Origin of the sequence: Arthrobacter sp. Y-9 (assembly GCF_029690065.1) — a bacterium.
Lineage (GTDB): Bacteria > Actinomycetota > Actinomycetes > Actinomycetales > Micrococcaceae > Arthrobacter_E.
In genome coordinates this window covers 2910491-2968161 of record NZ_CP121463.1, presented here as the reverse complement: position 1 = coordinate 2968161, position 57671 = coordinate 2910491, and the positions used below count along the sequence as shown (strand labels likewise).

The window sequence follows — 57671 nt, the reverse complement described above, 5'->3', positions numbered from 1 at the left end:
GAGGGGATGACGTCCCCGGCCTCGCACACCACCAGGTCACCCCGGTGGAGTTCGGACGCCGCGACGATCTCCTCGCCGGCCCCGTGGAGCTTCCGGGCCTTCAGGCCTTCCCGGCTGGCGCGCAGGCTGTCCGCCTGGGCTTTGCCGCGGCCTTCGGCGAGGGCTTCCGAGTAGTTGCCGAAGAGGACGGTGAGGGCCAGCCACACGGTCACGGCCAGGCTGAACCCGGCCTCCGGCGAGCCCGAGACGAACTGTCCCACGCAGACCAGGAGAGAGACCGCCGTGCCCACCAGGACGGTGAACATGACCGGGGAGTGCGCCATGGCCCGGGGCGAGAACTTCTTCAGGGCCAGGGGCACCGCGCCCAGCAGGGTCTTGCGGTCCCAGCTGCTGCGGCGCTTGTAGCTGTGGCCGGAGAGCTCCTCCTCGCGGGGTGCGGGAGCGGCTGCGGGGCGGGTGGTGGTGTCGTCGAATGCGGTCTTCATGACAGGGTGCCTTCTGCGAGCGGGCCCAGCGCGAGCGCTGGGAGGTAGTTGAGCGCGGTCAGCAGGACCGCGACGGTGCTGAGCATGACGGCGAACAAGCCGCCGTGGGTGGGAAGCGTGCCGGCCGACGCCGGAACGCGGGGCTGGGTGACGAACGCGCCTGCCAGCGCGAGCACCAGCACGATGCCCACGAAGCGCCCGAGCCACATGGCGATGCCGAGCATGGTGGACAGCGCCGGACCCGAGCTCGTGATGCCTCCGAACGCCGAGCCGTTGTTGTTGGCGCCGGAGGTGAAGGCGTACAGGACCTCGCTGAACTGGTGGGGTCCCTGGGCCGGCGCCTGGGAGAGGATCCCCGGGACGAGCACGGCGATGCCGGACAGGACCAGGACCAGGACGGGCACCACCAGGAGGTACAGCGCGGCGAGCGTCATGTGCCGGGCCTGGACCTTCTTGCCCAGGTACTCGGGCGTGCGGCCGACCATGAGCCCGGCCAGGAACACCGTGACCACGGCGATCACCAGCATGCCGTACAGCCCGGACCCCACCCCGCCCGGAGCCACTTCGCCCAGCATCATGTTGACCATGGCCAGGCCACCGGCCAGGGGTGGCAGGGAGTCGTGCGCCGCGTTCACGGCGCCCGTGGACGTCAGCGTGGTGGCGGAGGCGAACACACCGCTCGCCGCCGGGCCGAAGCGCTGCTCCAGACCCTCGCCGGCACCCGGGAAAGCGGCCAGAGCCCAGGCCATCGCCGTCGTCGTGAGGGCCCAGAGGCCGCCCATCACACCGAGCACCGTGTAGCCCTGACGGGCGTCGCCGGCCATGCGCCCGAAGACATACGGCAGCGCCGAGGGGATCAGGAGGATGAGGAACACCTCGAAGAGGGAGGTGAAGGAGTTCGGGTTCTCGAACGGGTGGGAGGAGTTGGCGTTGAAGTAGCCGCCGCCGTTGGTGCCCAGGAGCTTGATGGCCTCCTGGCTCGCGACGGGACCGCCCGGGAGGGTCTGAGACGCCCCGGTGAAGGGGTTGGTCACGGTGCCGCTCCAGAAGTTCTGGACCACGCCGGCCACCACGAGCACGAGCGCGCCGACCACAGCGAGGGGAAGCAGCACCCGGAGGGTGATCCGGACCAGGTCGGCCCAGAAGTTGCCCAGGTGGCTGGTGCCGAAGCGGGTGAGGCCGCGCATGAGGGCCACGGCCACACAGATGCCGACCGCCGCGGAGAGGAAGTTCTGCACGGCCAGCAGGGCCATCTGGGCTCCGAAGCCGAGCGTCGTCTCCGGGACGTACACCTGCCAGTTCGTGTTGGTGACGAACGAGATGGCGGTGTTCATGGACGTCCACGGGTCCACCGCGGCCGGGCCGCCGGGCGTGTAGAGCCCCTGGAGCCGCAGCAGCAGGTAGATCACCAGGACGGAGACGATCGAGAACGCGAGCACGCTGCGGGTGTACCCGAGCCAGCCCTGTTCACGGGACGAGGACACTCCGGACAGGCGGAAGAGGACCCGCTCCACGCGGGAGTCCTTACGGCCCTCCAGCGCGGCATGCAGGTAGAGACCCAGGGGCTTGTGAAGCACCCCCAGGAGCAGGAGCAGAACGGCGATCTGCGTGAGGAAGGACAGCCAGGAGTACTGCATCACTGCCCCTTGTCGGAAGACTTGTCGGAAGAGATGAGGGAGACCACCAGGTAGACCAGCAGCGCAGCCGCCACCAGCCCCAGGAGGGCCCAGACCAGGACGTCGACGGTCATTTCCGTCCCACCACCTTGTCGATCGCACTGGCCAGCCAGACCATGGCGCCGGACAGGAGCACGAAGACCCCCACCGCGATCACGTCGTCCATCTCACGTTCCTTTCGCCGCCCGGTGCGGGCGGACCATTCGCACTGGGTGCGGTTCACACCGCACCCCGGACCGCGCCGCGGCCCACCCCTTCAGTGAAGTCCTGTGCGGGGCCGTTGACGCCGCCTTTTACGCTTCCTTGATGCGCCGGGAGGGAACCTTTGCACTTCCTTTACGCGGGTATCGCCCGGGGCGCGCGAGAGCGGCGACGGCGCGGCGTGAGCGTGCCCGAAGCCGCTCACTACACTGGTCTGGTGACTGAGCTCTCCGCCCTCGCCTCCGCCCGGATCGTCGTCGCTGAACTGCTCGACGGCGGTGTGCGGCACGTGGCCGTCTCACCGGGCTCGCGGTCGGCGCCGCTCGCGTATGCGCTCGCGGAAGCGGAAGCCGAGGGACGCATCACCCTGCACGTGCGCATCGACGAGCGCGCGGCGGCCTTCACCGCGCTGGGCGTGATCCTGGGCAGCGGGGCCCCTGCCGCCGTCGTCGTGACGTCCGGGACCGCCGTGGGCAACCTTCTGCCGGCTGTCATGGAGGCCGACCATGTCGCGGCGCCGCTCGTGGTGCTCTCCGCCGACCGGCCCCTGGAACTGCGCGGCACCGGCGCCAGCCAGACCACGGAGCAGATGGATCTGTTCGGGGAGCATGCGCGGTTCGCCGTGGACGTGCCCGCCGGGGACGACCCACAGCGCGGTGTCCGGACCGCCCTGAGCGCCGCGACCGGCGCCTTCGAGGAGCTGCCGCCAGGCCCGGTCCAGGTGAATCTCGCGTTCCGCGACCCCCTCCTGCCCGGCGCGGACGCGGAGTTCCCCGCCGTCTCCGAGCGCCGGCCGTTCCACTTCGCCCCGGACCCCGCGCCGATCCACTACGACGCCCCGGACGGCCTCGCCGAACACCGCACCCTGGTGCTGGCCGGGCACGACGCCGGGCCGATCGCCGAGGCGTTCGCCCGCACCCACGGGCTGCCGCTGGCTGCGGAGCCGAGTTCCAACGCGCGCTTCGGTCCGAACGCCGTGGGGCCGTACCGGCTCCTGCTGGACCGCTTCGGCCCAGAGTCCGCCGAGCCGCTGGAACGGGTGGTGGTGTTCGGGCGCCCGACGCTGTCGCGTCCCGTCACCGCGCTCCTCGCACGCCAGGACATCCCGCTGGCGCTCTACGAGCCGGTCCCCGTGGCCTGGTACCAGCCGGGACGACGCCTCGAACGCCCGGTCGCGACGCTGCGGGAGCTTTCCGAGTTCGCCGGGCGTGCGCCGGAGGGCTGGCTCGACACCTGGCTGCTGGCGGGGGAGAAGGCCCAGCACGGCATCGAGCAGGTGCTCGCCGGGGAACCCGGACTCACCGGGCCTGCCGTCGCCGCGGCGGTGTGGGCGGCGGCCCGGGGGCAGCTCGTGCTCGGCTCGTCCAACGGCATCCGCGACGCCGACCTGGCCGCCGCTCCCACGCGGGAACCCCTGGCCACGGTCCACGCCAACCGGGGCCTCGCCGGGATCGACGGCATGACCTCGACGGCGGTCGGCGTGGCCCTGGGGTCGGGCCGCGAGACCACGCTGCTCTGCGGTGACGTGACCTTCCTGCACGACGCCGGTGGCCTCTTCCTCGGCGCGGGGGAGGAGGAGCCGGATCTGCGCGTGGTGGTCCTCAACGACCAGGGCGGCGCGATCTTCAGCACCCTCGAGCACGGCGGGCTGCGCGGGGGCTACGAGCCCGCCGTCGAACGCCTCTTCGGCACCCCGCACACCGTCCGCCTCGACGCGCTGGCCGCCGCCTACGGGGTGCCGCACCGCGCCGTGACGACGACGGCGGAACTCGACGCGGCCCTGGCGGAACCGGTGCGGGGCCGCAGCGTGCTGGAGGTCCGGTGCTCGCGCGGCGGCCTCCGGGACCTCCACGCCCGCATCCGCGCAGCACTCTGACCTCGCTCTTCCGATCGACTGCTCCATACGATGTCGTTTTTCCCGGATTTCCGGGTGTTTCGGCATCGTATGGAGCAGTCGATGGGGTGGGATCCGGGGTTCCGGGAGCCGGGGTTCCGGGAGCCGGAGCGGCGGCGTAACCTGGGGGCATGTTCGGGGGAGCAAGGGGGTGGAGCGCCTCAGGGATCGGACGACCCATACTCTCGGCGGCGCTCGTCGTCGTCGGGACGCTGACGGGATGCACTCCGGCGGGCGCGCCGGATGGTGCGTCAACCGCGCGGAGTGCGCCGCCGCCGTCGTCGTCGGACAGCGCGACGCCGGTCGCCACCAGCGCCGCCCCGCCCGCCGGTCACTACGACGCCGGCTGCCGGCAGGGCCAGACGGACGCCAGGGGCTTCGACCCGACCCGCCAGGTGATCTCCCTCGACCCGCTCTTCATCCGGGACAACTTCTCCGGCGCGGCCACCCCGCAGTTCGATGGAGCTGTCCAGTGGATGAAGGACCCGTTCTTCGTGCGGGCCGGCCGCACTGTCACGGTGACCGTGGCGCCGGACCAGCAGGCAAAGGTCGGCCTCGTGGCGCAGTACGGCGCCCGCGAGGGCAACACCTCGATCACCTTCACCGCATGCCCGACTTCCGTGACGCCCTACACCTGGTGGCCGGGCGGCTTCCTCGTCCACGGGCGCGACGCCGTGTGCCTCCGTCTCACGGTCGCCGTCGCCGGAGCGGAGGGCGTGCGCAAGCCGGTCATCCCGGCCGGTGACATCGCCTGCCCGGCGTCGTGGTGACTCCTTAAACGCCGATCGACTGCTCCATACGATGCCGGAATCCCCGGAAATTCCGGGAAAACGACTTCCTATGGAGCAGTCGATCAGAGGAGAAGGTCGCGTCAGAGCACGCGGCTCAGGAACTCCTTGGTGCGTTCGTGCTGCGGCGCGGAGATGATCGCCCGGGGATCGCCGGACTCCACGACCACGCCGCCGTCCATGAACGTGAGGGTGTCGCCGACTTCGCGGGCGAAACCGATCTCGTGGGTCACCACGATCATGGTCATGCCGGACTTGGCGAGGTCCTTCATCACGTTCAGCACGTCACCCACGAGCTCCGGGTCCAGGGCCGAGGTGGGCTCGTCGAAGAGCATGACCTCGGGCTCCATGGCCAGCGCCCGGGCGATCGCCACGCGCTGCTGCTGACCGCCGGAGAGCTGCGACGGGTAGTGATTGACCTTGTCGCCCAGGCCCACCATCTTCAGCAATTCGTGCGCACGGTTCTTGGCTGCCGACTTGCTCTGGCCCTTGACCTGGATAGGCGCCTCGATGACGTTCTCCAGCGCGGTCATGTGCGGGAAGAGGTTGAACTTCTGGAACACCATGCCGATGTTCTGGCGCTGAGCGGCGATCTCCTTGTCCTTGAGATCGTGGAGGCGCCCGTTCACCTCGCGGTAGCCGATCAGCTGATCGCCCACGTGGATGCGGCCGGCACTGATGGTCTCCATGAGGTTCACGCAGCGGAGCATGGTCGACTTGCCGGAACCGGAGGGCCCGATGACGACGGCCACCTCGCCCTTCTTGACGGTCATGTCGATGCCCTTGAGGACATGGTGGTGCCCGTAGTACTTGTGCAGGCCCTCGATGCGGACGAGGGGCTTGTTGTCTTCAGTCATTGTCTCGAGCCTCACTGTCCGGACATTCGCGGGGCACCCTCGGCCAGCATCTGGGCCTTGAGCGCGTCCGGATTGATCACCTGGGGCGCGCCTCCGTCGACGCCTCGGCCGTAGTACTTCTCGAGGTAGTGCTGACCCACCATGAGGATGCTGGTGATGAGCAGGTACCAGATCGCCGCGACGATGAGCAGCGGAACCGGGAGGTAGAGACGGTTTGCCAGGGCGTTCGTGACGAACGTCAGGTCGAGGGTGAACGGCACGGCGAGGACCAGGGAGGTGGTCTTCAGCATGCCGATGGTCTCGTTGCCGGTGGGGGGCACGATGATGCGCATGGCCTGCGGCAGGACGATGCGCCACATGATCTTGCCGTTGGACATGCCGAGCGCCTGAGCGGCCTCCATCTGGCCCTTGTCCACGGACTTCAAGCCGGCACGGAAGATCTCCGCCAGGTAGGCGGATTCATTCAGACCAAGACCGAGGATGGCGGCCACGGTCGCGGTGATCACCGTCGAGGTGTCGATGCTGAACCACTGGGGCCCGTAGGGGATGCCCGCGCTGATCTTCGGGTAGAGCACTGCGAACAGGCCCCAGAAGATCAACTGGGTGTACACCGGGGTGCCGCGGAAGAACCACACCCAGAACCACGAGGACCAGCGGAGCACCGGATTGTCGGATTGCCGCATGATCGCCAGGATGATGGCGAGGACGATCGCGATGGCCATGGACGCCACCGTCAGGAGCAGCGTCCAGCCCACACCCTGCACGACCTTGACGTCGAGGATGTACTTGCCGACCACGTCCCAGTGGAATTCCTTGTTGGTGAAGATGTTCACCAGGACCGCGACGACCACGCCGATGATGATGACCGCACTGACGATGCGCCCGGGGTGCCGCACCGGCACTGAATGATTCAGCACCGGTGCGTCGTCTTTGTGACTCATGATCTACCTGAGCTTCTGGGGAGAGAGCGGATCAGGACGCGGCCGGAGCCGGGTTCAGCTCGGACTTGGTGATCGCACCTTCGGAGTTGCCCCAGGCGTCGAGGATCTTCTTGTAGGAGCCGTCCGCGATGAGGCTGTTCAGGGTGTCCTGGACCAGGGTCGCCAGAGCGGTGTCCGCCTTGGCCACGGTCACGCCCTGGGGAGCGGCGTCGTAGATGTCACCGATCTTCTCGAGCTGACCGTTGGTCTGGGTCAGCGCGTAGCCGATGATGGGGGAGTCGGCGGCCATCGCGTCGATGGAGCCGTTCACCAGACGGGTGGTGACGTCCGTCTGGTTCTTCAGGGTCACGATGTCGATCGGCTTCTTGCCGGCGTCAACGCACTTCTTGTTGCGGTCCTTCAGATCCGGGTCCTCCTGGACGGTGCCGGTCTGGACGCCGATGGACTTGCCGCAGACGTCATCCAGGCTGAAGCCCTTGGGGTTGCCCTTCTTGACGGCCCAGGTGGTGCCGGCCTTGAAGTAGCTGACCATGTTGACGGCCTGGAGGCGCTCCTTGTTGATGGTGAAGGAGGAGATGCCCAGGTCGTACTTGGGGCCGAGCGCGGGGAGGATGCCGGTGAACTCAGCGGTCTGGACCTGGACCTTCAGCCCGAGCTTCGCGCCGATGGCCTTGGCGATGTCGACGTCGTAGCCGATCGGGGTCTGACCGTCCGCGTCGAGGAACTCCGCCGGTGCGTAGCTGGTGTCGGAGCCGACCACCAGGGTGCCCTTGGACTTGATGGCGGCCGGGACCTTGGCGGCGAGGGCGTCATCCTTCTGGACGGTGCTGGGATCGAACGTCGCAGCGCTGGAGGAGCCGGAGGACGGCTTGGAACCGTTGTCTGCCGTCTCGGAGGCATTGGTGCAGGCGGAGAGTGCCAGCGCGCCGATGGCCAGTACGGCTGCCGTCTTGACCTTGGTGCTACCGAAGAGGGAGCGGTTGAACATCATGATTTTTACCCTTTGTTGCGCTGGGACCTGGAGTTGAGTCCGCTTAAGTGTAGTCACGCATTGAGAGGTGCGTCACAGTCAACTTGCATTGACTATTGGACAACGCCGCGTCGCGAAGCACAAGCCTTGAATGTTGCCTGACGGTAAATTCTTCAGCTCCGCCTCGCCATGTGACTCCCATCACTAAAGCGCAGATCGAAGGCTGGTGGGGAATCCGACTCGCCATTGTGTCCGGTATTCCGGACGCGAAAGACATGCTTCGGAAAACGACGACGCCGGCCGGCCCGCATGCGGCCCGGCGCGGCTTGCGCCGAACGAACGGAGCGTGGGGGAGCCGACGCGCGAAACGACGCTCGGCGTCTGGTCGCCGCGCCCAACGCCGTGGGAAACCCGGAGTGGACCGGGCCCGGCGTCACGCCTCAGGACGCGACGTTGAGGGCTTCCAGCATCGGGCGGAACTTCGCCCAGGTCTCCGCGAGCTCGGACTCGGGGACCGACCCCTCCACGACGCCGCAGCCGGCGAACAGCCGCGCCGTCGAGCCGTCCAGGAGCCCACCGCGCAGTCCGATGCCCCACTCGCCGTTCCCGGCGGCGTCGAGCCATCCCACCGGTCCGGCGTAGGGGCCGCGGTCCAGGTGCTCCAGTTCGCGGATGATCGCGCCCGCGGGCAGGGTAGGCGTTCCGCACACGGCGGCGGTCGGGTGAAGGGCGTTGACCAGGGCCAGGGAGGACGGGATGTGCCCCTCGGCGTCCAGGAGCTCGGCCTTCACATCGGAGGCGAGGTGCCACACATTGGGCAGTTCCAGGATGAACGGTTCCTCGTGGGCGTCGGTGGCTTCGGAGAACGGTTCCAGGGCGTTGACCAGGGAATCGATGGCGATCTGGTGTTCGTGGCGCTGCTTCACCGAACCGGCGAGCACGCGTTCGGCGTAGGCGGTCTCGTCCTCCTCCGCCGTGCGTTCCACGGCGTCCCTGCGGTCCAGGGTGCCGGCGAGGACGCGGGCCTGGGCGGTGCGGCCCACCACCTGGATGAGCATCTCCGGGGTCGCGCCGACGAAGCCGTCCACGCGGTAGGTCCAGCATTCGCGGTACTGCCGGGCCAGCCGGGCCAGGACGTTCTCGGGGACCACGGCGGAGGGCAGGTCCACTTCGACGTCGCGGGCCAGGACGATCTTCTCGACAGCGCCCGAGCGGATGCGCGCCACGCCTTCCTCGACCGCGGTCATCCACTCCGCTTCGCTCAGCGAGCCCGGGCGGATGGGGGCGTTCAGCGCGGGGCGCTGAGCGGCGTCGCCGTCCGAGGACTGCGTCCGGGGGAGCAGGCGCTTGACGGCGTCGCGGACATCGTCCTCCGACGGTGCGGTGTCGGCGAGCGTGGACAGCGTCGCCCAGCGCAGGCCGTTCCGCTGGCCGATGACGAGTTCGGGCACCACAAGGCGCGAGGCGTAGCCGGACGTCTTGGAGAACGCGAAGGAACCGAAGGCGGCGGGGCCGGTGCCGGGAAGGGCGAGGGGGTCGTTGACGTGCGCCGTCAGCGACAGGGAACGCCACCACTGCTCGGCGAGCATGAAACGTTCCGGGCCGGAGACTTCGAAACGGGTCACCTCGCCGAAGCCGAGGAGGCCCGAGCCGCGACGGATCCAGCTCAGTGCGACGGCGGGGGCATGAGGGTCGGCGAGGAAAGCCGCCAGACCGTCCTCGGAGGCGTCCTCGCCCAGAGGTACGGTGGTGCTCTTCAGCGTGCTGCTCATGATGGAACAAGGGTACTCCCGAACTGCGCCTCGTCCTGTTCAGCGCCGGTTCCGTCCGCCCTCTCCGAACCGTCGTGAGGAGAGCGTGATCACAGGGAATCCGTGGTCGTCGCGAATGTTTGCGACAATGAGACGGTGAGCAGCACACCGATCCGAGCCTCGCTCGACAAGCGCCCCGAAGAAGTAGCCACCATGTTCGACGATGTTGCGCCGAAGTACGACGTGGTCAACGATGTCCTGTCCCTCGGACAGACGCGGCGGTGGCGCAAGATCGTCTTCGATGCGGTCGGCGCGGTTCCGGGGCAGCGCGTCCTCGATCTGGCGGCCGGCACCGGCACCTCCAGCGAGCCCTACGCGGACGCCGGGATCGACGTCGTGGCCTGCGATTTCTCCCTCGGCATGCTCAAAGTCGGCAAGCGCCGCCGCCCGGACATCGACTTCGTGGCCGGCGACGCCATGAACCTCCCGTTCGAGGACGACAGCTTCGACGCCTGCACCATCTCCTTCGGCCTGCGCAATGTGAACGAACCGCGCAAGGCCCTCGCCGAGATGCTCCGCGTCACCCGACCCGGCGGCCGGATCGTCGTGGCGGAGTTCTCCCACCCGACCGTCCCCGTCTGGCGCACCATGTACACCGAATACCTCATGCGCGCGCTCCCCGCGATCGCCCGCAAGGTCTCCTCCAACCCGGACGCCTACGTCTACTTGGCCGAGTCGATCCGTGCCTGGCCGAACCAGGACGAACTGGCCCACTGGCTCCAGGACGCCGGCTGGGAGGACGTCGCCTACCGCAATCTGAACGGCGGCATCGTCGCCGTGCACCGCGGCGTCAAGCCCCTGACCGACGACGCCGCAGCCTCCTCCGCACGCCCGGCGCCTGCCGCGCGCTAAAGGGAGCCCGGTGAACGTTCTCATTGTCGGCGCGGGTCCCGCCGGGTCCACCGCTGCGCACTACCTCGCCCAGGACGGCCATGAGGTCACGGTCCTGGAGAAGACGTCCTTCCCGCGGGAGAAGGTCTGCGGTGACGGGCTCACCCCGCGTGCGGTGCGTGAGATCCAGCGCCTCGGCCTGCCCCATGACGAGGCCGACGGCTGGCGCCGCAACAAGGGCCTTCGCCTGATCGCGGGCGGCCGACAGGTGGAACTCGCCTGGCCCGAGGTCGGCGACTTCCCGCAGTACGGTCTGATCCGGACGCGCCTCGGCTTCGATGAGGCGCTGGCCCGCCACGCGGAGGCCTCGGGCGCCACCGTCCTGGAGCGGCATTCCGTCACCGAAGCGCTGCGCGACGATTCCGGACGCGTCATCGGCGCCCGGGCCGCGATCCTCGACGAGCGCGGACGCAAGTCCGGCGAGACGCGCGACTTCCACGCCGACATCGTGCTTGCAGCCGACGGCAACTCGACCCGCACGGCGGTGTCTCTCGGCGTGGCCAAGCGCGACGACCGCCCCCTGGGCGTGGCCGTGCGCGGCTACTACACGAGCCCCCGGCACGAGGACGACTGGATGGAGGGCTGGCTCGAGCTTCCGGGCAAGGACGGCAAGCCCCTGCCCGGCTACGGCTGGATCTTCGGTGTGGGCGACGGAACGTCGAACGTCGGCCTGGGCATCCTCAACTCCTCCAAAGAGTTCGGCCGCCTCGACTACAAGCAGGTCATGCGCGACTGGGTCGCCGCGATGCCGGGCGAGTGGGGCTACCGCGAGGAGAACCTGGTCGGGGAGATCCGCGGCGCCGCCCTCCCCATGGGCTTCAACCGCACTCCGCACCACCTGCCCGGGATGCTGCTCCTCGGCGACGCCGGCGGCATGGTCTCGCCGTTCAACGGCGAGGGCATCTCCTACGCGATGGAGTCCGCGCGCTTCGCCGCCGAGCACCTCATCGACGCCGATCGCGCCGCCCGCAGCGCCACCTCGGCGGGTGCGGCACAGCGCGCGCTCGACGCCGGCCTGGCCGCCTACGCCACGCAGGTGCGCGACGAATGGGGCAGCCACTTCACGCTCGGTCGGGTGTTCGCCCGCCTGATCGGCAACCCGCGGATCATGAAACTCGCTCTGCGCACCGGCATGCCGCTGCCCGCGCTGATGCGGTTCGTGGTGCGCATGCTCGCGAACCTGACGGACCCCCGCTCGGGGCGTTTCGAGGACTCCGTGATCGCTCTGCTCGAACGACTGGTGCCCGCCACGTCGAACACCGGAACGGCGCCCGCCCCCCGTGCGTCCCAGACCTTCCCCGCGACTCGTTAGGCTTTAACCGTGAGCACACCCGCAGACCGCACCTGGACGCACGCCGGACACGGACTTCCCGACGCCGTGGAACCCGAGCCGAGCACCACGGCCATCGCCACCGGACTGACCTTGCCGCGTGGCTTCGCCGCCATCTCCGAGGACCCGGTGATCGGCCCTGCGCTGACCACCAACCTGGCCCGGGTGGAGAAGATGCTGCGGGAGGCCATCGCGAACTCCGATCCTCTGGCGGACGCCACCTCGCGTCACCTGGTGGAAGCCGGGGGCAAGCGCATCCGCCCGCTCCTGGCCCTCCTGTGCTCCCACCTGGGCGACTACACCCGTCCCGAGGTGCTGCAGGCCGCCGTCGTGGTGGAGCTGACGCACCTGGCCACGCTGTACCACGACGACGTCATGGACTCCGCACCTGTCCGCCGCGGCGCGCCGACGGCGCACGAGGTCTGGGGCAACTCGGTGGCCGTCCTGACCGGCGACCTGATCTTCGCCCGCGCCTCCATCCTGGTCTCCGAGCTCGGCGGCCGCGCCCTGGGCATCCAGGCCCGCACCTTCGAGCGGCTGTGCCTCGGTCAGCTCCACGAGACCGTGGGTCCGCGTGAGGACGAGGACCCCTTGCAGCACTACATCCAGGTGCTCGCGGACAAGACCGGTTCCCTCGTGGCCGCGTCCGCGCAGCTCGGCGCGATCTTCGCTGGCGTCGACGAGACCGTGGAGAACGTCCTGGTCGAGTACGGCGAGAAGCTGGGCGTCGCGTTCCAGCTGGCCGATGACGTCATCGACGTGACCAGTGCCCGCGTGAAGTCCGGCAAGACCCCGGGCACGGACCTCCGCGAAGGCGTGCCGACCCTGCCGGTCCTCCTGCTGCGTGAGGCCGCCCGCGACGGCGACGCCTCCGCCGCCGAGGTGCTCGCGTTGGTGGACGGTGACCTGAGCGGTGATGAGGCGCTGGCCGCCGCCGTCGCCGCGCTGGGCGCTCACCCGGTGACCGAACAGTCGTGGGCCGTGGCCCGTCGCTGGGCCGATGAGGCCATGGCCGCTCTGGAGCCGCTCCCCGAAGGCGTGGTCAAGGAGTCCCTGGCGAACTTCGCGCTGGCCGTGGTGGAGCGCACCGCCTGAGCCCACGGCGGCTCCCACCTGGGCCGTTGCATTTTGACACTTCGTGACAGCATCCCGGCACGGTTCTGGACCGTGCCGGGATGTCCTGTTTCCGGATGACATCGTGTGAACCGGAATTAATCCACGCCGGACAACGAAACAGACCCGCAGGACATCTAGGGGGGATATCTGTCCGACGGGCCTGTTTCCTGGAAAATCGGGGGCTGCTCGGAAGGGCCCCCGAAAGAACCACCTTAGGAGGGGGCGATTCCTGAGGTCAGCTTATGACGGTTCTTGTCATGCAGTCCAGTCATTCACTGATAATTCACGTGCCGGGGGAGAAGTGAGAGTCAGGACTCTTCGTCGTCCTCGAACGCCCAGGCCAGCATGTCGAAGGTGAACTCGGAGAAGGTGCCGTCCTCGCTCTTCCATTCGCCGCGGGCGTTGTTCTTCCGCCAGACGATCGGGTCCGGGACGCTGAGGTCGCCCACCCGGATGCCCCAGGTGTAGCTCTCGTCCTCGTCCTCCAGGAACATGAGGAAGCCCTCGTCGTCGACCTCCAGCTCTTCCGGGTCCCAGAAGTAGTGGTAGGCCTCCATGATGTCTTCGCAGCCGCCGAGAGCCAGATAGAACTCCCGCATGGCCTGAGGAAGCGTCAGCTTCAGCCCGGCCAGGGCGGCGTCGAGCTCAGCCTCGGGGATGCCGTCCTCTTCCTGCCAGTCGTCTGCCAGGTACTTCGGGACAAGCGCGCGGTACTTCTCCAAGAACATTTCGCTCATGGGTTCCATCCTATCCAGTGGAGCAAGCCCCCGCGGTGGCCTGGGACGGAGTTCACTCCGCCCGGGGTCACGCGCCGCGTGTGGTCGACCGTGGGCGTGCTTCACCTTGCACTTTCTCGGGGCTCAGGGCCGGGAAGCCCGAGAAAGTGCAAGGTGACGGCGGCGATGGCCAGGGGCGTGATGTGCGGAGAGGCCAGGCGGGCTCTCCTGGCCGCCAACCGGACCGGAGCAGGGCTTGCCGGACACGGAGAACCGCCCGGGGCGGAGTTCCGTGGAGGTCAGCCGCCCCGAGCCGCACCTCCGTCCAGCCGAGCGCTTCGGTGATCGCGGCACGGTCGATGTCCCGGCGGTGCTGCCGGGCGGCGGCGTGGGGCTCGCCGTCGTACTGCAGCGAGATCCGGCACGCTGGATAAGCGCCGTCCGGCCAGAGGACCGGCTGCCCGAATTCGCCGCGGAGCATGACGTTGAGTTCGGGTTCCGGGAGTCCCGCCGCCGTGAGGGCCAGGCGGAGCCGCGTCTCCCGAGGAGAGTCAGCGCCGATCCGGACCAGCCTCAGAGCCTTTCTGGCCCTGACGATGCCCCGTGCCCGCGGAGGCCGTTCGAGCATCTCCGCGAGGGCCGTCGGCGTGGTCCACGGGATCCGGGGCGCCGGGAACCCCCGAGGATGTGCGCAGACCAGATCATCTCCCGCGATGACCAGTTCCTCAAGGCTTAGATCCCGGGCCAGATCCAGCCAGGTGCGCGCCGCGGTCGTGATGCGGAGGCCGTCGAGGACACGGACCTCGTCGGGTGCGAGGTCCAGTCCGACGCCGACGACACGACGACGGCGGGCCGGCGCGGTGCCCGGCGGGCTGCTGAGGTGGACGGGCCACAGCGACTCGTGGCGGCGCGGGAGGGGGACGCCTTGCAAGGCGGCGGCCGTGAATCGGACGAAGGTGTCCTTCGGGCGCAGGGCAGCGAGGGCCCGGACCTCGTCGGCGGCCCGGAGGCCGACTCCTGCCGGGCGGCGGAAACCGTTGGTGAGAATCTCGAGATCCCGCGCGTACAGCCGGCTGCGCGGGGTGCCGTCCCGCAGTGCTTCCCGCAGCGTGAAGGACATGCCCCTCAGCTGAGGGGGCAGGGGGCGGGCGCGCATGGTCCAGTCTGGACCGGATCCGGGGTCACGTGCAGGAGTTATCCACAGCCTGTCCGGCGAAGCCCACGCGTCGGCCGGAGCTGAGGCCTGGAACCGTGCTTCACCTTGCACTTTCTCGGGGCTCAGCGCCGGGAAACCCGAGAAAGTGCAAGGTCGACGTCATGCGCGGTCCAAGGTCACGGTGAAGGGCCAGGTCCTCAGTCGAGCTGACGGTGCCAGCCGTGCACGGCCAGGGGGACGTACCAGTGGCGGCGCCAGGCCGTGACCCGGAAGGCGAAGACGAGGGCGGCGATCGTGAGGCCGGTGACGGGGTTGAACCAGCCGAGATGCCAGACGAGCGCGGTCAGGGCGGCGCCGCAGAACGCCGGGAGCGCGTAGATCTCGCGGGCGTCGAAGAGGGCGGGCACCTCGTTGGCCGTGATGTCCCGCAGGACCCCGCCGCCCACGGCCGTGGTCACGCCCAGCAGGATGGCCGCCACCGGGTTCGCGCCGAGGGAGATGGCCTTCAGCGTGCCGGAGATGCAGAACAGCGCGAGCCCGCCGGCGTCGAACAGGGTGAGCAGGGAGGTGAAGCGCTGCACGCTGTTGAACAGGATGTAGACGAGCGCCGCGGCCAGGATCGGCGGCACCAGGTAGACGGGCTGGCCGAAGGCGGAGGGCAGATGCACGCCGAGGATGACGTCGCGGACCACACCGCCGCCGAGGCTCACGAGGCAGGCGAGGAGGACGGAGCCCACGACGTCGAAGCGTTTGCGGGCCGCCAGGAGCGAGCCGGAGACGGCGAAGAAGAACACGCCCAGCAGGTCGAGGGCCAGGAGGCCGGTGTCAAAGGACATGGCCTTCCCTTCCGTGGTGTCGGATCGCACTCGTGTCCGTGCGCACACCGGAATCCGGAACGGGTCGCCCGACATGCTTCGCAATCAAGGTTAAGGCACCCGGGGACCGCTCGCGTTAAGCTCCCAGTCATGACTCACAGCCCTGTCCTGATCGCGTGCTCGCACGGAACCAGCAACGCCACCGGCGACGCCGAAGTGCGCGAGCTCCGGCGGGCCGTGTCCGCGCTCCGCCCGTCGCTGGACGTGCGCGAGGCCTACGTGGACGTGCAGGAGCCGGCCCTCCCCGACGTGGTGTCCGCCCTGCCCGAGGGCGAGCCGGCCGTGATCGTGCCGGTGCTCCTGAGCGTCGGGTACCACGTGAAGGTGGACATCGCCCAGGCCCGGGACTCCCGGCCCTGGACCTCGGCGGCGGCGCCGCTCGGCCCGGATCCGGTGCTGGTGGACGTGCTGGAGGAGCGCTTGCGGGAAGCCGGGCTGGCGGACGACGACGCCGTCGTCCTGGCCGCCGCCGGCTCCTCGAACCCGGCGGCCTCCGCAGCCGTGGAGGAGGTTGCGGGGCAGCTCGCCATCCGTCTCGGCAGGCCGGTGAGCTGCGCCTACGGAAGCGCGGCAGAGCCGAAGGTGCCCCACGCGGTGGCGGCGGCCCGGGCGGCGGGGGCGCCGCGCGTCGTCGTCGCGTCCTATCTGCTGGCCCACGGCTGGTTTCATGACCAGCTCTTCAAGGCCGGAGCGGATCTGGTGACCGAGCCGCTGCTGCCGTCGGAGGCCCTGGCCGGCCTCGTCCTGAAGCGCTTCGACGAGGCCGTGGCCGCCGCACCCGGCGCGTGACGAAATATTGCCCCCCGTGTCGTCACATGTCCGGTGACCTTGGGAGGCCAAAGTGGGCCACCCTACATTTTCTGTATGACCGACACAGCTCTAGCCGGAGCGACCCCCTCGCCCGAAGCCCGTCCAGCACGCACGCCGCGCGCGGGCCGGCCGGCCGCCAAGCCGCATGGCCAGTGGAAGGTTGACGGCACCACGCCGCTCAACCCGAACGAGGTGTGGAAGCAGGAGGACGGTGGGCTCAGCGTCCGCGAACGCATCGAGACCATCTACTCCAAGGGTGGCTTCGACTCGATCGACGGCACCGATCTTCACGGGCGTTTCCGCTGGTGGGGCCTCTACACGCAGCGCAAGCCCGGGATCGACGGCGGCAAGACCGCCACGCTCGAACCGCACGAGCTCGAGGACAAGTACTTCATGCTCCGCGTCCGGATCGACGGCGGGGCGCTCACCACGGAGCAGCTGCGGGTGATCGGGCAGATCTCCGTCGACTTCGCCCGAGGTTCCGCGGACATCACCGATCGCCAGAACATCCAGCTGCACTGGATCCGGGTGGAGGACGTGCCGGAGATCTGGCGCCGCCTCGAAGCGGTGGACCTCTCCACCACCGAGGCCTGCGGCGACGTGCCGCGCGTCATCCTCGGCTCGCCCGTGGCCGGCATCGCCAAGGACGAGATCATCGACCCGACGCCGCTGATCCACGAGATCGCGGAGAAGTTCATCGGCGATCCCGAGCTGGCGAACCTGCCGCGCAAGTACAAGACCGCCATCACTGGCCACCCGTCGCAGGACGTGGTGCACGAGATCAACGACTGCGCCTTCGTCGGTGTGGTGCACCCGGAACTCGGCGTCGGTTACGACCTGTGGGTGGGCGGCGCGCTGTCCACCAACCCCATGCTCGGCAAGCGCCTGGGCGCCTTCGTCACCCCGGAACAGGGCGCCGAGGTGTGGCACGGCGTCACGCAGATTTTCCGCGACTACGGCTACCGCCGCATGCGCACCAAGGCCCGCCTGAAGTTCCTCCTGGCCGATTGGGGTCCGGAGAAGTTCCGGCAGATCCTCGAGGACGAGTACCTCGGCTACCGGCTGGCCGACGGCCCCGCCGCACCCAAGCCGCCCACTCCCGGTGACCACATCGGCGTCCACGAGCAGAAGGACGGCCGCTTCTTCATCGGCGTCGCTCCTACGGTCGGCCGCCTGTCCGGCGAGAACCTGGTCCGCCTGGCCGAGGTGCTGGAGGCCCACGGCTCGCAGCGCCTGCGCACCACCCCGCATCAGAAGCTCGTGGTCCTCGACGTCCCCGGTGACCAGGTGGAACCGCTCATCGCCGAGCTCGACGCCCTGGGCCTCTCCGCCCGGCCGAGCGTCTTCCGGCGCGGCACCATCGCCTGCACCGGCATCGAATACTGCAAGCTGGCCATCGTGGAGACCAAGGTCACCGCGGCCACGGCCATCGCCGAACTGGAGCGGCGCCTCGCCGACCTGGTCGAGGCGGGCACCCTGCCCGACGCCCTGAGTCTGCACATCAACGGCTGCCCCAACTCCTGCGCCCGCATTCAGACCGCGGACATCGGGCTGAAGGGCATGATGCTCCCCGTCGACGGCGGCGACCCGGCTCCCGGCTTCCAGGTGCACCTGGGCGGCGGGCTGGCGTCGACCTCCCGCGAGGAGGCCGGCCTGGGCCGCACCGTCCGCGGACTCAAGGTCTACGTGGCGGATCTGCCCGACTATGTGGAGCGTGTGGTCCGCCGCTTCGTCGCCGACCGCGCCGAAGGCCAGAGTTTCGCCGAATGGGCCCACGCCGCGGACGAGGAGGCACTGCAATGAGCACGGACATCCGCACCGACAAGGGCCTTCGCACTCCGGAGGAACTGAAGGCTCTCGCCGAGTCGGGCGCGGCAGAACTGGCCTGGGACGCCCCGGCCGAAGACGTCATCGCCTGGGTGAAGCGCAACTTCGCGACGCCGGCGGTCACCGTGGCGTGCTCCATGGCCGACGCCGTGCTGCCGGCCCTGGTCGCCGAGCAGTTGCCCGGCGTCGACGTCCTCTTCCTCGACACCGGCTACCACTTCCCGGAGACGTACCAGACCCGCGATCTGGTGGCCAAGACCCTCCGCGTGAACGTGGTGGACGTGCTGCCGGAGAACACCGTGGAACAGCAGGACCGGCTGTTCGGCAAGGACCTGTTCGCCCGCGACGCCGCCTCCTGCTGCAACATGCGCAAGGTGGTGCCGCTGCGCCGCACCCTGGCCGGTTACGAATTGTGGTTCACCGGCGTCCGCCGCGACGAGGCCCCTACCCGGACCAACACCCCGCTCGTGACCTGGGATGAGGCCAACGGCCTGGTGAAGGTCAACCCGGTGGCGCCGTGGAGCTACGAGCAGCTCATGGAGTACTCGGACGAGCACCTGCTCCTGTCCAACCCGCTCCTGACCCAGGGCTACCCGTCCATCGGCTGCCAGCCATGCACGAACAAGGTCGCGCCGGGGGCGGACCCGCGATCGGGCCGTTGGGCCGGATCCGACAAGACCGAATGCGGGCTCCACACGACATGAGCGCCCAGACCTTTTCCGAAGAACTCGAGGTGGAGAACGTGACGCAGGACATTGCGGCGGCGGGGGTGTCCCCGGAAGCGGCGCATCGCGCGAGCGAGGAACGAGCGAGCGTGTCTAAGCCGCGAGGGGATGACCCTGCGGCCGCCCGCAACCGGCTCGGCACGCTTGACGCCCTCGAGGCCGAGGCCATTCACATCATCCGCGAGGTCGTCGCCGAGTTCGAGCGGCCCGCGCTGCTGTTCTCCGGCGGCAAGGACTCCGTGGTCATGCTGCACCTGGCCACCAAGGCCTTCTGGCCGGGCAAGGTGCCGTTCCCGGTGCTGCACGTGGACACCGGGCACAACTTCCCCGAGGTGATCGAGTTCCGGGACCGGACGGTCGAGCGGCTCGGTCTGAAGCTCGTGGTCGGTTCCGTGCAGGAGTTCATCGACCGGGGTGAGCTCCAGGAGCGCGCCGACGGCACCCGGAATCCGCTGCAGACCGTGCCGTTGCTGGACGCCATCCAGCGGAACAAATTCGACGCCGTCTTCGGCGGCGGCCGTCGCGACGAGGACAAGGCCCGCGCCAAGGAGCGGATTCTGTCCCTGCGGGACGAGTTCGGGCAGTGGGATCCGCGCAATCAGCGGCCCGAGCTGTGGAATCTCTACAACGGCCGCTACACGGTGGGCCAGCACGTGCGGGCCTTCCCGATCAGCAACTGGACCGAGCTGGACATCTGGCGCTACATCGAGCGCGAAGGCATCGAACTGCCTGGCCTGTACTACGCCCATGAGCGGGAGGTCTTCGCCCGGGACGGGATGTGGCGTGCCGTGGGCGAGGTGTCCCAGCCGGCGCCGCATGAGGAGGTCATCACCAAGCTCGTGCGCTACCGCACGGTGGGGGACATGTCCTGCACCGGCGCCGTGGAGAGTGACGCCGCGGACGTGGCCGCCGTCGTCGTCGAGGTCGCGGCGTCGACTCTGACCGAGCGTGGCGCGACCCGCGCCGATGACCGCATCTCCGAGGCGGCCATGGAAGACCGCAAGAAGGACGGGTATTTCTGATGAGCACCGCACTCGCGTCCAGCACGCTGTTCCGTTTCGCGACGGCCGGCAGCGTCGACGACGGCAAGTCCACCCTGGTGGGCCGCCTCCTGCACGACTCCAAGGCGATCCTGGCCGACACCCTCGACGCCGTCGCCCGTACGAGCGCGGACCGCGGCTTCGGCGGGGAGAAGGGCGGCCTGGACCTGGCGCTGCTGACCGACGGCCTGCGCGCCGAGCGGGAGCAGGGCATCACGATCGACGTCGCCTACCGCTACTTCGCCACGGACCGCCGCAGCTTCATCCTGGCCGACTGCCCCGGGCATGTGCAGTACACCAAGAACACGGTGACGGGCGCGTCGACGGCGGACGCGGTGGTCGTGCTGATCGACGCCCGCAAGGGAGTCCTCGAACAGACCCGCCGGCACCTGTCCGTCCTCCACCTGCTGCGCGTCCCGCACGTGATCGTCGCCGTGAACAAGGTGGACCTGGTCGACTTCTCCGAGCCCGTGTTCCGGGAGATCGAGGCGGACATCCGCCGGGTCTCCCAGGAGCTGGGGATCGGCACTGCACAGGCCGATGGAACCGCGGATCACGCCGACGTCCGGGTCATCCCGGTGTCCGCCCTCGACGGTGACAACGTCGTGGACCGTTCCCCGCGCATGCCCTGGTACGACGGCCCGTCGCTGCTGGAGGTCCTCGAGACCCTGCCCGCCGCGGACGAGCTGGAGGATGAGCACGAGGCGTTCCGCTTCCCCGTGCAGCTCGCGATCCGTCCGCAGGGCGCCCTGGCGCCGGATGCCGTCGCGCGTGGCCTGGATGTCGAGGAGTACCGCGACTACCGCGCCTATGCGGGTCAGGTGGCCGAGGGCACGGTGACGGTCGGCGATCAGGTGGTGGTCCTGTCGCCGGGGCATGAGCCCCGCACGACGACGGTCACCGGGATCGACTTCGCCGGCACGTCCCTGGACACGGCTTTCGCCCCGCAATCGGTGGCGCTGCGCCTCGCCGACGAGATCGACATCGCCCGCGGTGACACGATCGCCGCGGCCGGCACCGTGGGGGCGAGCTCCGCGGATCTGTACGGCTCCGTGGCGTGGCTGTCCTCCAAGCCGCTGCGCGAAGGCGCCCGGGTGTTCGTCAAGCACGGCACGCAGACCGTGAAGGCGATCGTCCGCTCGGTCTCCGGCAAGCTGGACTTGGACACGTTCGAGGTGCAGCCCGCCTCCGACCTGGAGCTCAACGACATCGGCGAGGTCCAGATCCGCCTGGCCGCGCCTCTGCCGCTGGAGCCGTATGCCAAGCACCGCCGCACGGGCGCCTTCCTGGTGATCGATCCCGCCGATGGCAACACCCTCGCCGCGGGCATGGTCAAGGAGCACCCGGGCGACTCCGAGGACGAGCGGTACTGGATCTAGCCCCGCTCCCGTTTCGGCTCGCGAGAGAACAGCTGAGGCCCCTTCCCGACGTGGGAAGGGGCCTCAGCTGTCACTTCGCGGAGCCGGGTTCCGGCGCTAGGGGGCGCACTGGAACTTCGCGTCGCCCCACACCCCGTGGGCCCCGTTGATGGAGCCGGAGGGCTTCACCACGAGGTCGAGGTAGTTCACACCCCGCAGATCCACGTCCACGCTCTCCGGGGCGAATCCGGGCACGTAGGTGCGTGAGGTGTAGGCCGAGGTGCCATCGGCGTTGACGGAGAAGATGATGTTCCCTGCGAACCCCTTCTCCAGACCGACCTGTGAGGTGAACCGCGTGCACTTCCCGCCCAGGTAATAGGTGATCCGGGATTCCGCGTGGACCCCGAGACCCTTGGTGTAGCTGGGGCTCGCGCCCGTGGCGGGATCCGTGTAGTTCAGCGCGAGCGGCAGGTCAGGCGAGGTCGCCGTGTCCTTGTTCGCCACGTCCTTGCCGATCACGCCATAGCCGTTGACGGCCTGGACCCACTCGACGTCGGACGCGTACACGGTGCCGTGCGGCACGGCGGGCAGCGGCTGGGTGGTCACCTGCCAGTCGAAGAACTTCACCCGGGTGTCGGTCGGAAGCACGACGGCGGCCAGCTCCTTGGCCGGGTTCAGCCGGACCATGTTCGCGAAGGCCTGGTACTTGTACTGCGTGTACTCGGGTGACGCGCCATTGGCGTTGTTGCGGCCCTGTTCGGACACCGCCACCACGCCGCCGCCCAGCTCCTTGGGCTGCAGCCAGTTGGGGAAGAAGATCCCTTGCTGTTCGGTGCTGCCGTCCGTGTACCGCAGGGTCAGGACCGGGGTGGTCCCTCCGCCGACCGCCGCGGACCCGAGCACCGCCAAGTGGGTGCCCTTGCCGCTCACGGCGATGGTCTGGCCGTCGAGTGCGGTGGCGTTGGGGACGTCGGGCCCGACGCTCGGCCAGGTGAAGTCCACCTCGCGGGGTGTCCCCGCATAGACCGGGACCTTGCCGCCGGGCTTCACCCCGCCGGCCGGGACGGTCGCCTGGGCGAGCTGTTCGGCGGAGAAACTCGCCCCGCCGCCGTCGAAGTTCCCGGTGCTCTTGTTCGCCACCGTGGTGACCGCGACGTTGTTGAACGCGGCTTGCAAGGAGCCGTAGGCGACGTAGATCGAGTTGCCGCCGCGCACGGTCTGCGCGCTGCCGTCACGCGCCGTGTACGACGCCGTCGCGGCCAATTGCTGCGAACCGGCGGCCGCGCTCGGGCCGGGGCTCACCGTGAAGCTCGCGGTGACGCTCTGCCCGGCCTTGACCTCGGACGCGGTCGCACCGGAGGACGAGACGAGGGTCCACCCGGCCGGGAGTGCGGGGGTGATCTTCACGCCCGTCTTGCTCCAGGTCCCGGTGTTCACGAACTGCGCGGTGAAGGTCGTCTGCTTGCCCTGGAACACCTCCTTGTCGACGCCGGCCCGCAGCTCCGCGGCCTGCGCCTCCTGGGTCTTCCCGGCCATGGGCCCGGCGTTCTTCAGCTGGACCGTGGCGCTCGCCGAGGACGCCAGGGGAGCGGTCTTGACCCGCACCACCGAGGTGGCGGCGTCGTAGAACCAGCCCTGGGTGGCGGCATCCAGCGCAGCCTGTCCGGAGACCCGGGGGAGGACCGTGGAGCCGGTCTTCACCTGCTGCGGCGCCGTCCCGACGTGGGCGTTGATCAGGTACGGGCGGGCGGCGGCCATCCCGGTGTAGGAGCCCTCCCGCGCGCCGACGGTGACTTTGACGGTGCCCGTGCCGAAGTCCGGGGCGTCCACGGTGAAGGTCTGCCGTGCCGACTTGCCGTTCTTGTAGTCGCGCGTGACCTTGTCGTCCTCGTACAGGGTGAAGGTGGACTTGCCCTTGGCGAAAGCCTCCACCGTGACCGCCGAGTCCTCGGGGACGAGCGAGGCGTTACGGGCCACCTTGCCCTGCGGAATCACGGCCCCGACGCGGACGAAGAGCGGCAGGCGATCGAGCGGCGCGTCGTAACCGTTGAGGATCTGGCCGCCGTCGTAGACCTTACCGGTCCAGTAGTCGACCCACTGCTGGCCGGCGGGCAGCTGGATGCCGTTCCGCACGGTGCTCTGGGTGTAGACCGGCGCCACGAGGAAGTCCGAGCCGAGCATGAACTGCTGGTTCGCCTCGGCGGAGTAGGACGCGGCCTGCTCCGGGAACTCGAGCGCCATGGACCGCATCATCGGCACGCCCGTGGAGTGCGAGTCCTGGGCCAGGGTGTAGAGGAACGGCATGAGTTGCTGCCGCAGCTGGAGGTACTTGCGGTTGATCGCGGTGGCGTCGTCGCCGTAGAGCCAGGGGCGCTTGTCGGTCGGGGCCCAGCCGGACATCGAGTAGAGGGCCGGTGCGAAGGCCTTCCACTGCAGGTCGCGGACGTAAGACTCTTTGGAGCCGCCGAAGATGCCGTCGACGTCACCGGTGGTGAACGCCAGGCCCGAGTTGCCCGCGCCGGTGAGGGCCGGGACCTGCCAGCGGATCGCGTCGAGGTTGCCGCTGTGGTCGCCGGTCCACTGCATGCCGCAGCGCTGGGAACCGGCCCAGCCTTCGACCATGAGCGCGGTGCCGCGGGCTGAGGAGTTGTCCTCGATGCCCTGGTGGGCGGACTCGCAGCCCGTGAGCGCCTGGCGGTAGCCGGAGCCGACCCACGCGACGTCGAGCTTCCGGAGCCGCACGCCGGCCTGCCCGACCTCGTAGGCCTGGTTGGTCAGAGAGCGCTGCGTCCAGAGGCCCACCTTGAGCTGGGTCTCGTCCTGGATGCTCTTCACGGTCTCCGGCAGCTGCTGGTACTCGCAGCCGTAGCCGTCGTTGACGAGCATCCAGCCTGCAGGCATGTCGTGGGCGACGAACTGCCGCGCCGTCTTGATGGCGTCCGGCGTGCGCTGCTTCGCGCCGTCGGGGTCGCCGTAGCCCGAAGAGGAGTAGCCCGGGTTGGAGCGGTTGTAGCAGTCGGCGTCGCCGTATTCGAGGGCGTAGACCGGAGGCATCATCGGTCGGCCGGTCAGCTGCGTGTAGCCGTCCAGCGCCGACTTGTAGTCGCCCACGAAGTAGTAGGCGTCGAAGCGCTTCTCTTCGTGCGTGGTGCTCGGGGACGTGCCGAAGTCGTAGCTGCCGCGGGCGAACGTGTCCCGGAGGACGCCGTAGCCCTTGCTGGACATGTAGTACGGCACGGCGTTGGGGTAGCCGTCGTCGGTCCAGTTGAAGTTCTTGGCGATGTTGATGACCGCGCCGGTGTGGATGGCCCGGCCGTTCTGCATGCCGCCGCCGATGAACTGTTCGCCGGCCTGAGGTGTCAGGTGTTCGGTGGTGCTCTTGGCGCCGAAGCTCAGGGGCGCGGACTCTTCGAAGACGGTGCTGCCGTCCGGGCGGGTGACTTTGATGCGGCCGGTGGACTTCTCCACGGCGACGCGGACGGCGTCGGTGGAGGCGGTGATCCAGTCACCCTCGCTGAGCGTGAGCCCGGTGCCGGGGAAGCTCTTGGCGCCGACGACGATGTCGGCACTCTGAGCCGGGTCCCCCTGGTCCGTGTTCGCGGGATCGGTGAAGGCCCCGCCGGGGGCTGCCTCGATGCGGAAGGTCTTGGAGTCGAGGAAGGTGATCCGGAAAGCGCCCTTCTCGGCGGTCAGGTTCACTGTGCCGCCATCGCGGGCGACGCCGGTGACGGCGCCGAGGGTGCTGCCGCTCTGGTCGACCGGGACCTCGGGGGTCACGGGCTTGACCTTGACGGGGGTGCCGGTCTCGGAAGCAGTGGTGGTGGGAGTGGTGGTGGGTTCAGGTGCGGCGACGGCCGCGGACAACGGGGAGAGCGGTGCACAGCTGAGCGTGACGGCGGCGGCCAGGGCCAGGAGGTTCCCGGTGTGGCGGCGTCGTTGCCGTGTGTGCACCCCGGAACGGGCGGGGTGCGGTCTCATGGGCAGCCTTTCTTCATGCATTGAAGTGATGAAAAAATCGGTTAACCGTGCACTAATAATCAGTTGCCGGGGACGGGGAGTCAATGGTTGATGTGAAACGATTCACACATTGCGACGGCGCGGGTGTGCCGGCGGGTGTGCCGGCCGGGGCGTGCTGCGCGGGTGTGTTCGGGTTGTTCCGAGGCGCCGGGGTTGGTTTCTAGGCTGGGAAGCATGACTTCGGCACCCTTGCGCCCCACGCCCGGGCAACTGGCCTGGCAGCACGACCGGATGGGCGTGTTCTTCCACTTCGGCGTCAACACCTTCCACGGCAAGGAATGGAGTGACGGGACGCTGCCGGCGTCGAGTTTCGATCCCGCCGAGCTGGATGCGCGGCAGTGGGTCCGAGCGGCGCGGCTCGCCGGGGCGAAGTACGTGGTCCTGACCGCGAAACATCACGACGGCTTCTGTCTCTGGCCCACGGCGACCACCGCGTATTCGGTGGCGTCCTCGCCCTGGCGAGGCGGCGCGGGGGACGTGGTCGCGGAAGTAGCGCAGGCGTGCCAGGAAGCGGGGCTGAAGTTCGGGCTGTACCTCTCACCGTGGGACCGGAACGCCGCCTGCTACGAGGATCCGGAGGCCTACGACGAGTTCTACCTGGCCCAGCTGCGGGAGCTCTGCACGCGGTATGGGCCGCTGCACGAACTGTGGTTCGACGGCGCCGGTTCGGAAGGCCGGGTCTACGACTGGGAGCGGATCGGCGCCGTCATCGCCGAGCACCAGCCCGGCGCGATGGTGTTCAACATGGGCCCCGCCACGATTCGCTGGGTCGGCAACGAGGACGGGCTCGCCGAGGATCCGGTCGAGTACGTCGTCTCCTCCACGGCCGTCTCGAACTACGTGAGCGACTCCGCCGCGCTGGGCCGGGAGGCGTACCTGCCTCCCGAATGCGACGTCTCGCTCCGGCCCGGCTGGTTCTGGCAGCCGTCCGAGGAGCCGAAATCCGTGGACCACCTCCTGGCCATCCACTACCGGTCGATCGGCATGGGGGCGAATCTCCTGCTGAACCTTCCGCCGGATCGCCGCGGGCTGATTCCCGAGAGCGATGTGCGGCGCCTTGGCGAGTTCCGGGCTGAGCTGGACCGGCGCTTCGGCAAGCCGGTCGAGGCGAAGGTTCTCCGGAGCGGGCCCGGGGAGTGGACCCTCGATTTCGGCCGGGATGTCCCGTTGGACCACGTGGAGCTCAGGGAGGATCTGGCGGAAGGCCAGCGGGTGGTGCGGCATCGGCTCCTGACCGACGACGGCGATGTCCTCGCCTCCGGTCTGACGGTCGGCGTGCAGCGGCTGCACGCCGTCGCGCCGGTCATCGCACGGCGGCTGCGCGTGGAAGTGGACGGCGACGACGCGCGGCCTGCGTTCGCGCGGGCCTATGACACCGGGGGCGCCCCGGTCCCGGTGATCGCGTACGCGGCCCCGACGCACCGGCCGGAGGACTGACGCTGCCCGTCCCTGCGTTGTGTGCTCAGTTGTTGCGGGTTTTTCCGCTCAACACCCGCAACAACTGAGCACACAACGCGTGAGGAGGAGAGGGCCCGGGAACGTGAAGGCCCGGCGACTACGAAGCCGCCGGGCCTTCACTGGTCCGTCAATACCGCGTCAGGGTGCCGCAGTTCCGGACTTCGAGCGCGGTGATCCAGCTCGGGACCGTGGCGATCACATCGGCTGATCCGTAGTAGTTCTCGGCGATGTCCCCGAAGGTCCCGCTGAATCCGGTCAGGGCGGCGAGGTAGCAGCCGTCGTGTGAGCTGCTGCCGTAGTACGTCCCCGGCAGGATGTCGATGCCGACCCGATAGATGCCGTCCGCGGTGATCCGGGTGGCCCTCGGGCCCGTGGGCGTCACCGTGGTCCAGGAGCCGCAGCCGTGGGATTCGAATCCGGCATCGCCTGCGTTGATCTGAACGTAGGTCCGTGCGGAGCCGAAGTAGTTGGCCTTGACGTCCTTCAGGAGACCGCTGAATCCGCTGAGGCGTGCCCAGTAGCAGCCGGCTCCGGTTCCCGTCGCCTTGTACAGGCCGGGCTTGATCTGCGTGCCGACGCGGTACACGCCGTCACCGCGGAGCACGGTCACGGGCCACAGCGGCAGCTTCACCACGGGACTCATCGTGGCCCTGCCGTCGTAGTACACCCGTCCCACGGCCACTCGCACCGAGAGGGAACGGCCGTTGTCGGCGGCGCTGACCTTGTAGGTCCGACCGCGGGCGCCCGCGATGGCGGAGCCGTTGCGGTACCACTGGTACGTGATGCTGCTCGGGGCGGGGTTGTAACTTCCCGCGTAGGCCGTGAGGACGGAGCCGAGGGCGAGGCGTCCTGTCACCTTCGGCGCCGCCCTGAGGACGAAGAGGGCCTTGCCCACGCCGATCGGCGAGGTGCTGACAGCACGTGTGACGTAGCCGGGCTTGGACAGTGTGACCTTCACGTTCACCCGGGCGCCGATGTATCCCGTGGTCAGGTAGAGCGAACTCCCGGTGGCGCCCCTGATGGCGACGCCGTTGCGGTACCACTGATAGCGGATGGTGGTCCCGACGGGCCATCCCTGGGCCACACGGAGGGTGTTGCCGTAGCGATGCGTTCCGGTCACCACCGGTGACTTCGTGGCCACGAGGAGTCCGATCGCGATGGTCCGTGCCGCGGAGAACCGGTCCACCGAGGTGTACCCGGGCTTGGCCGACCGGACCCGGACCTTGAGCGGCTTCCCGTTGTCTGCGGCAGTGGTCGTGTACTTCCGGCCCACCGCACCGGCGATCGCCGTCGTCCCGCGGTACCACTGGTAGGTGACGGTGGAGGCGGCCGGTGCGGACACGCCCGGGTTCGCCGTCTGCACCTGGCCGACCCGAGCCGTGCCGCTGATGGTCGGCACGGAGACCGAGCTGAAGGCGGCGCTGGTGGCGGTGACCTGCCTGGACTGGAATTCGTGGTCCGTGAAGCCTTCGGCCGAGAGGGTGATGGTGGCCTGGACGGGCTTGCCGACGTCCGCCGGGCTGACCACATACTGTTCCGAGGTCGCGCCGGGAATCGGAACGCCGGCCCGGAACCACTGGTAGCGGAGGGTGCCGCGCGTGGCGGAGTCATCCCATGCGGGCTTGTCGAGCGTCAGCGTCTCGCCGACGACGGCCCGACCCGCCACGGCGTTGTTCCAGGTGAGGTCGGTGAACTCAGCATTGCGCACGACGAGTGGCGCTGACGTGGCATCGGTTCCGGACGGCGTGTCCTCCCGGGACGCCGTCACCGTGAGCTGAACGGTCTTCCCCGCCATGCCGGGCAGCAGCACCAGGGAGTCGATCTCTCCGGTGACGTGGTCGGTCGTCTGGACCGCCGTCCCGTCGACGGTCCAGATGAAGCGGAACTTCGTCGCGCCCTCCCACAGTCCTCCCTTGGAGGTCAGGGTCTGGCCGACCACCGGCTCGCCGTGGACGACGGGAACCGCGATATTGCTCGGCGCCGGAGTCTCGGTGGGTTCGGTCGTCGCGGTCGGGTCCGGAGTCGGTGAGGTCGTTTCCGTCGGCTCCTGGGTGGGCGTGATGGTTCCGGTCGGTTCCGGTGACGGAGAGTCCGTGTGCGCCGGGGTCTCCGTGGGGCCGCCGGTCGGCTCCCCGGTGGGCTCCCCGGTGGGTTCCCCGGTGGGTTCCCCGGTGGGTCCGTCCGTGGGCGCTTCCGCGGCGATCGACCGGGCGGCCACGCTGGTCGGCGCGGCCTGTGCGGCCGGCGCGATCAGCAGGCCTGCGAACAAGGTGATGGCGCCTGTGGCCGCCACGAATCCGGCGGCGAGGCCGGGACGCGGCCGGGCATGGGTGTTCCTGAAGAATGACAAAGAGATGCTCCCCCGAGTGATGTGATCAGTGATCTGATCAGCACGATCGTAGGGACATCGGTGACGATCCCACAATGGTTTCCCGGATTTATGGGGATAAGACGGGCCGGGCGGAATGTGGAAGCCGCATGCCGCCGTCGTCGTCCGCCAAAAGGCGAGCCGCGCACCCGCCCGGGAATTTTCCATGCAAACGCATGGTTTTCGTGGTCGTGAACAGCAAAAAGATCGGATTCCTGTCCTTCGGTCATTACGGCCGATCCGCAGGATCGCACACCCAGGACGCCGGTGAGTCGCTGCGGCAGGCCATCGAGCTCTCCGTCGCCGCGGAGGAGCAGGGCGTGGCCGGGGCCTTCTTCCGGGTCCATCACTTCGCCCGGCAGGGCGCGGCTCCCTTCCCCCTGCTCTCCGCCATCGCCGCCCGCACCACGACCCTCGAAATGGGCACGGGCGTCATCGACATGCGGTACGAGAACCCGCTCTACATGGCCGAGGAGGCCGCCGCAACGGACCTCATCAGCCAGGGCAGGCTCCAGCTCGGCGTGAGCCGTGGTTCACCCGAGCCCGCGCTCAACGGGGCGGAGAACTTCGGCTACATCCCGCGCGACGGCGAGACCCCCGCTGACATGGCCCGTCGCCACACGGAGCTCTTCCGCCGCGCGATCACCGGGGCCGGGATCGCTCCGGCTGATGCCGGCAACGGCCGTCCGGGTCTGTTGCTGCCGGTCGAACCGCAGTCACCGGGCCTCGAACGCCGCATCTGGTGGGGCGCCGGCACCCGCGCGACGGCGGTCTGGGCCGCTGAGCAGGGCATGAACCTCATGAGCTCGACCCTCCTCACCGAGGACACGGGAGTGCCGTTCGACCAGCTGCAGGCCGAGCAGATCCGGGTGTTCCGCGAGGCCTGGAAGGATGCGGGTCACGACTGGACGCCGCGCGTCTCGGTGAGCCGCAGCATCATCCCGCTCGTATCGGAGGAGGACCACCACTACTTCGGTCTGCGCGGTCAGGTCGAAGGCCGCGACCAGGTCGGGTGGCTGGACGGGGCCGTGTCCCGCTTCGGCCGCTCCTACATCGGGGAGCCCGACCAGCTGGCCGAGGAACTCGCCCGCGACGAGGCCGTGCAGGAGGCCGACACCGTCCTGGTGACCATCCCGAACCAGCTCGGCGTCGACTACAACGCGGCGCTGCTCGGCAACATCGTCAAGCACGTCTTCGGACAGGGCTGATCACCACCCCATCGACTGCTCCACAGGATGTCGTTCTGGGTGTTGTCAGGCGTGGAGCGACATCCTAGGGAGCAGTCGATCCAGGAGAGGGTGCGACGACGGCGCCCGTCACTCCGCCCGCAGCGAGCTGACCATCGCCTCGGCGATCGGGCTCCACGCCCGGGTGCTGGGACCCGTCAGAACCAGCCGCCGGCTCACGGTCGGCTCGAGGCGCACCATGCGGAGGGCCGGGGGCAGCAGGCCCTCGCCGAGCCCTGGCATGATCGCAACGCCCATTCCCTCGTGCACCATGGTGATGAGCGTGGCGAGCTCCCGGACCTGCTGCCGCGAGGTGAAGGGGACCCCCGCGATCCGGTGGATCCGGCGCACCTGTGTCTCGCAACCGCCCATGCTGGTGATGAGACCGTCCTCCAGCAGTTCCTCCAGGGGGATAGAGGTCTCGTCGGCGTAGGGATGGTCCCGGCGCACGATGGCGCGGTACTCGTCCTCGCCCACCAGGAGCGACCCCGGAGGGTCGGTGGGCGGGTCCACGAGGATGCCGGCGTCCACGATGCCGGTCTCGAGCCACTCCGGGATCTCCTCGTCGTCGCCCTCGAACAGGCTGACCTCGACCTTGGGCAGGCGAGCCTGCCACGCGCTGAGCAGTTCCGGGAGCAGCCCTTGCATCACGGTTGGAACGGTGCCGAGACGGATCCGGCCCACGGGGACGCCGGAACGGGCCCGGACCCGTGCGGACAGCGCATCCAGAGCGGCGACGGCGGCACGGGTGTGCGGGAGCACGTCGGCGGCGAGGGCCGTGGGGGCATTGGCGCGGTCCCGGTCGAGGAGGAGGCCCCCGATGTCGTCTTCGAGGGCCCGGAGCGTCCGGGAAACTGCGGACTGGCTGACGCTGAGAGTCTGGGCCGCCGCGGTGAACGATCCCGTGTCCACCACCGCCAGCAGAGTCCGCAATTGAGGAACCGTGGGTGCCATGCATTCAGGGTATGCCCAAATGAGTTCGATGTATTTGCTTCATGAAGTATCAGGTTCGATGGTTGACTCATGAACACTCGCCGGTTCGGCACCGTCGCCGCCTTCATCATCCTGGCGCTCGTCTGGGGCTCCAGCTTCCTCTTCATCAAGGAATCTCTGACCGCCTTCACCCCGGCACAGGTCGTGCTGGGGCGGGTCGTCCTCGGAGCCGTGACACTGTGCCTCGTGATGGTGCTCAGTGGACGCGTCTGGCCCCGTGAGCGGCGCTTCTGGGGCCACATGATCATGGTGGGCCTGCTCCTCTGCGTGCTGCCGTTCAGCCTGTTCGCCTGGGCCGGGGAATCACTTCCGTCCGGCCTCTCCGCGATCCTGAACGCGGCCACACCCCTCATGACCGCACTCGCCATCGCCGCCGTCCTGCCCTCCGAACACCTCACGAAAGGGCAGGCTCTGGGCGTCGCGGTGGGAGGGGCGGGCGTGGTGCTCGTGATCGCTCCGTGGACCATGGCGGGCGACCCCGCCCTGCTCGGTTCGCTGCCCGCTCAGCTCGCGTGCCTGGGCGCCGCCGGATGCTACGGACTCGGCTTCGCCTACATGCGCCGGTTCGTGATCGGGAAGCATCACTACGACTCCATCACCGTGGCGACGGTGCAGCTGACGCTCGCGGCCGGCGTCGCGCTGGTCACCTTCCCGTTCGTCGTGTGGGCGTCGCCCGCCGCAGCCCACCTCGCGCTCAACCCCGTGGCGGTGATCTGCCTGGTCCTTCTCGGATCGCTCGGGACGGGTGTGGCGTACATCCTGAACACCGCCATCGTGTCGCAGTGGGGCGCCATCCGGGCGTCGACCGTCACCTATGTGAGTCCGTTGGTCGCGGTGCTGCTCGGCATCGTGCTCCTCGACGAACGGCTGAGCTGGAACCAGCCGGTCGGATGTCTGGTCGTCATCGCCGGGATCGTCACGGCGCACCGCGCCGCGGCGGTCCGACCGCCCGCCGTCCCGGCTGAACCCGCGACGGCGGCTGCGTCCGTCGCGGACGGCCCCGCAACAATCCGGACGGCGATTGGAGCGGAGAGCCGTCCGTCCTAACGTGGGGGACAGTCGCCCGGCCGGACCGCCGGGCCCGCACTGAAGGAGCCCCCATGATCAGCCAGCACGAATACTTCGACGGCAACGTCCGCAGCCTGGGCTCCGGGGACGACGAGGGGAAGTTCACGGTCGGCGTCATCGCCCCGGGCGAGTGGACCTTCGGCACGTCCTCCCCGGAGCGCATGCAGCTGGTGCGCGGCAGCTGGGACGTGAAGGTCCCGGCCGAGAGTGGGGAGTGGGTCCGCTATGAGGCAGGCTCGGTGTTCGAGGTCGAGGCCGGGGTGTCCTTCACCGTCATGACCAGCGATCCCGTGGCCTACATCTGCTCGTACGAGTAATACGCAGGGGTAATACACGCGGGTACTGCGTCGCTGCGGAGAGAGCGCCCCGGTGAAACAGTGAGTTTGCGCTGAAACAGTGCGTCAAGCTCACTGTTTCAGCGCAAACTCACTGTTTCGGCGGATTGCCCGCGTGCGACCCGGCCCGGTCCCGTCAGACCCGGTCCCGTCAGATCGGCGGACCGCCCTCGGCCGCCGCTTTGAGGAACTCGTTCCGCTGCCGGATCAGCTGCGGCATGTACCAGCGGAGGACCAGCAGTTCGGCGAGGCGGCCGAGCGGACCCAGCGGGGCGGCGAAGGTGATGTCGTCGCGCAGGAGGGTGCCGCCGTCGTCGGGCGTGAAACGGTGCTCGTGGCGCCAGAACCTGAACGGTCCGCGGAGCTGTTCGTCCACGAAGTGCGACGGTTCGCGGTACTCCGTGATCCGGGACGTCATGCGGATCGGGACCCCGAAATGCCGGGCCTGCCAGGTCACGGTGTCGCCCGGTCCCATACGGCCCGTCGTCACTCCGGCCACGGCGCGCTCGCCCGAATCGGCCATGGAACGGGTATGGGCGTCGACGTCGAGGGACAGGCCGAAGACCTTGTCCGGCCGCGCGGCGATGCGGATCTCCTCGCTGAAGCTGATCACGGGAGGTAGCCTACGTGGTCTTGGGGCTCTTCATTGGCGCATGCGCAGCAGGTCATCGGCGTATTCAAAGGCTCGATGATCGTCAACACGGAGAGCGTTCATCCTGCGTCCCGCAGCTTCCTCGGCATCTGCTGCGTCCTCCCTTTCGAACTGGGTTTGAAAAACCGCGAAGAGCAAACCCGAGGCATCCATATCGAGCACTTGCAGCGCGTTCGGGACGAGCTGACGAGCAGTTTGAAGAATCAGTGATTCTTCAAACATCCGCTCCTCCGTCAACGCTCCGTGGGAGAACGCGATGGCTCCCAGTGCCATGGGATTCACCCCGATGTCCTGACACGTGAGTTCGATACTCTCTTCGTCGTCTTCCTCTCGATCCGAGCCTGTGAGCAATGCAGTGACGCGCGAGAGGAAGATGCACTGGGCCACCATCGTCAGGCGGGTTTCGCAGTCACCAAGGGGTGCGTCGTCCCACGGCAGTTCATCGGTGTCCCAGGCCCACACTCGCTTGACGAGATTCCACGCGTGATCGGGTGCCAGGTTCTGTTGAAGGCAATGTGCCGCGAGTTGTTTCGGTGACATGATTTCCATGGTTTCTCCTAAGAGTGCGCTTCTGTTGGGTCCAGCATGGCCCGGTGGTCTGACATCAATTCGGCGACAGCCGCGGCGCTATGTGTCCTTCCGTGACCTTGCGTGAACCGCCGTTTCGGCAGCTTTGATGAGTGTTACGCGTCACCCCTATGGTTTTCGCATGGCTCTGATGGACATCTATCCCACGGCACTGCGCCTTCTCGGCCGCCCGGTGCTGGTGGTCGGCGGCGGCAAGGTCGCCGCGCGACGTGCCAAGGGCCTGCTCGACGCCGGAGCCCGGGTCACGGTGGTCGCCCCCGAAGCGGTGGAGACGATCCGCGACCTTGCCGACGCCGGACTCCTCCGCTGGGAGGCCCGCGGCTACCGCACCGAAGACCTCGACACCCCCTGGTTCGTCCAGACCGCCACGGGCGACCCCGCGGTGGACGCCCAGGTCGCGGCCGACTCCGAGGCCCGACGGATCTGGTGCGTCAATGCCGGGGATCACGAGAGCTCAGCCGCCTGGACGCCCGCCGTCGCCAGCGTGGACGACGTGAAGATCGCGGTCAACGCCGGAGCGGATCCCCGCCGTGCGATGGCCGTGCGCGACGCCGTCGCCGCGGCCCTCGACGAAGGCGCCCTGCCGCTCCGCCACCACCGCCGGGGCACCCCGCGCGGCGGTCAGGTCACGAGCCGGGCCAAGGGAAGCGTCGCGCTCGTCGGCGGCGGCCCGGGCGATCCCGGCCTCATGACCGTCCGCGCCCGGCAGCTCCTGGCGGAGGCCGACGTCGTCGTGGCCGATCGCCTCGGCCCGCGCTCCGTCCTGGACGGTCTGCCGGAGGACGTCCGCGTGATCGAAGTGGGCAAAACCCCCGGCCATCACCCTGTCCCGCAGGACGAGATCAACCGCATTCTGGTCCGCGAGGCGCTCGCGGGGAACCACGTGGTCCGGCTCAAGGGCGGCGACCCGTACGTCCTCGGCCGCGGCGGCGAAGAGCTCGCCTTCTGCCGCGAGCACGACGTCGACGTCCAGGTGGTCCCGGGCGTCACCTCTGCGATCTCCGTGCCCGCTGCGGCCGGCATCCCGGTGACGCATCGCGGGCTGGCCACGGGCTTCTCCGTCGTCACGGGCCACGACGAACTGGGCAGCCTGCCCGCCCGGCCGGACCACACCGTGGTCCTCCTCATGGGCGTCAAGGCCCTGTCCCGGTCGATGGACACCCTCGCCAGCTCAGGGCTCCCGCGGGACACCCCCGTGGCGATCGTGGAGCGCGGCTACGCGCCGGATCAGCGGGTCACCGTGGCGACCGTCGCGGACATCGCGGACCGCGCCGCCGACGTCGGGGTCGAGAATCCCGCCGTCATCGTGGTGGGGGACGTCGTCCGGCTCAGCCCCTATGCCCCCGAGCATCTTCGCCTCACCCCCACTCATGCACTCTGATCGAGTGCTCCACAGGACGTCGTTCTCGCCGGAATCCCAGGCTGGAATGACATCCTATGGAGCAGTCGACGAAAGGAACACAGCCGTGTCAGAACTCCCCACCCCCTCGAACGCAGCCGTCGGCTCCGCGGAGCGCCCGCTGCGCGTCGCCGTCATCGGCTCCGGTCCGGCCGGCGTCTACGCCGCGGACATCCTCACCAAGAGCGATGAGGTCAAGAGCGGGGAGCTCACCGTCAGCATCGACCTGTTCGACCGCTACCCGGCGCCGTACGGCCTGATCCGCTATGGCGTGGCCCCGGACCACCCTCGGATCAAGGGCATCGTGAACGCTTTGCACAAGGTGCTGGACCGCGGCGACATCCGCTTCTTCGGCAACGTCGACTACGGCACGGACCTTTCCCTGGAGGACCTGCGGAAGCACTACGACGCCGTCATCTTCGCCACGGGCGCCATCAAGGACGCGGACCTCAACATTCCCGGCGTCGAGCTGGAAGGCTCCTTCGGCGGCGCGGACTTCGTCTCCTGGTACGACGGCCACCCGGACGTCCCGCGCGAGTGGCCGCTCGAGGCCAAGGAGGTCGCGGTCATCGGCAACGGCAACGTCGCGCTGGACGTCGCGCGCGTCCTGTCGAAGCACGCGGACGACCTGCTGGTCACCGAGATCCCGGACAACGTCTACGCCGGCCTGAAGGCGAGCCCGGTGACGGATGTCCACGTCTTCGGGCGCCGCGGTCCCGCCCAGATCAAGTTCACCCCGCTGGAACTGCGCGAGCTGTCCCACTCCCAGGACGTGGACATCATCCTCTACGCCGAGGACTTCGAGTTCGACGAGGCCTCCGATGAGGCGATCCAGAGCAACAACCAGATCAAGACCATGGTCGGGACGCTGACCAACTGGTTCGCCGAGCAGCCCGAGGACCTCTCCGAGCTGACCGCGTCCCGCCGCCTGCACCTGCACTTCCTGCACTCCCCGGTGGAGATCACCGACTCCCCGGAAACCCCGGGCAAGGTGGCCGGCATCCGCTTCGAGCGCACCGAGCTCGACGGCACGGGCAACGCCCGCGGCACCGGCGAGTACGTGGATTACCCGGTTCAGGCGGTCTACCGGACCATCGGCTACTTCGGTTCGCCCCTGCCGGGCGTCGAGTTCGACCACCGCAAGGGCGTCGTGATCAACGACGGCGGCCGCGTCCTCGACGCCTCGGGAGCCCCGGTGCCGGGCGTCTACGCCACGGGCTGGATCAAGCGCGGACCGGTCGGTCTCATCGGCCACACCAAGGGTGACGCCCTCGAAACCATCACCCACCTGCTGGAGGACCGCACGGCCCTCCCCGTGGCGGACGACGCCGCGGAGAACGCCGTGGTCGCGTTGCTCGAAAGCCGCGGCGTGCAGTACACGAGCTGGGATGGCTGGAACCGTCTGGACGCCCACGAGCGCGCACTCGGCGCCGAGGCCACGGCCGGCGGCGGCTCGCACGGGGTGAGCGTCGAGCGCGAGCGCATCAAGGTCGTGTCCCGCGAGGAGATGGTGAGCATCTCGCGCGACGGGGCGGGCGCCGTCGTCGGCTCCTGACCTCCGCACGGCGCCGCACGTTGGGCACGTTGAGTGCCCAGTTGTTGCGGGTGTTTCCGCCGAACACCCGCAACAACTGAGCACTCAACGTCGTTAACAGCGCACTCAGCTCCGGGATTCGGCGATCTCCAGGCCGCAGCGGACGCTCCGTTCCGCGGTCTCCGGGTCGCCGGAGGCGAGGGCCGTGAGGAGGTCCTGGTGCCCCGGCTGGAGGCTGGGGTCGAAGTCCCGGTGCTCCGACTGGTTGAGCAGATCGCGCTTGAAGGCCCCTGCGAAGCCCGAATACAGCTGTTCCAGCAGCGGGTTGCCGCTGAGCCGGGCCACGCCGCGGTGGAACTCCCAGTCCAGATCCGCCCACTCGGCGATCCTGCCGGCGTGCCATGCCTCGAGCGAGGCGTCCAGGATGCGCTGCAGTTCCTCGATGCCCGGGGCCTCCGCGCGCTGGGCTGCGAGCCGCGCGGCCTGGGTGTCCAGGACCTGACGGACCTCGAACACATGGGCGGCCGTGTGCTCGCCGACGCTCCTGCTGGCCGTGCCTTCGAGCTCGCTGCGGGCACGGACGTAGGTGCCGTCGCCCTGCCGGACCTCCAGGACCCCGGCGTGGGCCAGGGCCTTGATGCCTTCCCGCAGGGTGCCGCGGGAAACCTGGAAACGCTCCATGAGCTCCGATTCGGTGGGGATCCGCTGCCCGATCTCCCACGCGCCGGACGCGATCGCCTCGCGGAGCTGCCGCGCGACGGCGGCCGCCAGCGGCTGCCGTCCCTCGGGGTGATGCAGGCCGCCGGCGGGGGTGGCGGACTTCGACGTGTTCCGAGCGGTGGTCACTGGATCACTCGCCGCCCCGGGAGGCCTGCTGCGACGCGACCACCACGCGAGGTCCGTGCCCGCTGTGCAGACGGCCCAGCACGAAGGCGGCCACGGTCAGGACGACCGCGACGCCGACCGCCACGCCCAGCGGCAGGATCCACTGCCCGGTCAGGCCGTGCAGGAGGCCGATGCCGAGCGGGCCGAGTGCCGAGAAGAAGTACCCCAGGGACTGCGCGGCGGTGGAGAGCGCCGTGGTCTCGGCGGGGGTGCGGCCGCTCTGGCTGATGATCGCCAGGACGAGCGGGAAGATGCCGAGGCCCAGGCCCGTGAGGCACGCGGACAGCAGGGCCGTCTGGATCGGCGCCACCATGAGGAGGATGATGCCGGCCACCGTGCACGCGGCGGGGATGGCGAGAGCCCAGGGGCGGGTGCTGTTCCGCGAACCGAAGGCGAGGAACAGCATGCCAGCGAACATCGACACGAACTGCATGACACCGAACATCAGGCCGCTCTGCGTGGCGTCCATGCCGTTGTCGCTCAGGATGTAGGCGTACCAGCTCATGACGGCGTAGGCGAGGAAACCCTGCGTCGAGAAGACGATCGCGATCAGCACGGCCTTGCGGCCCCGGAGCGCGGCCCAGATGCCGTGGTGCTGCTCGGGTGCGACGTCGGGGGCCAGGTTCCGGCTCCGACGGCGCCCGAGGGCCAGTGGGATGAAACCGAGGAGACCGAGCGCTGCGATCACGGACCACGAGGCCAGCCCGGCGGACGGGGAGCCCAGCGCGTGGGCCAGGGGGACGCTGACGGTGGCCGCCGTCGTCGCGCCGATGGTCATGGTGAAGGTGTACAGGCCGGTGACCAGCGACGTCCGGTCGGCGTGGTCCTGGCGGATCAGCACCGGCATGGAGACGTTGCAGATGGCCAGGCCGCTCATCGCCACCACGGAGCCCACCAGCAGCGCCACGGTGCTGGGGATGCCGCGGATCGCGAGGCCGCAGGTCAGCAGGAAGAGCGCGAACACCACGGTGTTCTCGACGCCCAGGCGGCGGCTCAGGGGGTTGGTGGCCAGCCCGGCGAATGCGAAGCACAGCGTGGGGATGCTCGGCAGGAGCGAGGCGATGAAAGCGCCGTAGCCCAGAGCCTGCTGCAGTTCGTGGAAGAGAGCTGCTGCACTCGTGATGCCCACGCGGAGGTTGAGCCCCACCAGGATGACGCCCACCAGGGCGAGCAGCACCTTCCGGCGCCCCGAGCCGCCGGTTCCCGTGGCGAGGGCCGAGGCGTCGGCGAGAGCGGCGGGACTGAGGATGGGCGCGGTGGATTCCGAGGTGGGTGTGGCTGGCATGTTCTAAAGGTTAGACCTTTAGTCGTTCTGGTATGCCATTCCGTGACGGACGCCACAGGAAATGGCCGGCGAGGCGAGGGTCAGCGCGTCCCGAGCCGGGAGATCGCCAGGGCCAGCCAGAGCTGGACGCGGTCCGCCGTGGTGGAAGGGTCGTAGCCACTGAGCTCGGTGATCTGGGCCAGGCGGTACCGGACGGTGTTGCGGTGCAGGGTGAGTGCCTGCGCCACGGCCGCCACGGAGCCGTCGTGCTCGAGGTAGCTCTCCAGGGTGCTGAGCAGCCCGGCCCCGTGTGCGGCGTCGAAGTCGTAGAGCGGTTTGAGGGTCTCCATCGCCATGTCGGACAGCGGGACGTCCTCGCTCGCCAGCAGCAGCGACGTCAGGCTGAGCCGTTCGGGCTCGTTGACCGGCAGTCCGCGCGCGACGGCGTCGCGCGCCTCGAAGTAGCTCCAGCGCAGGCCGTTCGCCTTGGCGTAGTGGCCGCCGATCCCGATCGTCGCCTTCAGCCCGGCCTCGGCCAGCAGAGCATGGACGGCCTTGGCGGCCTCCACGGCGGTCTTGTCCTCCGGCGTGATGATGAGCAGCTCGGAGTCGACGACGGCGGTCGGGATGCCTTCGAGCTCGGGCGGCAGGGGAGTGGACATGATGGCTTTGTTCTGGGCCGGGGTGTTGCCCGGCGCCGGCCGCACGAGGATCACCACATGACGTTTGGCCGCGGCCACCCCGATGGTCGCGAGCCTGGTGCCGGCGTCCTTCGGGTCCAGCACGCCGCGGATGACGTCCTGCATGACCTGCCCCGCCAGCTTCCGGGAGGCGTCCCGCTGGTGCTTCTGGTTGTTCAGTTCCAGGCTGATGAGGCTCTTCGCGTAGTCCAGGATGCCGGCGTCCCGGAAGGGCTCACGGACCTGGAGCGTGGTGGCGTCGCGCTGACCGGTGGAGATGGCCACGTCCAGCCAGCGCCCGGAATCGGGCTCGCCGAGGGAGCCTGCGGTGGTGCTGAAGATCTCGCGTCCGTAGCGCCGCAGCCGCAGATCGGTGCGGAGCAGTCCCGCCAGTTGCCGCAGCAACGCGGGCAGCCCGCCGCCCGAGAGCAGGGAACGGGCCAGGACCTGGTGCCCCGAGAGCATGCGTTCCAGCTTGGCGAGGTGGTCCGCGTGCTGCGCCTCCGCCACGAGCTTCCCCAGCGCGATGAACGGGGTCTCGTACGGGACCTCCACCACGGGGATGTCCCAGCGGTTCGCCTCCGCCACGAGGGCCGGCGGCACCACTTCGGAGGACAGGCCCGTGCCGAAGCCGATACCGACCGCCCCGGAACGCTGCACCATGCGCACGAAGTGGCGCTGCGCGGCGGCGGTCTTCTGGCGCAGACCGGTGGTCAGCACGAGCTCGCCGCCGCTCAGGAAGCGCTGCGGGTTCTCCTGCTCCGTGACGGCCACCCACTGAATCGGGGTGGAAAGGGTCGACTCGGCGGCCCCCACCTTCTTAAGCTTGAGAGACGGAACGGACAGAAGTGCCGCCAGCGTGATGGACATGGTCCCATCATAGAAGTCCTTTGGACTCCCGCACAGCAGGCTTGGGGTTTGGCTGTGCACCCGCCTATACATCGGCGAGCTTTCGTCACCCTATGCTCGAAGTCACACCCGTCGCAGGCGACTAAGAAGGAAAGAGTCCCCCATGACTGCAACCACCACCGAACTCAGCTACCGCCTCGAGCAGAAGCGCAGCATCGGCGAGTTCCCCGGCCCCAAGTCCCGCGAGCTGGCCGCCCGCCGTGACGCCGTCGTCGCCGGCGGCGTCGCCTCCTCCGTCCCCGTCTACATCGCCGATGGCGATGGCGGCATCATCAAGGACGTGGACGGCAACTCCTTCATCGACCTCGGCTCCGGCATCGCCGTGACGAGCGTCGGCGCCTCCGCCCCGGCCGTCGTCGCCGCGGTCCAGGAAGCCGTGCAGCACTTCACGCACACCTGCTTCATGGTGACCCCGTACGAGGGCTACGTCGCCGTCGCCGAGAAGCTCAACGAGCTGACCCCGGGCGACCACGAGAAGCGCTCCGTGCTGTTCAACTCCGGCGCCGAAGCCGTCGAGAACGCCATCAAGATCGCCCGCAAGGCCACCGGCCGCAACGCCGTCGTCGCGTTCGACCACGCCTACCACGGCCGCACCAACCTGACCATGGCGCTGACCGCCAAGGCCATGCCGTACAAGAGCGGCTTCGGTCCGTTCGCCTCGGACATCTACCGTCTGCCGATGAGCTACCCGTACCGCGAGGAGAACCCGGAGATCACGGGCACCGAGGCCGCCAAGCGCGCCATCCTCGCCATCGAAAAGCAGATCGGCGGCAGCGAGGTCGCCGCGATCATCATCGAGCCCATCCAGGGCGAGGGCGGCTTCATCGTCCCCGCCGAGGGCTTCCTCCCGACCCTGGCCGCGTGGGCCAAGGAGAACGGCGTCGTCTTCATCGCAGATGAGGTCCAGGCCGGCTTCTGCCGCACCGGCAAGTGGTTCGCCGTCGATCACGAAGGCGTCGTCCCGGACCTGATCACCATGGCCAAGGGCATCGCCGGCGGCATGCCGCTGTCCGCCGTCACCGGCCGCGCCGAGCTGCTCAACGCCGTTCACGGCGGCGGTCTGGGCGGCACGTACGGTGGCAACCCGGTGGCCTGCGCCGCCGCTCTCGCCGCGATCGAGACCATGGAGCAGTTCGACCTGAACGCCCGTGCCGAGCGCATCGGTCAGCTCATCCAGGACCGCATGAACAAGCTGGCCGGCGAGCTCTCCGTGATCGGTGACGTGCGTGGCCGTGGCGCCATGCAGGCCATCGAGCTCGTGGTGGCCGGTTCCAAGGAGCCGAACGCCGCGCTGACCAAGGCGATCGCCGACTACTGCCTGGCCCAGGGTGTCATCATCCTGACCTGTGGCACCTACGGCAACGTGATCCGTCTCCTGCCGCCGCTCACGATCGGTGAGGACCTCCTCAACGACGCGCTCGACGTCCTCGAGGCAGCGATTCGCGCCAACGCCTGAGCCTTCCCGGTTCCGGCTCTCTGAGCCTGGCCGCCCGTCCCGACCGTTCACCTGCCCGCGAACGGTCGAGGCGGGCGGTCTTGTTTTAGCCAAGGCCGCCCGCCCCGCTCAGCAGATCAGCGCAGCACCACCGTGCGGGCATGACCGTGCCCGTCCAGCGCGATGTCGAGCGTGAGCGGCGAGGTGCTCACCACGGTCACGCCGGGATCCGGACTCACGACGCCGGACACCGCCACCCCCGCCAGGCTCACCCGGGCGACGGCCTGGGTGCGGCTCGGGTCGGAGAGCGCGACCGTCACCGTCCCGTCGTCGTCCTTCCGGAACGCCAGCGAGCATGGACCGCTCACGGTGACGCCGTGCGCGGGGGCCGTGTCCGCCGGGGTCGCGGCGAAGAAGTTGGCCAGCGTCACTCCCTGCGCACGGTCCTCCACCATCTGCACGTCCGCCGAATTCGCGAGGACCCGCACCGACGGGTTCGCCGACTCCTTGAAGGTGTCCGAGTGCTCCGCACCCGGCAGCATCAGGTACGCATAGCCGCCACCCTGAGGCCCCGTCCCGTGGCTGTGGGTGATGGTGACGTAGTCGCGGGCCTTGACGTCGTCCGTGCCGCCCGTGTCCGCGCCGGAGTTGATGGCCTTCCATGTTCCGCTGCGGGCCACCACCGCCACGGTGACGTCTCCGCTCACGTTCTCCGCGGGCAGCAGGACATACCCGCCATGCCCCACGATGTGGGCATTGCGGGTGATCCTCACGCGGGCGTCGCCGGGGGCCAGGGTCCGCTTGCGGTTGTCGGTGCGCAGGTCCGGCGCCTTGCCGGGAGCGAAGGCCCGGTTCTCCACCGTGGTGATCACCTCGTGCGGGCCGGAGGAGGTGATTCCGGCGCCCAGGCAGACCACCTTGTCCTCCAGGAAGAACCACGACTTGCGCGCGCTGAGGGTCTTGTTGAAGTTCAGGTGGTCCATGCCCTGGACACCCCAGTTGCCCTCGAAATCCAGGCCGCCGGCGAACGCCTGGTACGCCCGGGGGATCCCGGTGCCGTTCGTCGCCCCGCTCTCGCGCGGTTCGGTGGTCACGGTCGTTCCGGGCAGGCGGTACGGGTCCACGGTCGGCCAGAAATCGGCGCTGTACTGGGACGGATCCGTCGGGGTGTAGACGAAGGTCAGACCGTCGCCCTGGTACCAGCCGAGGTTGTTCTCGAAGTTGCCCCATTCGTAGCGGCCGATCCGTTTCGAGGACACGTTGACCACCGAACTGAAGCCCGGGCGGTGGTGCACCAGACGGTCCTGGTCCCCGAACGCGCGGGTGAAGACCGGGGCGGGCGCCGGGGTGATGGAGGAGTCCTGGAGGGCCGAGGTGACCAGCAGGGACTTGGCGATGCTCTGCCCGGGGAGGCCGAACAGCGAGACGTCCGTGCAGCGTTCCAGCCAGCCCTTCACGAGGGCGAGGTAGCGGCTGCGGTACGGCTCCCCGGCTCCCGGCGCCAGCAGGAGGATGGCCGTGATGGCGCCGGCGCCGTCCACGTAGTCCGGGTTGGCCTGCCGGGACACCGCCCGGCCGCGGACCGTGTCCATCATGCGTCCGTTCCAGATGAAGGGCGCGTAGCTCGCTTCCACCGCGTCCAGGATAACGGACTTCTTCGGGTCGGTGACGTCCCAGGCGCTGCCGCCCAGCAGGCCCAGGATCTCGGCGATCCCGCCGAGCGTGACCACGCCGTAGGTCCCCACATACGGGAGATAGCTGTGCTGGACGAACGAACCGTCCGCGTAGAAGCCATCGCCGCTCGTGACATAGCCGAACACGCTGTTCTTGCCATTGCGCACGGTGTCGCTGAGGGCGTCGCGGGCCAGGGCCACTTCGTCCGGCCGGCCGTCGAGGATGCCGCGCAGGGCGCAGGAGAGCGCCTTGTCCGTCCGGTTCGCTCCGGTCTCCGCGAGGCTGGTTCCGCGGCCGCGCCAATTGGGGTCCGGGGTGAAGTACCGTGCTGCGGCCAGGAGGGAGGAGCGCAGGGCGGCGGGGACGACGTCGTACAGCAGGACCAGGATGTCCGCGGCCTTGCGCGGCACACCGATCTCCCAGAACCACCAGTTGCCGGCGGCCCGCATGCCGCTCTTGTAGGCGGTGGTGCTGAGGTAACTGAGCGCCGCGACCAGATCGGAGGCCAGCTTCGCGTCGCCGTGCTGGGCGGAGCCCGCGGTGGCGTGGGCGAGGGCCAAGTCGAAGAGACGGTTGAAGCTCACGCCCATGTTGCCGGTGGCGTCGGCTGCGCTGCCGATTCCCGTGAGCGGCAGGTCGGCCCAGAGGCCGGACGTCCCGCTCGGGGTGATCATGGACGCCCAGGTCCTGGCGGCGGCGTCGCTCATGGCCTGGAGCGCGGAGGTCAGCTCCGGGACCGTGGCGGCGCTGCCGTCCCCGGCCAGCATCAGACGACGGCGAGCGATCAGCTCGTCCAGCGAGGCCGCGGGGGCGGCGCTCACGGAGCCGGCCGTGGCGCTCAGGAGCGCGCCGGCCCCCAGGAGTGCGAAGAGGGTTCTGCGATTCAGCTCGGCGGACAACACGGACCTCCAGTGCTCGGGGAGTGGGTAGTCCGAGCCTAGAGGTGAGTGTTCTTGATCACAATAGGTTGAAAGTGTTCATTTACTTTCACCTGCGTCGGACGCGGATGCTATGACGCAGAGCGTCCACGGTGAGGATGATGAGCCCCAGCCACACCAGACCGAAGCCGATCCAGCGCTCGGGGGACATGTGCTCGTGGAGGACCAGGGTCGCGATGATCAGCTGGAGCGTCGGCGCCAGGTACTGCAGCATGCCGATGGTGGTGAGCGGGAGGCGGGCCGCGGAAGCGCCGAAGAACACGAGCGGGACGGCCGTCACCGCGCCGGACGCTGCCATGAGCCAGAAGTGCGCCGAGCCGTACCCGGTGACCGTGGCCGCCTGGTTCAGGGTCAGCGCGACCATGGTGACGGCCGCGAACGGGGCCAGGACCAGCGTCTCCACGCTGAGGCTGGTGATGGAGTCGACACCGGACCCCACCTTCTTCTTCACGAGCCCGTAGAAGCCGAAGCTGAAGGCGAGCGTCAGGGCGATCCACGGCAGCTTGCCGTACGCCACCGTCAGCACGACGACGGCCAGGAACCCGATGCCCACGGCGGTCCACTGCAGCGCCCGCAGGCGCTCTTTCAGGACCAGGACGCCGAGCAGCACCGAGACCAGCGGATTGATGTAGTACCCCAAGGAGGCTTCCACGGCCTGGCCGCTCATCACGCCGAACGTGTACGCGAGCCAGTTCACCGCGATGAGCAGGGCGGCGATCGCGAGGACGCCGAGCGTCTTAGGGCGCTTCAGGACGAGGGTGAACGTCTTCCAGGACCGGGTGGCGGTCAGCAGGATGGCGCAGAAGAGCAGGGACCAGAGCACCCGGTTCGCCACGATCTCCACCGGGCCGGCCGGAAGCAGCAGCATGAAGTAGAGCGGCAGCAGGCCCCAGAGGGTGTAGGCGCCGACGCCGTAGGCGAGACCCTGGCGCTCCCGCTTGGCGGCCTGCTCGGCTGCGCCGCCGGAGGTGCCGGCCGGGTTGCTGCCGGGGATGCCGCTCACGGGGGTGGTGGGAGCGAGGGTTTTCGAGATGGGGTCCGTCACGTGGGCACAACCGGCCGCATGCAGGTGTTATTCCGAACAATTAGAATAGTTCTGCCTGCGCTAATGGCGCGGGCACTGTCAACCTTGGAAGGTCAGCTCTTGTCTGTCGAGTCTGTGCACACGTCCGCCCGCCCTCTGCGCGTCGCCATCATCGGTTCCGGTCCGGCCGGCGTCTATGCCGCAGACATCCTCACGAAGTCTCAGGGCGTGAAAGACGGCGAAGTGCAGGTCTCGATCGACCTCTTCGAGCGTTACCCCGCGCCGTACGGCCTGATCCGCTACGGCGTCGCCCCCGACCACCCCCGCATCAAGGGCATCGTGAACGCGCTGCACAAGGTGCTGGACCGCGGCGACATCCGCTTCTTCGGCAATGTCCACTTCGGGCAGGACGTCAGTCTGGAGGACCTGCAGAAGCACTATGACGCGGTCATCTTCGCCACCGGCGCCATCAAGGATGCCGAGCTGAACATCCCGGGCATCGACCTGAAGGGGTCCTTCGGCGGCGCGGACTTCGTCTCCTGGTACGACGGTCACCCGGACGTTCCGCGGGACTGGCCGCTGGAGGCTCAGGAGATCGCCGTGATCGGCAACGGCAATGTCGCCCTCGACGTCGCGCGCGTCCTGTCCAAGCACGCTGAGGACCTGCTGGTCACCGAGATCCCGGACAACGTCTACGAGGGCCTGAAGAAGTCCCCGGTCACGGATGTCCACGTCTTCGGACGCCGCGGTCCCGCCCAGGTGAAGTTCACCCCGCTGGAGCTGCGCGAGCTGTCCCACTCCCGCGACGTGGACATCGTGCTGTACCCGGAGGACTTCGACTTCGACGAGGCCTCGGACGAAGCCATCAAGACGAACAACCAGGTCAAGACCATGGTCAACACCTTGACCAACTGGCTGGTGGAGGAGGCGCACGAGGGTGAGGACGCCGCGTCCCGCCGTCTGCACCTGCACTTCCTGCACTCCCCGGTGGAGATCCTGGAGGACCCGGAGCGCCCTGGCCACGTGGGCGGCATCCGCTTCGAGCGCATGGAGCTGGACGGCACGGGCAACGCCCGCGGCACCGGCGAGTACGTGGACTACCCGGTCCAGGCCGTGTACCGCGCCATCGGCTACTTCGGGTCGCCGCTGCCGGGCCTGGAGTTCGACGAGCGCCGTGGCGTCCTCAAGAACGACGGCGGCCGCGTCCTGGGCGCGGACGGCGCCCCGGTGCCGGGCGTCTACGCCACGGGCTGGATCAAGCGTGGACCGGTCGGTCTCATCGGCCACACGAAGGGTGACGCCCTCGAAACCATCGGCTACCTCCTGGAGGACCGCCTCCAGCTGCCCGCCGCCGTCGAGCCGTCCGAGGACGCCGTCGTCGCCCTGCTCGAGGAGCGCGGCGTCGAGTACACGACGTGGGAGGGCTGGAACCGTCTGGACGCTCACGAACTGGCCCTCGGGGCGGAGGCGACCGCCAACGGAGGTTCGCACGGCGTGAGTATTGCGCGCGAGCGGGTCAAGGTGGTACCCCGCGAGGAGATGGTGAGCATTTCCCGAGGTCAGTAGGCCATTCCGGGAGAATGCGGGAAATGAAATGTTCATTTCCTAATCTCACATACTGGACGAGTACGGGGTGTCCGAGGGGTGGACACTACCCTTGTGACGATCCTTTACACGACACAGAATGTGGACACCGATGAACATTCTCCGTACCAAGTCAATTGAGCAGTCAATTGCAGACGCCGAGGAGCCGGGTCGCCGGCTCAAGCGTTCCCTGAGCGCCTGGGACCTCATGATCATGGGCGTCGCCGTGGCCGTCGGCGCCGGCATCTTCTCCGTTGGCGCCAAGGCTGCCGCCAACTTCGCCGGCCCCGCCGTCACGCTGTCCTTCGTCATCGCCGCCGTCACGTGCGCGCTGGCGATCATGTGCTACGCCGAATTCGCCACGGCCATCCCGGTGGCGGGCTCGGCATACGTCTTCACCTACGCGACCCTCGGTGAGGTCCTAGCCTGGATCGTCGGCTGGAACCTCATCCTGGAACTCTTCACGGCTGCGGCCGTGATCGCCAAGTACTGGGGCATCTACCTCTCCAAGGTCTTCGACCTGGTGGGCGTCAAAATGCCCGAGGCCATCAACGTGGGCGGCCTGGACGTCTACTGGGGCGCGTTCCTGATCGTGGCCATCTTCACCGTGCTGCTGGTGCTCGGCACCAAGCTCTCGGCCCGGGTGGGCAACGTCTTCACGCTCATCAAGATCGCCGTGGTGCTCTTCGTCATCATCGTGGGCTTCTTCTACATCAAGGCGGAGAACTACACCCCGTTCGTTCCGCAGTCCGTGCCGACCGCTGGCAACGCCGTGGAAGATGTCATGAAGCAGTCCCTCTTCGGCTTCCTGACGGGAGCGGCCCCGGCACAGTACGGCACCCTGGGCATCTTCGCCGGTGCAGCCCTGGTGTTCTTCGCCTTCATCGGCTTCGACGTGGTGGCCACCTCCGCGGAAGAGGTCAAGAACCCGCAGAAGACGCTGCCCCGCGGCATCTTCGGCGGCCTGGCCCTGGTCACGCTGCTCTACATCCTGGTGTCCCTCGCCCTGACCGGCATGGTGTCCTACACGGATCTGGCGAAGGCCAAGAACCCGACCCTCACCACCGCGTTCGAGGCCGTCGGCAACACCGACGCCGCCAAGATCATCGCCTTCGGCTCCCTGATCGGCCTCACCACGGTCATCATGGTGCTCCTCATGGGCCTGGCCCGCGTGGTCCTGGCCATGAGCCGCGACGGCCTCTTGCCGCGCGCCCTGTCCAAGACCAGCGACAAGCACTCCACCCCGGCCCGCACCCAGATCCTGTGCGGCGTGGCCGTGGCGCTCGTGGCCGGTCTGACCCAGGTGGACATCCTGGAGGAGATGATCAACATCGGCACCCTGTGCGCCTTCGTGATGGTCTCGATCGGCATCCTGGTGCTGCGCCGCAAGCGCCCCGACCTGCGCCCGGCGTTCCGTGTGCCGTTCGGCCCCGTGCTCCCGGCCCTGTCCGCCGTGCTCTGCGTCTACCTGATGACCAACCTGGCCGTGCAGACCTGGCTGTTCTTCCTCCTCTGGCTCGTGCTCGGCTTCGCGATCTACTTCGCGTACGGTCAGCGGCACTCCCGCCTGAACGAACGCTTCACCGAGGCAAAGGAGTTCGTGGGCTGATCCAGCCTGCGCCTCCCACCGCTGAGCCGCAGCACGACGACGGCGCTGCGCCCCTTCCCGGGGCGCGGCGCCGTCGTCGTCCGCAGGGTGAGCGGGCGAGCCGCCCGCTGTCCGCGCGCCGTCATCTCGCGGCCCGCCTGCGGCTCCGGGAGGCCCTGGGGTCCTAAGATTGCGCTTATGGCGCGTCCTCCCAGACCCGAACGTAAATCAGAGCTCATGCACGACATCCTGCTGTATCTGCAGGACAAGTCGATCGCCGACCTCACCTTCCGCACCCTCGCCGACGGACTGGGCATCAGCAGCTACGTGCTGGTGTACCACTTCGGCTCCCGAGAAGAACTCATCTCCCAGATCGTGCACGCGATCGAAGCCCGGCCCTCCGAAGTGCTGGACACGAAACTCGTCACGGCGGGCCGCGAGGAGTTCGAAGCCTGGCTCCGGACCGCCTGGAAGGTGGGACTGCGCGAGTACGGCATCCAGTTGCAGCGGTTGCACTTCGAGGCCGCCATGCAGGATTCCGTGCTGGACAAGCCCCGTGGCAACGGCGGCAAGCTGTACCACTCGTGGGTGGATGTCATGCATGAATGGCTCCGGAACCAGGGCCTCGGCGAACCGGAGGCCCGCAGGACGGGACGCCTGTTCGTGGCCACGCTGACCGGGCTGCGGTACGACGTGATCGTCACAGGAGAGCGGGAGGCGGCCACGGAGGCCTTCGAACGCCTGCTGAAGTCCTTCTTCCTCACGATCGATTCGGAACTGAAACGCGGCGCGTGAGGGCCCGTCACACCGCCGTTCCCGTCTGTTGCGCCGTGTTACTCTGACGATCGTCACAAGAAAATCGCTGGAGAATCTCACTCGCACAGTGCTCCAGTGCCTGAAAAAGGGGAAACCATGAGCAAGACCATCGTCACGCGCGCCCTCGGCATCGTCGCCGTCCCGCTGCTGGCCGTGAGCCTGAGCGCCTGTGGCGGCCAGAGTGTCGCGGACGCCTGCTCCAAGCTGGAGAGCGACATGAGCGGCATCAGCAACGAACTGCAGTCCAACATGAGCAAGTTCGCCTCGGACCCCAAGGCGGCGTCGGACGGCCTGAGCAAGTTCTCGGACAAGCTGGCGGAGAGCGTCAAGGGCGTTTCCAACCCGGATGTGAAGCCGAAGGCTGAGGCCGCCAGCGCCGCGTACGCCGACTTCACCGCGAAGATCAAGGCCGCCGCCGCGGATCCGTCCACGGCGTCCGCCAAGATGACCGAGCTCTCGGGTTCGGTCACCAAGGTCTCGGACAGCTTCACCGAGCTGGGCAAGGTCTGCAAGAAGTAGCGTTCCCGCCACTTCGCCGTCCGACGGGAAAGGCCCCGGTGTCACCGACTGGTGACACCGGGGCCTTTCCACGTCCGGAGGAGACTACTTCTTCAGATCGAAGCGGTCGTTCTCCATGACCTTGGCCCATGCCGCGGCGAAGTCCTTGACGAACTTCTCCTGGGCGTCGTCCGAGGCGTAGACCTCGGCGAGGGCGCGGAGCTCCGAGTTGGCGCCGAACACCAGGTCCACGCGGCTGCCGGTCCAGCGGCCGTCGGCGGTGGTGTAGCTCTGCTCGTCATCCGCCGGGATCCAGGTCTGGCCGAGGTCCAGCAGGTTCACGAAGAAATCGTTGCTGAGAGCGCCCGGGCGGTCGGTGAAGACGCCGGTGTTGGAGCCGTCCCAGTTGTTGCCCAGGACGCGCAGACCACCGAGAAGCACGGTCATCTCCGGAGCGGAGAGGTTGAGCAGGTTCGCGCGGTCGATCAGCAGGTACTCGGCCGGCAGGTTGATGTAGCCGCTGTTGTAGTTGCGGAAGCCGTCGGCCACCGGCTGCAGCCAGGCGAACTGCTCCGGGCTGGTCTGCTCCTGAGTGGCGTCCACGCGGCCCGGGGTGAAGGGCACGGTGACGGTCTGACCGGCGGCCTGGGCGGCCTGCTCCACGCCGACATTGCCCGCGAGCACCACGACATCGGCGAAGGACACCTTGACGTCGGAGGTCGCGTTGAAGTCGGCCACGATGCCCTCCAGGACGGAGATCACGGGCTTCAGCTTGTCCGGCTGGTTGACCGGCCAGTTGACCTGCGGTTCCAGGCGGATGCGGCCACCGTTGACGCCACCACGCTTGTCGGAGCCGCGGAACGACGCCGCAGCCTTCCAAGCGGTGGAGACGAGTTCCTCGACGGTGAGACCGGAAGCGGCGATCTTCTCCTTGAGGACGGCGATCTCGGCGTCGCCGATGGTCTGTGCCGGAGCGGCGGGCAGCGGATCCTGCCAGATGAGGTCCTCAGCCGGGACCTCCTTGCCGAGGTAACGGACCTTCGGGCCCATGTCACGGTGGGTCAGCTTGAACCAGGCACGGGCGAAGGCGTCCTGGAAGGCCTCGGGGTCGTCCTTGAAGCGCAGCGAGATGGGACCGTAGATGGGGTCCTCGCGCAGTGCCAGGTCGCTCGTGAGCATGCGGGGCTCGCGACGGCCGGCAGAGTGGGCCATGGGGACCATGTCCGCGCCGCCGCCGTTGGTGGGACGCCACTGCTTCGCGCCGGCCGGGGACTCCATGAGCTCCCACTCGTACGCGTAGAGGATGTGGAAGAACTCGTTGTCCCAGCGGGTCGGGTGGTAGGTCCAGGTGACCTCCAGGCCGGAGCCGACGGTGTCATCGCCGAAGCCGGTGCCGTAGCCGTTCTTCCAGCCGAAGCCCTGGTTCTCGAGCGGAGCGGCCTCGGGGTCCGGGCCGATCTGGTCGTCCTTGTGGGCACCATGGGTCTTGCCGAAGGTGTGACCACCGGCGATCAGGGCGACGGTCTCCTCGTCGTCCATGCCCATGCGGCGGAAGGTTTCGCGGATGTCGATGGCGGAGGCCAGCGGGTCCGGGTTGCCGTCCGGGCCTTCCGGGTTCACGTAGATGAGGCCCATCTGCACGGCGGCGAGGGGGGCTTCCAGGTCACGGGCGCCCGAGTAGCGCTCGTTGTCCAGCCAGACCTTCTCCGGGCCCCAGTAGACGTCGTCGTCGGCTTCCCAGACGTCGGGACGGCCACCGGCGAAGCCGAAGGTCTTCATGCCCATGTCTTCGAGGGCGACGTTGCCCGCCAGGATGAAGAGGTCGGCCCAGGAGATCGACTGGCCGTACTTCTTCTTGATCGGCCACAGCAGGCGGCGGCACTTGTCCAGGCCGACGTTGTCCGGCCAGGAGTTCAGGGGTGCGAAGCGCTGCTGGCCCGCGCCGCCGCCACCGCGGCCGTCGTGGGAGCGGTAGGTGCCGGCGGAGTGCCAGGCCATGCGGATCATGAAGGGGCCGTAGTGACCGAAGTCGGCGGGCCACCAGTCTTTGGAGTCCGTCATGAGAGCCCGCAGATCAGCCTTGACCGCGTCCAGATCCAGAGCGTTGAAGGCCTCGGTGTAGTCGAAGCCGGGGTCGAGCGGGTTCGCGACCTCCGGGTTCTTCGCCAGGATCTTCAGGTTGAGCTTGTTGGGCCACCACTCAGTGTTGGCGCTGCCCTTGGTGGGGTGTACACGGCCGCCGTGGGCGACAGGGCATTTAGAGACGGTGCTCTCAGACACGGTGTTCCTTCCGGGGATGGTTGATACGGGTGTGAAGGGAAGTTCGGGGAGCCGGGGCGCGGCTCAGTCGCCGTCCTGGCGTTCGGCGGCGAGGCAGTCCTGGCAGATGCCCTGGTAGAGGACATCGGCGATCTGGATGCTCATGGGCTGCTGGTCATCGTTCCAGTGGGGATGCAGACAAGGTGCATGCCCGACGGCGCAGTCCACGTCCTCGATGCGCCCGCAGCGCGTGCAGATGGCGTGGTGGTGGTTGTCCCCGGTGCGCGTCTCGTACAGTGCGGGGGAGTGTGGGGGCTCGAAACGCCGCAGCATGCCGAGTTCCGTCAGGTCGCCGAGGACCACGTAGACGGACTGCGCGGAGAGTCCCGGGAGCTCGCGGCGGGCCAGGTCGAGGATGTTCTCCGCGGTGGAGTGCGGATGGGTGTCGATGGCTGCGAGCACGGCAAGGCGCTGCTTGGTGACGCGCCGTCCGGCGGTACGCAGCTGCTCGGACCAGGCGGAGGCCCGGTCGGGGAGTGCCGTGAACTGGGACATGACCCCATTCAAGCACTTATTTTGACTAGCTCGCAATTAGTGGCGGCAAATTCCCAGGAATATGTTCGGCGGACCCGGACGGGGCACTCAGGACTCGACGATCCGCTGGTTCGTGTTCGTGTAGCTGATCGAGTCGGCGGTGCTTCCCACGAGGCCCATCGTCACGCGCAGGAGTCCCGGCGCGACGTCGTCCAGCGGGGGCGGCGTGTCGGTGCCGAGCGTGAGCGAGCGGCCGTTCGCCGTCGTCGCGGTGACGGAGCCGAGGTACACGTCGACGTGACCTTCGAGCTTCATGGTGTCCGCCGTGGTGACCAGGCCGGGGCCGTTCGGCGGCCGGACCGTGAGGGAGAACCCGGTGATGGTGATGGAGTCAGCGCTGATCTTCAGCGCGCGAACGCTCCCGCCGTCGACCGTCGGCACCGAGACGATCCCGATCGAGTGCAGGCCGGTGAAGGACAGCCCCCGGGAGCCGAGGGAGGCGGGCGTCCTGGTGAAGATGGGGGCGCCGTCGTCCCGGGTCGCCTTCACAGGCTTCTTGGGGGAGGGCTTCGCGCCGGGTGTCGGGTGCGCGGCATCGGTGGGCGACGACGACGGCGACCCGCTGGGGGTGCTGCTTCCGGGGGCGCCGGCTCCGGAGTCGCCGGGCACCGGGATGACCGGCACGCCACCGGACCCGCCGGCCGGGACGCTGGGGGTGCCGGCGCCCGGAGCCGGCGTCGTGGCCGGGGGCTTCGGGGTTCCGGGGGTGGGGGTCGGCGTCGGGGAGGCGCACGTGAAGAGGATGGGGAGGCAGAAGGCTGCGGGCTGGGACTCGGGGGCCTGGGCGGCGCCGAGGGTGAACGGTGTCACCAGCACGGCGCCGGCCAGCAGGGCTCCCAGTCCGCGGCGGCGGCGCTGTGTCATGAGGCGGGTTCTCCCTGAGGTGCGGGACTCCGTCTCATCCAGGCGGCCACGAGGACTCCTCCGGTCCCGGCCAGCAGCATGCCGATGAGGAAGCCTCCGAGGTTCACGCCCACCAGTGAGTACACGGCCACGGCGAGGGCGATCACGCCGTAGAACACGTGATGGTCCGGCATCGTCATGGCGAGGATGCCCAGCAGGAGCAGGGCGATCGGGATGATGGTCGCCTGAAGACCCTCGATGCCGAGCTGCACGTGCAGATGACCGATGTCCAGCTGTCCGGAGAAGAACATCTCCACGCCGCCGAGCGCCACGAGCAGACCGCCGATGAATGGCCGCTCCTTCCGCCACGTCCGGAAGTCGCTCTCCGCGGGGGCCTCGGACGTCTCCGGCGCCTCCGTCGTTTCGGGGGCGAGGATCGACTCCAGGGGCTCCGTGGGCTCGGCCGGTTCCGCCCGGGACTCCGCGGCGGGCGTGACCGCGTGCCGCAGCGTCCGGTCGGCGTCACCGCGCCGCGCCCGTCGCGAAGCCTGCGGTGTCAGCCCGTTCTCCGCCAGTGCGCCGTCGCCGCTCAGAAGCATCCCTTGGACCCGTCCGTCAGCTCCAGCTTCATCCCGGTGAGGGTGAAGACGGAGGCCTGGGTGCTCCAGGCGGTCTGTTCGAGGTTCTTGATGGTGACGGTGTCGGCGTCCTGAGCGAAGTCGCCGGGGGTGCCCTTCGCCGCGGTGTTGACGGTGGAGGCATCCACGCCGATGCGGATCTTGCCGAAGGACGCGTCGCCCTTCAGTCCGGTCATGCCGATCTGCAGGTCGGAAGCGGAGGCGGGGGATCCGCCGCCACCGGCCTTGATGAGCACGCCGACCTTACCGAGGGGGGTGTCGGTGGTGACGGCCTGGCAGAGGTCGCTGAGCGTGGCGCTCTTGATGTTGGCGATGGCCACGGTGTGGTTCTTGCCTTCGGTGTCCCGGGCGACTCCCGCGTACTGGGAGAAGCCGGTGCCCTCCAGCGACGAGGCGCCGATCTGGAACTGGCTGCCGGAGACGGCGAAGGAGACGGGGACCGCGCCCTGGGCGATGCCGCCCATCAGGGTGGTGGCGGCGAGGGCCGCCGGGACCGCGGCGAGCACGATGCGCCCGGCGTGCGAGGAACTGATCTTACGGAGACGCTCAGACCTGGGGAATTTCATCGGACCTCCTGGAACGGGCGCCGACCCCTTCGGCGGCGCGCATGTGATGAAGATAACTTTTTAGTTGACTGTGAGTCAATAGCGGTCCGCTGGGGCGGGCTGTGCCGGGCGGGGGAGAAACGCCGGGAGTGGATGGCGTCGTATGGCGGTCCGTGGCGTTCACCGTGGCCTGCGTCAGTAGACTCAGAGGGTGTCCGAAGTGCAGCGCATCCGACTGAGCCCCGAGGAACGCCGGGCCCAGCTGATCGCCACCGGCGTCAACTTCCTGTCCGACCATTCCCTCGACGAACTGACCATGGATGAGCTGGCCCGCCGTGCCGGAGTGTCACGTCCTCTGCTGTTCCACTATTTCGAGACGCGCCAGGGGATGCATCTGGCCGTCGTGACGAAAGCCCGGGACAGCCTTCTGGTCGCCACCGCGCCGCGCCTCGAGCTGCCGCCCCGGGAACGGGTCCACGAGACCCTGCTGAGGATCACCCATTTCGTGCAGCAGCACCGCGGCACCTTCTATTCGCTGGTCCGCGGCATCGCCAGTGGCGATCCGGCCGTGCGGACCGTCGTGGACGAATCCCGTGAGCTCAACGCGGAACGCCTCCTGGACGCATTCATCGAGCTGGGATTCGAGGACACCGCTATGCTCCGCGTGGCCCTGCGCGCCTGGGTGTCCTACGCCGAGGAGGCCCTGATCAGCCTGGCGATCGAGCGCGACACCGACGCCGACGCCGTCGTGCGCTTCCTGGAGGCCGGGCTGCGGGGCATGGTCGGTGCGACTCGCGAACTGCAGGCGCCGGACTACGCTTAGCCGGTGCGGAGATTCCTGGCTGACCTGACGCCCCTGCGGGAGAGTCCCGCCTTCAAGCGCCTCTGGATCGGGACCGCCGTCTCCAACGCCGGAAGCCAGCTCACCGTGGTGGCGCTGAGCCTCGAGGTCTACAAGATCACCCAAGAGAGCTCCTATGTGGGTCTGCTGAGTGTCTTCGCCCTGGTGCCGCTCGTGATCGCCGGGCTGTTCGGCGGCTCGGTCGCGGACGTGTATGACCGCCGATCGGTCGCAATCGTCGCTTCAGCGGCCCTCTGGCTGAGCGCGCTGGGGCTGGCCGTCCAGGCCTGGCTCCACCTGGAGAACGTCTGGCTGCTGTTCGCGCTCGCGGCCGTGCAGAGTGCCGCGCTCGGCATCAACGCCCCGGCCCGCTCCGCCATGATCCCCCTGCTGGTGCGCCCCGAACTGCTCGCGTCGGCGAACGCGCTCAACATGATCACCTTCGGTCTCTCCACCATGGTGGGGCCTCTCCTGGGCGGCTTCCTGGTGGCGTCGCTCGGGTTCGAATGGACCTACACCCTCGATGCTGTCAGCTACTTCGTGATCATGTGGGCCCTGTTGCGGCTGCCCGCCATGCCGCCCGAGGGCGCGCCCCGCACGGTCGGGGTGGCGAGCGTGCTGGAAGGCTTCCGCTTCCTCGGCACCCGCCCCAATGTGCGCATGACGTTCATCCTGGACCTCATCGCGATGATCACGTGCCAGCCCCGGGCGCTGCTCCCGGCCATCGGCGCCGTGATGCTCGGTGGCGGGGAGACCACGGTCGGCATCCTCCTCGCGGCGTTCGCACTGGGCGCCTTCCTGGCGGGTCTGTTCAGCGGACCGCTCAACCATGTGCGGAGGCAGGGCCTGGCGGTCGTCTTCTCCATCATGGCCTGGGGCGCGAGTCTCGGCGCCTTCGGTCTCATGGTCGTCCTGGCCGGCGACGGCGGCCGCCAGGGTGTCACGGTCTGGTTGCTGCCCGCCGCGCTCTGCTGCGCCGCGGCCGGGGTGGCGGATTCCATCAGTGCCGTCTTCCGCAGCACGATCCTTCAGGCGGCCACACCGGACGAGTTCCGGGGCCGTCTCCAGGGCGTCTTCATCGTGGTGGTGGCCGGCGGGCCGAGGCTCGGCGACATGCTCGCCGGTGGCGCCACCACCTGGTTCCGTGAAGGCTGGGTCCTGCTGATCGGTGGGATGGTGTGCATCCTGGCCACCTGGGCCGTCTCCCGGGCGCAGCGCGGATTCCTGGCCTACGACGCGCGGAACCCGGTGCCCTGAGTGCACGTTGGACAGGAGAGACCCTGGAGAATGGACTGGAGTCTGGAACAGACCAGCCGCCCACCCGGACCTGTCCGGGGCATTCGCGAGTGAGGAGCCACCCGTGCACAACCATCACAACGGCCTGAAGACCGCAGCGCTCTTCGGAGTGCTCTGGGCGGTGCTGCTGGGGCTCGGTGCGCTGATCGGGTTCTGGACGCGCAGCGCCGCCCCGATCTGGATCATGGCGCTGATCGGCGTGGCCACCACCTTCTACAGCTACTGGAACAGCGACAAGATCGCGATCCGCTCCAT

General features: G+C 68.8%; 49 protein-coding genes (2 of these 49 running past the window's edge). 24 read left to right on the top strand and 25 right to left on the bottom strand.

All coding sequences use genetic code 11. The annotated features are described in order from the left end of the window. The 3 genes in view from kdpB to P9849_RS13420 are tightly spaced (each overlapping or abutting the next) and all read right to left on the bottom strand, a layout consistent with a single transcriptional unit that may run on beyond the window. Window positions 1-485, bottom strand: partial view of a potassium-transporting ATPase subunit KdpB gene (gene kdpB, locus P9849_RS13430; RefSeq protein WP_278267234.1) — the 5' portion only. 1666 nt of this gene lie to the left of the window's left edge; the window shows 485 of its 2151 coding nt (coding positions 1-485); it begins with the start codon at window positions 483-485; the stop codon falls past the left edge of the window. After that, window positions 482-2122, bottom strand: coding sequence for a potassium-transporting ATPase subunit KdpA (gene kdpA / locus P9849_RS13425; RefSeq protein WP_278267233.1), 1641 nt, complete (start codon window positions 2120-2122; stop codon window positions 482-484). Before kdpA ends, kdpB begins: the two co-directional genes overlap by 4 nt. Then, window positions 2122-2235: a potassium-transporting ATPase subunit F gene (locus tag P9849_RS13420; protein ID WP_278267232.1), complete on the bottom strand. Its 114-nt coding sequence runs from the start codon at window positions 2233-2235 to the stop codon at window positions 2122-2124. The genes kdpA and P9849_RS13420 overlap by 1 nt, the downstream gene beginning before the upstream one ends. A 344-nt stretch (window positions 2236-2579) precedes the next feature. Here P9849_RS13420 and menD point away from each other — a divergent pair, with 344 nt between their 5' ends. Both menD and P9849_RS13410 read left to right on the top strand, forming a co-directional pair. Beyond that, window positions 2580-4238: a 2-succinyl-5-enolpyruvyl-6-hydroxy-3-cyclohexene-1-carboxylic-acid synthase gene (menD, locus tag P9849_RS13415; protein WP_278267231.1), complete on the top strand. Its 1659-nt coding sequence runs from the start codon at window positions 2580-2582 to the stop codon at window positions 4236-4238. Between the two features lie 149 nt (window positions 4239-4387). Continuing rightward, entirely contained in the window at window positions 4388-5026 is a 639-nt protein-coding gene (locus P9849_RS13410; RefSeq protein WP_278267230.1) for a hypothetical protein, read from the top strand. Between the two features lie 101 nt (window positions 5027-5127). Here P9849_RS13410 and P9849_RS13405 read toward each other — a convergent pair whose 3' ends face one another. The 4 genes from P9849_RS13405 to P9849_RS13390 form a co-directional block, all read right to left on the bottom strand. Further along, window positions 5128-5901, bottom strand: coding sequence for an amino acid ABC transporter ATP-binding protein (locus P9849_RS13405; protein WP_278267229.1), 774 nt, complete (start codon window positions 5899-5901; stop codon window positions 5128-5130). 11 nt (window positions 5902-5912) lie between these two features. Beyond that, on the bottom strand, window positions 5913-6842 hold the full coding sequence (locus tag P9849_RS13400; protein ID WP_278267228.1) for an amino acid ABC transporter permease: 930 nt from the start codon (window positions 6840-6842) through the stop codon (window positions 5913-5915). Window positions 6843-6873: 31 nt separating this feature from the next. Then, window positions 6874-7833 (bottom strand): ABC transporter substrate-binding protein, encoded by a 960-nt coding sequence (locus P9849_RS13395; protein WP_278267227.1) that lies wholly within the window; start codon window positions 7831-7833, stop codon window positions 6874-6876. Between the two features lie 419 nt (window positions 7834-8252). Beyond that, window positions 8253-9584, bottom strand: coding sequence for an isochorismate synthase (locus P9849_RS13390; RefSeq protein ID WP_278267226.1), 1332 nt, complete (start codon window positions 9582-9584; stop codon window positions 8253-8255). Between the two features lie 192 nt (window positions 9585-9776). Between P9849_RS13390 and P9849_RS13385 the strand changes: the two genes are divergently transcribed. Genes P9849_RS13385 through P9849_RS13375 form a run of 3 tightly spaced genes read left to right on the top strand, consistent with a single transcriptional unit; the run spans window position 9777 to window position 12939 of the window. Further along, entirely contained in the window at window positions 9777-10475 is a 699-nt protein-coding gene (locus tag P9849_RS13385; RefSeq protein WP_278269165.1) for a demethylmenaquinone methyltransferase, read from the top strand. Between the two features lie 10 nt (window positions 10476-10485). Further along, window positions 10486-11826: a geranylgeranyl reductase family protein gene (locus P9849_RS13380; RefSeq protein WP_278267225.1), complete on the top strand. Its 1341-nt coding sequence runs from the start codon at window positions 10486-10488 to the stop codon at window positions 11824-11826. 9 nt (window positions 11827-11835) lie between these two features. Next, window positions 11836-12939, top strand: a complete 1104-nt coding sequence (locus P9849_RS13375) for a polyprenyl synthetase family protein (RefSeq protein ID WP_278267224.1) — start codon at window positions 11836-11838, stop codon at window positions 12937-12939. Between the two features lie 329 nt (window positions 12940-13268). Here the strand turns inward: P9849_RS13375 and P9849_RS13370 are convergent, their stop codons facing one another. From P9849_RS13370 to P9849_RS13360, 3 genes are all read right to left on the bottom strand, one after another. Then, entirely contained in the window at window positions 13269-13697 is a 429-nt protein-coding gene (locus P9849_RS13370; protein ID WP_066211826.1) for a hypothetical protein, read from the bottom strand. A 67-nt stretch (window positions 13698-13764) separates the two neighbouring features. Next, complete coding sequence (locus P9849_RS13365; RefSeq protein ID WP_278267223.1) at window positions 13765-14832, bottom strand: hypothetical protein; 1068 nt, start codon at window positions 14830-14832, stop codon at window positions 13765-13767. A gap of 197 nt (window positions 14833-15029) precedes the next feature. Further along, window positions 15030-15668, bottom strand: coding sequence for a trimeric intracellular cation channel family protein (locus P9849_RS13360; RefSeq protein WP_278267222.1), 639 nt, complete (start codon window positions 15666-15668; stop codon window positions 15030-15032). A 129-nt stretch (window positions 15669-15797) separates the two neighbouring features. On the opposite strand from P9849_RS13360, the gene P9849_RS13355 reads away from it, so the two are divergent. The 5 genes from P9849_RS13355 to P9849_RS13335 all read left to right on the top strand — a co-directional run bounded on the left by P9849_RS13355 (window position 15798) and on the right by P9849_RS13335 (window position 21488). Then, entirely contained in the window at window positions 15798-16496 is a 699-nt protein-coding gene (locus tag P9849_RS13355) for a CbiX/SirB N-terminal domain-containing protein (RefSeq protein WP_278267221.1), read from the top strand. 75 nt (window positions 16497-16571) lie between these two features. Continuing rightward, entirely contained in the window at window positions 16572-18320 is a 1749-nt protein-coding gene (locus P9849_RS13350) for a nitrite/sulfite reductase (RefSeq protein WP_278267220.1), read from the top strand. Further along, window positions 18317-19048 carry a phosphoadenylyl-sulfate reductase gene (locus P9849_RS13345; protein ID WP_278267219.1) on the top strand — a complete coding sequence of 244 codons (732 nt, stop codon included), beginning with the start codon at window positions 18317-18319 and terminating at the stop codon, window positions 19046-19048. Before P9849_RS13350 ends, P9849_RS13345 begins: the two co-directional genes overlap by 4 nt. Continuing rightward, the gene (cysD, locus tag P9849_RS13340; RefSeq protein WP_278267218.1) at window positions 19045-20091 is read left to right on the top strand and encodes a sulfate adenylyltransferase subunit CysD; all 1047 of its coding nucleotides are present in this window, start codon (window positions 19045-19047) and stop codon (window positions 20089-20091) included. The genes P9849_RS13345 and cysD overlap by 4 nt, the downstream gene beginning before the upstream one ends. After that, window positions 20091-21488 (top strand): GTP-binding protein, encoded by a 1398-nt coding sequence (locus tag P9849_RS13335; RefSeq protein ID WP_278267217.1) that lies wholly within the window; start codon window positions 20091-20093, stop codon window positions 21486-21488. The genes cysD and P9849_RS13335 overlap by 1 nt, the downstream gene beginning before the upstream one ends. Window positions 21489-21584: 96 nt before the next feature. On the opposite strand, the gene P9849_RS13330 is transcribed toward P9849_RS13335, so the two are convergent. Next, entirely contained in the window at window positions 21585-25445 is a 3861-nt protein-coding gene (locus tag P9849_RS13330) for an NPCBM/NEW2 domain-containing protein (RefSeq protein WP_278267216.1), read from the bottom strand. 213 nt (window positions 25446-25658) lie between these two features. Here P9849_RS13330 and P9849_RS13325 point away from each other — a divergent pair, with 213 nt between their 5' ends. After that, window positions 25659-26921 carry an alpha-L-fucosidase gene (locus P9849_RS13325; RefSeq protein ID WP_278267215.1) on the top strand — a complete coding sequence of 421 codons (1263 nt, stop codon included), beginning with the start codon at window positions 25659-25661 and terminating at the stop codon, window positions 26919-26921. A 148-nt stretch (window positions 26922-27069) separates the two neighbouring features. Here P9849_RS13325 and P9849_RS13320 read toward each other — a convergent pair whose 3' ends face one another. Continuing rightward, a complete protein-coding gene (locus P9849_RS13320) occupies window positions 27070-29292 on the bottom strand; it encodes a PT domain-containing protein (protein ID WP_278267214.1) in 2223 nt (740 codons plus the stop codon). 209 nt (window positions 29293-29501) lie between these two features. Between P9849_RS13320 and P9849_RS13315 the strand changes: the two genes are divergently transcribed. Continuing rightward, window positions 29502-30518, top strand: a complete 1017-nt coding sequence (locus P9849_RS13315) for an LLM class flavin-dependent oxidoreductase (protein ID WP_278267213.1) — start codon at window positions 29502-29504, stop codon at window positions 30516-30518. A gap of 108 nt (window positions 30519-30626) precedes the next feature. Here the strand turns inward: P9849_RS13315 and P9849_RS13310 are convergent, their stop codons facing one another. After that, on the bottom strand, window positions 30627-31490 hold the full coding sequence (locus P9849_RS13310; RefSeq protein ID WP_278267212.1) for a LysR family transcriptional regulator: 864 nt from the start codon (window positions 31488-31490) through the stop codon (window positions 30627-30629). Window positions 31491-31559: 69 nt separating this feature from the next. Between P9849_RS13310 and P9849_RS13305 the strand changes: the two genes are divergently transcribed. Beyond that, window positions 31560-32576 (top strand): DMT family transporter, encoded by a 1017-nt coding sequence (locus tag P9849_RS13305; protein ID WP_278267211.1) that lies wholly within the window; start codon window positions 31560-31562, stop codon window positions 32574-32576. Window positions 32577-32629: 53 nt separating this feature from the next. After that, on the top strand, window positions 32630-32914 hold the full coding sequence (locus P9849_RS13300) for a pyrimidine/purine nucleoside phosphorylase (protein WP_278267210.1): 285 nt from the start codon (window positions 32630-32632) through the stop codon (window positions 32912-32914). A 169-nt stretch (window positions 32915-33083) separates the two neighbouring features. Here P9849_RS13300 and P9849_RS13295 read toward each other — a convergent pair whose 3' ends face one another. Then, window positions 33084-33545: an SRPBCC family protein gene (locus tag P9849_RS13295; RefSeq protein ID WP_278267209.1), complete on the bottom strand. Its 462-nt coding sequence runs from the start codon at window positions 33543-33545 to the stop codon at window positions 33084-33086. 30 nt (window positions 33546-33575) lie between these two features. Beyond that, window positions 33576-34133, bottom strand: coding sequence for a hypothetical protein (locus P9849_RS13290; protein ID WP_278267208.1), 558 nt, complete (start codon window positions 34131-34133; stop codon window positions 33576-33578). Window positions 34134-34293: 160 nt separating this feature from the next. Here P9849_RS13290 and cobA point away from each other — a divergent pair, with 160 nt between their 5' ends. Together cobA and P9849_RS13280 are read left to right on the top strand one after the other, a co-directional pair. After that, window positions 34294-35553, top strand: a complete 1260-nt coding sequence (cobA, locus tag P9849_RS13285; protein WP_278267207.1) for a uroporphyrinogen-III C-methyltransferase — start codon at window positions 34294-34296, stop codon at window positions 35551-35553. Between the two features lie 46 nt (window positions 35554-35599). After that, entirely contained in the window at window positions 35600-37126 is a 1527-nt protein-coding gene (locus tag P9849_RS13280; RefSeq protein ID WP_278267206.1) for an FAD-dependent oxidoreductase, read from the top strand. Between the two features lie 105 nt (window positions 37127-37231). On the opposite strand, the gene P9849_RS13275 is transcribed toward P9849_RS13280, so the two are convergent. The 3 genes from P9849_RS13275 to P9849_RS13265 form a co-directional block, all read right to left on the bottom strand. Continuing rightward, window positions 37232-37951 carry an FCD domain-containing protein gene (locus P9849_RS13275; protein WP_278267205.1) on the bottom strand — a complete coding sequence of 240 codons (720 nt, stop codon included), beginning with the start codon at window positions 37949-37951 and terminating at the stop codon, window positions 37232-37234. 4 nt (window positions 37952-37955) lie between these two features. Continuing rightward, on the bottom strand, window positions 37956-39275 hold the full coding sequence (locus P9849_RS13270) for an MFS transporter (protein WP_278267204.1): 1320 nt from the start codon (window positions 39273-39275) through the stop codon (window positions 37956-37958). A gap of 80 nt (window positions 39276-39355) precedes the next feature. Further along, complete coding sequence (locus P9849_RS13265) at window positions 39356-40804, bottom strand: PucR family transcriptional regulator (protein ID WP_278267203.1); 1449 nt, start codon at window positions 40802-40804, stop codon at window positions 39356-39358. A 142-nt stretch (window positions 40805-40946) separates the two neighbouring features. Here P9849_RS13265 and gabT point away from each other — a divergent pair, with 142 nt between their 5' ends. Next, window positions 40947-42299, top strand: a complete 1353-nt coding sequence (gene gabT / locus P9849_RS13260; RefSeq protein ID WP_278267202.1) for a 4-aminobutyrate--2-oxoglutarate transaminase — start codon at window positions 40947-40949, stop codon at window positions 42297-42299. A 116-nt stretch (window positions 42300-42415) separates the two neighbouring features. On the opposite strand, the gene P9849_RS13255 is transcribed toward gabT, so the two are convergent. Beyond that, on the bottom strand, window positions 42416-44851 hold the full coding sequence (locus P9849_RS13255; RefSeq protein ID WP_278267201.1) for a polysaccharide lyase 8 family protein: 2436 nt from the start codon (window positions 44849-44851) through the stop codon (window positions 42416-42418). A gap of 88 nt (window positions 44852-44939) precedes the next feature. Next, complete coding sequence (gene rarD / locus P9849_RS13250) at window positions 44940-45776, bottom strand: EamA family transporter RarD (protein WP_278269164.1); 837 nt, start codon at window positions 45774-45776, stop codon at window positions 44940-44942. A gap of 258 nt (window positions 45777-46034) precedes the next feature. Between rarD and P9849_RS13245 the strand changes: the two genes are divergently transcribed. The 4 genes from P9849_RS13245 to P9849_RS13230 all read left to right on the top strand — a co-directional run bounded on the left by P9849_RS13245 (window position 46035) and on the right by P9849_RS13230 (window position 50421). Continuing rightward, window positions 46035-47480, top strand: a complete 1446-nt coding sequence (locus tag P9849_RS13245; protein ID WP_278267200.1) for an FAD-dependent oxidoreductase — start codon at window positions 46035-46037, stop codon at window positions 47478-47480. Between the two features lie 130 nt (window positions 47481-47610). After that, window positions 47611-49107, top strand: coding sequence for an amino acid permease (locus P9849_RS13240; protein WP_278267199.1), 1497 nt, complete (start codon window positions 47611-47613; stop codon window positions 49105-49107). Between the two features lie 216 nt (window positions 49108-49323). Further along, window positions 49324-49881, top strand: coding sequence for a TetR/AcrR family transcriptional regulator (locus tag P9849_RS13235; protein ID WP_278267198.1), 558 nt, complete (start codon window positions 49324-49326; stop codon window positions 49879-49881). Between the two features lie 117 nt (window positions 49882-49998). Continuing rightward, the gene (locus tag P9849_RS13230) at window positions 49999-50421 is read left to right on the top strand and encodes a hypothetical protein (protein WP_278267197.1); all 423 of its coding nucleotides are present in this window, start codon (window positions 49999-50001) and stop codon (window positions 50419-50421) included. An 84-nt stretch (window positions 50422-50505) separates the two neighbouring features. Here the strand turns inward: P9849_RS13230 and katG are convergent, their stop codons facing one another. The 5 genes from katG to P9849_RS13205 all read right to left on the bottom strand — a co-directional run bounded on the left by katG (window position 50506) and on the right by P9849_RS13205 (window position 55300). After that, the gene (gene katG, locus P9849_RS13225; protein WP_278267196.1) at window positions 50506-52680 is read right to left on the bottom strand and encodes a catalase/peroxidase HPI; all 2175 of its coding nucleotides are present in this window, start codon (window positions 52678-52680) and stop codon (window positions 50506-50508) included. 63 nt (window positions 52681-52743) lie between these two features. Continuing rightward, a complete protein-coding gene (locus P9849_RS13220) occupies window positions 52744-53214 on the bottom strand; it encodes a Fur family transcriptional regulator (protein WP_278267195.1) in 471 nt (156 codons plus the stop codon). 87 nt (window positions 53215-53301) lie between these two features. Beyond that, window positions 53302-54117: a hypothetical protein gene (locus P9849_RS13215; protein WP_278267194.1), complete on the bottom strand. Its 816-nt coding sequence runs from the start codon at window positions 54115-54117 to the stop codon at window positions 53302-53304. After that, complete coding sequence (locus tag P9849_RS13210) at window positions 54114-54695, bottom strand: DUF6114 domain-containing protein (protein ID WP_278267193.1); 582 nt, start codon at window positions 54693-54695, stop codon at window positions 54114-54116. Before P9849_RS13210 ends, P9849_RS13215 begins: the two co-directional genes overlap by 4 nt. Continuing rightward, entirely contained in the window at window positions 54686-55300 is a 615-nt protein-coding gene (locus tag P9849_RS13205; RefSeq protein WP_278267192.1) for a DUF6230 family protein, read from the bottom strand. The genes P9849_RS13210 and P9849_RS13205 overlap by 10 nt, the downstream gene beginning before the upstream one ends. Before the next feature lie 190 nt (window positions 55301-55490). Between P9849_RS13205 and P9849_RS13200 the strand changes: the two genes are divergently transcribed. From P9849_RS13200 to htpX, 3 genes are all read left to right on the top strand, one after another. Beyond that, window positions 55491-56102: a TetR/AcrR family transcriptional regulator gene (locus P9849_RS13200; RefSeq protein WP_278267191.1), complete on the top strand. Its 612-nt coding sequence runs from the start codon at window positions 55491-55493 to the stop codon at window positions 56100-56102. A 3-nt stretch (window positions 56103-56105) separates the two neighbouring features. Continuing rightward, the gene (locus tag P9849_RS13195; protein WP_278267190.1) at window positions 56106-57377 is read left to right on the top strand and encodes an MFS transporter; all 1272 of its coding nucleotides are present in this window, start codon (window positions 56106-56108) and stop codon (window positions 57375-57377) included. A 103-nt stretch (window positions 57378-57480) separates the two neighbouring features. After that, on the top strand, window positions 57481-57671 hold the 5' portion of the coding sequence (gene htpX, locus P9849_RS13190) for a zinc metalloprotease HtpX (RefSeq protein ID WP_278267189.1). 679 nt of this gene lie beyond the right edge of the window; only the first 191 of its 870 coding nucleotides appear in the window; its start codon is at window positions 57481-57483; its stop codon lies beyond the right edge, outside the window.

What these genes read in the sequence shown, in the direction of transcription:
- cobA (WP_278267207.1), top strand. Translation starts at nt 34,294, where the DNA reads ATGGCTCTGATGGACATCTATCCCACGGCACTGCGCCTTCTCGGCCGC.
- P9849_RS13400 (WP_278267228.1), bottom strand. Translation starts at nt 6,842, where the DNA reads ATGAGTCACAAAGACGACGCACCGGTGCTGAATCATTCAGTGCCGGTG.
- P9849_RS13335 (WP_278267217.1), top strand. Translation starts at nt 20,091, where the DNA reads ATGAGCACCGCACTCGCGTCCAGCACGCTGTTCCGTTTCGCGACGGCC.
- P9849_RS13300 (WP_278267210.1), top strand. Translation starts at nt 32,630, where the DNA reads ATGATCAGCCAGCACGAATACTTCGACGGCAACGTCCGCAGCCTGGGC.
- P9849_RS13210 (WP_278267193.1), bottom strand. Translation starts at nt 54,695, where the DNA reads ATGCTTCTGAGCGGCGACGGCGCACTGGCGGAGAACGGGCTGACACCG.
- gabT (WP_278267202.1), top strand. Translation starts at nt 40,947, where the DNA reads ATGACTGCAACCACCACCGAACTCAGCTACCGCCTCGAGCAGAAGCGC.
- P9849_RS13405 (WP_278267229.1), bottom strand. Translation starts at nt 5,901, where the DNA reads ATGACTGAAGACAACAAGCCCCTCGTCCGCATCGAGGGCCTGCACAAG.
- P9849_RS13215 (WP_278267194.1), bottom strand. Translation starts at nt 54,117, where the DNA reads ATGACACAGCGCCGCCGCCGCGGACTGGGAGCCCTGCTGGCCGGCGCC.
- P9849_RS13420 (WP_278267232.1), bottom strand. Translation starts at nt 2,235, where the DNA reads ATGACCGTCGACGTCCTGGTCTGGGCCCTCCTGGGGCTGGTGGCGGCT.
- P9849_RS13410 (WP_278267230.1), top strand. Translation starts at nt 4,388, where the DNA reads ATGTTCGGGGGAGCAAGGGGGTGGAGCGCCTCAGGGATCGGACGACCC.
- P9849_RS13230 (WP_278267197.1), top strand. Translation starts at nt 49,999, where the DNA reads ATGAGCAAGACCATCGTCACGCGCGCCCTCGGCATCGTCGCCGTCCCG.
- P9849_RS13235 (WP_278267198.1), top strand. Translation starts at nt 49,324, where the DNA reads ATGCACGACATCCTGCTGTATCTGCAGGACAAGTCGATCGCCGACCTC.
- P9849_RS13395 (WP_278267227.1), bottom strand. Translation starts at nt 7,833, where the DNA reads ATGATGTTCAACCGCTCCCTCTTCGGTAGCACCAAGGTCAAGACGGCA.
- P9849_RS13240 (WP_278267199.1), top strand. Translation starts at nt 47,611, where the DNA reads ATGAACATTCTCCGTACCAAGTCAATTGAGCAGTCAATTGCAGACGCC.
- cysD (WP_278267218.1), top strand. Translation starts at nt 19,045, where the DNA reads ATGAGCGCCCAGACCTTTTCCGAAGAACTCGAGGTGGAGAACGTGACG.
- kdpA (WP_278267233.1), bottom strand. Translation starts at nt 2,122, where the DNA reads ATGCAGTACTCCTGGCTGTCCTTCCTCACGCAGATCGCCGTTCTGCTC.
- P9849_RS13305 (WP_278267211.1), top strand. Translation starts at nt 31,560, where the DNA reads ATGAACACTCGCCGGTTCGGCACCGTCGCCGCCTTCATCATCCTGGCG.
- P9849_RS13350 (WP_278267220.1), top strand. Translation starts at nt 16,572, where the DNA reads ATGACCGACACAGCTCTAGCCGGAGCGACCCCCTCGCCCGAAGCCCGT.
- P9849_RS13360 (WP_278267222.1), bottom strand. Translation starts at nt 15,668, where the DNA reads ATGTCCTTTGACACCGGCCTCCTGGCCCTCGACCTGCTGGGCGTGTTC.
- P9849_RS13385 (WP_278269165.1), top strand. Translation starts at nt 9,777, where the DNA reads ATGTTCGACGATGTTGCGCCGAAGTACGACGTGGTCAACGATGTCCTG.
- P9849_RS13280 (WP_278267206.1), top strand. Translation starts at nt 35,600, where the DNA reads ATGACATCCTATGGAGCAGTCGACGAAAGGAACACAGCCGTGTCAGAA.
- P9849_RS13345 (WP_278267219.1), top strand. Translation starts at nt 18,317, where the DNA reads ATGAGCACGGACATCCGCACCGACAAGGGCCTTCGCACTCCGGAGGAA.
- P9849_RS13330 (WP_278267216.1), bottom strand. Translation starts at nt 25,445, where the DNA reads ATGAGACCGCACCCCGCCCGTTCCGGGGTGCACACACGGCAACGACGC.
- P9849_RS13310 (WP_278267212.1), bottom strand. Translation starts at nt 31,490, where the DNA reads ATGGCACCCACGGTTCCTCAATTGCGGACTCTGCTGGCGGTGGTGGAC.
- P9849_RS13220 (WP_278267195.1), bottom strand. Translation starts at nt 53,214, where the DNA reads ATGTCCCAGTTCACGGCACTCCCCGACCGGGCCTCCGCCTGGTCCGAG.
- P9849_RS13370 (WP_066211826.1), bottom strand. Translation starts at nt 13,697, where the DNA reads ATGAGCGAAATGTTCTTGGAGAAGTACCGCGCGCTTGTCCCGAAGTAC.
- P9849_RS13390 (WP_278267226.1), bottom strand. Translation starts at nt 9,584, where the DNA reads ATGAGCAGCACGCTGAAGAGCACCACCGTACCTCTGGGCGAGGACGCC.
- P9849_RS13205 (WP_278267192.1), bottom strand. Translation starts at nt 55,300, where the DNA reads ATGAAATTCCCCAGGTCTGAGCGTCTCCGTAAGATCAGTTCCTCGCAC.
- P9849_RS13365 (WP_278267223.1), bottom strand. Translation starts at nt 14,832, where the DNA reads ATGCGCGCCCGCCCCCTGCCCCCTCAGCTGAGGGGCATGTCCTTCACG.
- P9849_RS13265 (WP_278267203.1), bottom strand. Translation starts at nt 40,804, where the DNA reads ATGTCCATCACGCTGGCGGCACTTCTGTCCGTTCCGTCTCTCAAGCTT.
- P9849_RS13270 (WP_278267204.1), bottom strand. Translation starts at nt 39,275, where the DNA reads ATGCCAGCCACACCCACCTCGGAATCCACCGCGCCCATCCTCAGTCCC.
- P9849_RS13290 (WP_278267208.1), bottom strand. Translation starts at nt 34,133, where the DNA reads ATGGAAATCATGTCACCGAAACAACTCGCGGCACATTGCCTTCAACAG.
- P9849_RS13325 (WP_278267215.1), top strand. Translation starts at nt 25,659, where the DNA reads ATGACTTCGGCACCCTTGCGCCCCACGCCCGGGCAACTGGCCTGGCAG.
- P9849_RS13355 (WP_278267221.1), top strand. Translation starts at nt 15,798, where the DNA reads ATGACTCACAGCCCTGTCCTGATCGCGTGCTCGCACGGAACCAGCAAC.